This is a genomic window from Mesorhizobium sp. BR1-1-15, assembly GCF_020165475.1.
Lineage (GTDB): Bacteria > Pseudomonadota > Alphaproteobacteria > Rhizobiales > Rhizobiaceae > Mesorhizobium.
The window spans coordinates 57672-115342 of the sequence record NZ_JAIUIF010000004.1; the positions used below are offsets into that span (position 1 = coordinate 57672).

A 57671-nucleotide genomic window follows, 5' to 3' on the forward strand; every position below is an offset into this window, starting at 1 on the left:
CGAGTCGCTGGAACAGCGGGTGAAGACCCGCACCATCGAACTGACCAGGGTCAACGAGGAGTTGACCCGGGTCAACGAGGAACTGGCGCAGGCGCAGATGCTTGCCGAGGAGGCCAATCTGGGCAAGACGCGCTTCCTCGCCGCGGCCGGCCACGACATCCTTCAACCGCTCAACGCCGCCAGGCTCTACTGCTCGTCGTTGATCGAAAAGGCCGGCAAGGGCCCGGCCGGCAAGGCCGCGGTCAACATCGACTCCTCGCTGGAATCGGTCGAGACCATTCTGGGCGCCGTGCTCGACATTTCCCGCCTCGATGCCGGTGCCATGAAACCGGACGACACGGCCTTCAACCTAGACGCATTGCTGCGCCAGATCGGCAACGATTTCCGGCCGCTTGCCGCGGAAAAGCAACTCAAGCTGACGATCATGCCCTCGTCGCTGACAGTGATGACGGATCGCAACCTGTTGCGCCGCCTGATCCAGAACCTCGTTTCCAATGCCATCAAATACACACGTCACGGCCGCATCCTGGTTGGCGTGCGGCGGCGCGGCGAACTGGCGGAAATCCAGGTGATCGACACTGGCATCGGCATTGCCGGCGACAAGCTGAACACGGTGTTTCGCGAATTCACCCGGCTGGACGAAGGCGCGCGCGAGGCCGAAGGCCTCGGCCTCGGCCTTTCGATCGTCGATCGCATCGCGCGGGTGCTGAGGCTTGAGATCCGTATTTTCTCCAATCCGGGCAAGGGCACGCGCTTTTCCGTCATCCTGCCGGTGGCGGCCGTGCAGGAACCGAAACGCGAGGTTGAAACCAGGGCGCCGGCCCGCGCGGCGGCTTCGCTGTCCGGACTGAGCGTGCTGTGTATCGACAACGACGCCCGCATCCTCGAAGGCATGCGGCTGCTGCTCGAAGGCTGGGGCTGCGCCGTCGAGACCGTGTCCGGCACAACGAACCTGGATATCGCGATCCGCCACCCGGACATTGTCCTTGCCGACTATCATCTCGATGGCGAAACCGGCCTCGACGCCATTGTCAGGCTGCGAGCGATCCACGGCGACGACCTGCCCGCCGTGCTGGTCACCGCCGACCGTTCCAACGAGGTACGCACGGCGGCGGCCGGGCTCGACGTCCCGGTGATCAACAAGCCGCTCAAACCGGCCGTGCTGCGCTCTATGATGGCCAGGGTCAGGCCGCTGGTGCCGGCGGCGGAGTAACTGTCAGGTTTGCTTCATTTCGGCCCCGCCGACAGCGCCCAGGCTTCGAGATAGGCGCAGAACATGTCGGCCGTCGCGTCGGCATGGCTTGTATCTCTGCTGACGGGCGAGGCGTTTCCGAGAAACTGCTCGCCGATCCGATATCCACATAACCATCCGCCAGGTTCGGGCGCTCAGCTCACCGGCTGCAGCGGATCGCTGCCGATCTTGGACAGCAGGATCACCGCCTGGGTGCGGCTGTCGACGCCGAGCTTCTGCAATATCGCCGAGACATGCGCCTTGATCGTCGCCTCGGAGACGCCGAGCTCATAGGCGATCTGCTTGTTGAGAAGGCCTTCCGCCAACATGCCGAGCACGCGGGTTTGCTGCGGCGTGAGCGCCTGCAGGCGCTTGATCAGGTCCGATATTTCGGGGTCGCGCTCGACACCGAGATCGATGCCGGCCGGTGCCGCGATATCGCCCGCAAGGACCGATCGCACGGCGTCGCGGATTTCCTCCATGCTGGCCGATTTGGAGATGAAACCGGACGCGCCGAGGTCGAGCGCGCGCCGGATGGTCGCCGGGTCGTCATGGGCGGAGACCACCACCAGCGGCGCCGCCGGATGGATGCCGCGCAACGAGATCAGGCCGGAAAGGCCGCTCGCGCCCGGCATCGACAGGTCGAGCAGCACCAGATCGACCTCCTCGTTGGCCACGACCAGCGCCTTGGCGCTTTCGAAATCGCCGGCTTCGTGAATAGCGGTGACATTGCCGATGCCGGCAAGCGCTTCGCGCAACGCACCGCGAAACAGCGGGTGATCGTCGGCGATGACGAAAGAATAGCCTGATGGCAAATATCCCTCCCCGGATCCCTTGATGGTCTTCTGTTTTCTCGGGACCTGATGCAACGATTATGAGGCGCTTCGCGCTGTTTTCAAGCAGCAAAGCCGGCGCACCGGATTTCCCCAGACGGCCTGTCTTCAGGTCTTCTGCGAGTTGGGCTTGGCGCCGTCGCCGCTGTCCTTGTCCATATCCTTGACGATGCCCATGAAGCCCTTCAGGAAACGCTCCATGTAGCTCATCGTCTTGTTGAAATCCTCCTCGCTCGGCAATGTCGATTCGAGGCGGGCCGAGAGCGAATTCTCGAGCCTGGTGACGCGCTCGTCCATGGCTTTCATCGAAGTTTGCAGGCGATCGACCTCGTCCTGGAAGGCAGCGCGTTCATCGGCCGCCATCTTGCAGACGAGTTGGCCGGAACGCTCCTCGCAGATCGACATCGCGCCCGTCTGCGTGTCCATGCGGACATAGCCGTTGGCGGATTTCTCCAGACGATAGCGGTCGGTCTCCTCGGAAAAGGCGGACGCCGCGACCAGCGAAACGAGCGCGGCGGGGATCAAGATGTGCTGCAGACGCATGTTGTCCTCCATGGCCAAAGCCTGAGATATCGCATGTTTGCGCCGGAAATGGGGAAGACGCTTGGCACGGCCTTCCCCGCACGGCTGGTTCGGACTATAGCGCAACCATGTCTCAGATTATCTACAAGATAACCCCGGAAGGGCCCTGGCGCGAGGCCGAAGCGAACGGCCGCTTCACCGGTGCGCCGATCGATGTCGCCGACGGCTTCATCCATTTCTCCACGGCGGCACAGGTCAAAGAGACGGCGGCGAAGCATTTTGCCGGCCAGGCGGGGCTTCTGCTGGTCGCCATCGACGGGACCAGCCTGGGCGATGCGCTAAAATACGAAGCCTCGCGCGGCGGCGCGCTGTTTCCGCACCTCTACGGCGTGCTCGACCTGAAAGCCGTGCTGTGGGTCCGGCCGCTGCCGCTCGGCGCCGACGGCACCCACCAGTTCCCGGCGCTGGAGGCCGAATGAGCGTGCTCGACCGGATTGGCCAGAAGCTGCTCTTCACGTTCGACCCGGAAACCGCGCATGGCCTGTCGATCGCGGCGCTGCGCTGTGGCCTGCCGGTCGGCGCACGGACGGCGCGAGATGCGCGGCTGAAGGTCAGCCTCTGCGGCCTCGATTTCCCCAATCCGCTCGGCATGGCTGCCGGTTACGACAAGAATGCCGAGGTGCCCGATGCGCTTCTCGGCCTCGGCTTCGGCTTTGCCGAGGTCGGCACGGTGACGCCGCTGCCGCAGCCTGGCAATCCGAAGCCGCGCATCTTCCGGTTGCCGGCGGATGAAGCGGTGATCAACCGGCTCGGCTTCAACAATGAAGGCCATGCGGCCGCCGAGAAACGCCTGGTCGGCCGCAAAGGGCGCCCCGGCATCGTCGGCGTCAACATCGGCGCCAATAAGGACAGCGCCGACCGCGTCGGTGACTATGAGCGCGGCGTCATCCGCTTCGCGCCCTACGCCAGCTATCTCACCGTCAATATTTCCTCGCCCAATACGCCCGGCCTGCGCACCATGCAGGCGCGCGAACAGCTTGGCGAGCTCCTGTCGCGCGTCATGGCCGCGCGCGCGGCGGCGGCAAGGCAGCCGCCGGTGTTTCTCAAGATTGCGCCGGACCTGGTCGAAGCCGAGCTGGAAGACATCGCCGCCGAGGTCACCCAGAAGGCCATAGACGGCATCATCGTCTCCAACACCACCATTTCTCGCCCGGCGCTACGCTCCAGCGGCGCGGCAAGCGAGACCGGCGGGCTTTCCGGCCGGCCATTATTCGAGCGCTCGACCATCGTGCTGGCCCGTATGCGCAGGCTGCTGGGGCCGGACGTGGCCATCATCGGCGTGGGTGGGGTCAACTCCGCCGAAACGGCGCTGGAGAAGATCCGCGCCGGCGCCGATCTCGTCCAGCTTTACACCGGCATGATCTATGCCGGGCCGGCGCTGCCGGGACGCATCGCCGCCGGCATGGCGCGTTTCGCCGACACGGAACGGCTCAACTCCATCAGCGATTTGCGCGACCGCCATCTCGACCAATGGGCTTCAAGGCCGCTCAACTGAATGCCGTCCGCAGCCGCAACCGCAGGATAGCCAGCAGGCTGAGGCCACGCACCAGCAGGAAGACATGCAATGCCGCCCACAGGCCATGATTGCCGAAAGCGGGCGCCAGCGTAATCAGCGCGGCGGCGAAGGCCAGGAAAGACAAAAGCATCATGTTGCGCATGTCGCGCGACCAGGTCGCGCCGATGAAGACGCCGTCCATCTGGAAAGCCAGCACGCCGCTCAGTGCGGTGAAGGCCGCCCAGGGCAGGTAGGTGTCGGCCACCGAGCGGACTTCCTGCGACGTTGTAACGACGGCAACCAGATTGGCACCGGCCAGCAGCAGCACCAGGGTTGCGGCGCCCGCCAATCCGAAACCCCAGAACAGGGTCAACCGCACCGCGCGCCGGAACGGGTGCTCAGCCCGCGCACCGACGGCGCGGCCGGCGAGCTGTTCCGCCGCGGTGGCGAAACCGTCGAGGAAATAGCCTGCGACGAGGAAAAAATTCATCAGCACGGCGTTGGCGGCCAGCGTGACCGTGCCGAATTGCGCACCCTGGCGGGTGAACAGCGCAAAGGCGGCAAGCAGCGAGAACGAGCGGATCATGATATCGCGGTTGAGCGACAGCATGCGCAGGAACGCGCTAATATCGAGCAGGCGTTGGCGTGGCACGGGCGGGCTTGCCCTGAACCGCCTGATGACGATGGCGAGGCCGAGCAACATGGCCAGGAATTCGCCGGTGACGGTTGCCCAGGCAACGCCGGCGACGCCCCAGCCAAGCTCCAGGCCAAGCAGGATGCAGAGCGCGATGTTGATGCCGTTCAGCACCAGCTGCAGAACCAACCCGAGACCGCCCTCGCCTCGGCCGAGGACATAGCCTAGAATGGCGTAGTTGATCAGCGAGAATGGTGCCGCGAGCAATCTGATGCCGATATAGACGCCCATCGCCTCGCTGACGCGCGGCCCGGCATCCATGAACCACCGCCCGCCGGCCGCGATCAGCGGCGAAAGCGCAGCCAGCACGACGCCGGCGACAACAGCGATCAGCACGGCGCGCCAGAACACCGCCTGTTCCTCCAGCGCGTCGTTGCGCCCGAAAGCCTGGGCGACCAGACCGGTGGTGCCGGAGCGCAGGAAATTGAAGGTGGTGAAGACGACGTCGAAGACCAGCGCGCCTGCCGCCAGGCCGCCAAGCAAGGCGGCGTCGCCGAGCTGTCCGACAACAGCCGTATCGACCATGCCGAGCAGCGGCGTCGTCAGGTAGGCGAGCGTCATCGGCACGGCGATGACGAGCACCGTGCGGTTGGTGACGACAAAGGATCCGGGAACGATTGGGGATCCGGCGTCGGCTGGGATTGCACCCTTCTCCAAAGAATTGCTGCCTTGCTGATTGCGGCTTGATCGAACAGCCGGTGTGCCCCATTTTCCGGCCACCGCGCAATCCATCCTTGCCATGGCGGCCAACCGAAATTCCGGTCTGGCGCGAGCCGCCGGATCCGGTCCATGTCCCTCCAGATCGTCCATCATCCCGACTACGACGCCGGCTTCGCCGTCAACCATCGCTTTCCGATGAGCAAATATCCGCTGCTGATGGAAGCCTTGCGCGCACGCGGACTGGCCGTGCAGGGGGCGCTCAGCATGCCGGAAGCGGCACCCGCACCATGGCTGAAGCGTGCCCATGCGGCTGATTATGTCGACCAGGTCATCAGCTGTTCGGTGCCGGAAAAGATCGAACGCGAGATCGGCTTTCCGGTCGGCCCGCGCGTCTCGCTGCGCGCCCAACTCGCCACCGGCGGCACAGTACTGGCGGCCCGGCTGGCCTTGCGCCACGGCATTGCCTGCAACACCGCCGGCGGCAGCCATCATGCGCGCCGCGCGCAGGGCGCGGGCTTCTGCACCTTCAACGACGTCGCCGTCGCTTCGCTGGTGCTGCTTGCCGAAGGCGCGGCGCGGAACATACTCGTGGTCGATCTGGATGTGCATCAGGGCGACGGCACGGCGGATATCCTGGCTGGCGATCAGCGCGTGTTCACCTTCTCCATGCATGGCGAGCGCAACTACCCCGCGCGCAAGATCGCCTCCGACCTCGATGTCGCACTGCCCGACGGCACGGGCGATGCCGCCTATCTCGAAAGGCTGGCCGCCATCTTGCCGGAACTGTCCGCCCATGCGCGCTGGGACATCGTTTTCTACAATGCCGGCGTCGACGTCCATGCCGAGGACCGGCTCGGCAGGCTGGCGCTTTCAAACGACGGGCTTCGCGCCCGCGACGCCATGGTGATCGGTCACTTCCGCTCGCGCGGCATCGCGCTATGCGGCGTCATCGGCGGCGGCTATTCGACCGACGTGGCCGCGCTCGCGGCGCGCCATGCCATTCTGTTCGAGGCGGCGGCGGACTACGCCTGACCGCTATTTCCTGTAGTTGGCGATTCTGAGCAGGATGAACGCCGGAACCACGATCGCCGCACCCAGCAGAATATAACCCAGGAAGCGGTCGATGGCATGGAAGCCCAGATTCCAGAGATCCAGGAAGAATTTGCGGATGCCATAGAGCACGTCCATCGGCGACCAGCCGAAGGCGGTCATGACGAGGCCGACGAGGAACGACACCACCAGCAACTTCAGGAGTACCCTGAGCGGGGTGTCGCCGAGAAAGCGCGTCAATGCGGACAAGACCTGTCTCCGGCTCTGATCGCCCGATTCGGCGACAGGATCAGAAATACGCACTTGGCCGCCCCGCTTCAAGCCGGGCGGGCCAAGGCTCTGAACCTGGCTGACAAAGCCTATGACGGCCGGTCCGGCGGTGCCGCCGGCTTTTCATGATAGGAATTTTTTCCTTGACGGGGTGAGGGCAACTATGGTAGATATTTGGCTATGGTGCTGAGTTGCGCCAGGGACCCGCCGCACAGGCGGGTTTATCCGTTCAAGGCTCCGTCAACAGCGCGCAGTCGAAGGCTCCGAAGGAACTCGTTAACGCGGATCGTGCCCTGGTACCAAGCCGGCGACCATAGGCGCATGGCAGGCGAGCAGCCGGTGGCGGCTGATCGCGGCCGGCTTATCTGTTTTCTAACCAATTGCCGCTATTGCCATTCCTGGAGCGGGAGCCAGGCTTTGATGGAAGCGGAAAAAATCGGCGCGCGCCGCGCGGTCATGCTTTCGGTTGTCGTGCCGTGCTATAACGAGCGGGACGGCGTGGCTGAGCTTCACCGACGCGTCACCGCCGCTTGCCTGGCGCAAAACCCTTCCTACGAGATCGTGCTCGTCATCGACGGGGCGACCGACGGCACCCGCGAGGCCGTTTTCGAACTGGCGCAAAAGGACGACCATGTCGTCGCCATCGACCTTGCCCGCAACTATGGCCACCAGATCGCGCTGAGCGCGGGGCTGGAGTTCTGCCGGGGCCAGCGCATCCTCATTCTCGATGCCGATCTCCAGGATCCGCCTGAACTGCTCGGCGCGATGATGGCCAAGATGGATGAAGGCTTCGATGTCGTTTACGGTCAAAGGGCCAAGCGTGATGGCGAAGGCTGGTTCAAGCTGGCTTCCGCGTCGATGTTCTACCGGCTGCTGCGCCGGATGGTCGACGTCGAGATCGCGCCGGACACCGGTGATTTCAGGCTGATGAGCCGCCGCGCCCTCGACCATCTGAACGCCATGCCGGAGCGCTACAGGTTCATTCGCGGCATGGTGAGCTGGATTGGGCTGAGACAGGCCGCCTTCTCCTATGAGCGGCAACGGCGTTTCGCCGGCGCCACCCACTATCCGCTCAAGAAGATGGTCCTCCTGGCTGTCGATGCGATGACCAGCTTTTCCATCGCGCCGTTGCGGTTTGCCTCGCTTCTGGGAATGCTTTCCGGCGTGCTGGGGATGGTCGTGCTCGGTTATACGCTGCTCGAATGGTCGCTGGGAAACGTCCTGCCGGGCTGGACCAGCCTTGCCGCGATCATGCTGATCCTGGGCAGTGTTCAGCTTCTGGTGCTCGGCATATTCGGCGAATATCTCGGCCGGATGTACATGGAGACGAAGCGGCGGCCGCTCTATTTCGTCAACGAGATCGTTTCGCGAAGCGATGTGGCCGTCGAAAACCAGGACCTGCCTGTCCACCGCCTCCAGGAAATGGTGAAGAGAGCCGCGCGTGGCTAAGGCGACGATCGACCGGCCGCAACGGGACCTCTCGACCGGAACGAACGCGAAATGGCCGGGAGCCGCGACATGAACCAAGCCACGGCAATCGCGATGGCTACGCCGTCGCTCGAGGATGCACAGCGCAGCAGGCTGTTGTTCTGTCTTTTCTGCGCCTGCACCGTTGCCTACGTGCTGATGAGGCATGCCAACTCCCTCCTTCTGGATCCTGACAGCTGGTGGCAGGTGAAGGTCGGGCTGGATTTCCTGGCGAACCGGACATTTCCGACCGTCGACCCCTATTCCTATACCTTCGCCGGCCAGCCCTGGATCGCCAAGGAATGGCTGGGGCAGGTGCTTCTGGCGCTCGCCTATGGCGCCGGTGGCTGGAATGGCGTCGTCACGCTGATCATCGCCACGATCGGCCTGACAGTCTTCCTGATGGGATGGTTCCTCAGCGCATGGCTGAAGCCGGTGTTAGCGGTGGTGCTGGCTTTCGTCGCGGCTTTCCTTGTCGCCCCGATCTATACGGCGCGCCCCCACGTTTTCACGTTGCCGATCATCGTCATTTGGACGGCAATGCTGTTTCGCGCGGCGCAGGAGGAAAGAGCGCCATCCCCGTGGCTGCTCGCGCTCGTCGTGTTGTGGGCGAACCTGCATGCCACATTCACCTTGAGCTTCGTCATCGCCGGCTTTGCCGGTCTGTATCTCCTGTCGCGCATAGGCCTGTCGAAACCGGTTCTCCTGGCGAAATGGGTCGCGTTCGGCCTGCTCTGCCCAGTGGTCAGCCTGGTCCATCCCTATGGCGTCAAGGCCATCCTGGCGACGCTTACCGTCGCCTATGGCAACGAGGCGGTGCCGCTAATCCTGGAATGGCGGCCCTTCAACGCCCAGGAAGAGCTCATCAAGGAAGCCGTGATGCTGCTGGCGCTTTTCGGGCTGTTGGTGTCACGGCTGCGGATCGGCTGGGCCAAGGCGCTGTTCATCCTCTTCACCTTGCATGCCTATCTCAGTCACCAGCGGTTCATGTACCTGTTCTTCCTGCTGGTTCCGCTGGTGATCATGGTTGAGGTCGCACAGCAATATCCCGCACTTTCAGCCGCGACCTGGCTGGCGCAAAAGCGCGACGGATTGGAAAAAGTCCTCGCCAGGCATTACTACGCCATCTCAGGCGCGGTGGCCGTCCTGCTGATCGGCGCGGTCTCGGTCCTCGGCAGCGTCCAACAGATCGCGCCGAGCCCGAAGACGTCCGCCAGCGGAGCACTCGCCTTCGCAAGGGATCAGCAGCTGTCCGGCAACGTGCTGAATTCCTACAATTTCGGCGGCACGCTGATCTTCCACGGGATCAAGACCTACATCGACGGCAGGACGGACCAGCTGTTCCTGGACGGGTTCACGAAAACCGACGACGCGACCGGACACAGTGACGGCAAACCACTGCTCGAGGCCCGGCTGAAGAAATACGCCATAGGCTGGGCGCTGCTCGCGGCCGGCGACACCCGCATTCCCTTCTTCGAGGAATTGGGCTGGAAGCGGACCTACGCGGACGAATACGCCGTGATCTACCTGCCCGGCGCCTGATCCGCGACGCCAGCCCAAACCGGCTTCGGCCCTCCAGCATTCGCCTTGACACCGATGTTGCGGTGCAGCAAATTGCACCGGAGAGGACGAACAAAGTGGGATCGAGAATCAAGGCTTTCTCGCATCGCGGCAATGCCGCCGCATGGGCCGGTGAACCGGGTGCGCCACGACTGCCGCCGGCCACGGCGCGCGAACCGGCCGCATGAACTACAGACGCGACATCGACGGCCTGCGGGCCATAGCGGTGCTGCCTGTCGTCCTCTTTCATTTCGGCTTGTCCGCCATCCCAGGCGGCTTCACCGGCGTCGACATCTTCTTCGTCATATCGGGCTATCTGATCAGCGGCAGCCTGCTCGACGATCTCGAACGCGGCCAGTTTTCGATCGGCCGCTTCTATTGGCGCCGCGCGCGGCGCATCCTGCCGGCGCTGACCTTCGTCATCGTGCTCGCAGGCACTGCCGCCTGGTTCATCCTTTTGCCATCGGACCTGCACGAATTCAGCCTCAGCGTCATCGCGGCCTCGACCTTCTGGTCGAACATCTATTTCTGGAAGACGACGAACTATTTCTCGATCGACGCCGAGCTGCGGCCGCTGCTGCACACATGGTCGCTCTCGGTCGAAGAGCAATATTACATCTTCGCGCCGATACTGGTGTACCTGATCTATCGCTATGCCTCGAAACGCTGGCTGACGATATTGCTGCCGATCGCGATCGGCAGTTTCGCCTTGGCGGTCATGGCGACCTCGATGGCGCCCACGGCGGGTTTCTACCTGTTGCCGACGCGCATCTGGGAACTGGCGCTGGGGGCCATGCTGATGCTGAGAAAGCCGCCGGCACTTGCCAGCCGGCCGGCAATGGAACTGATCGGCCTCGCCGGCTTTGCCATGGTCGCCTTCGGCTTCGTCACGATTTCGGAGAGCGACCCCTTTCCGGGCTACAATGCCTTGTTCCCCTGCATCGGCACCGCCCTGCTCATCTATGCCGGCCACGAAAGGGCGGGCGAACAGGGGCCGGCAACCATCGCCACGCGGGTGTTGCAGTTTCCTCCGCTGGTCTGGATCGGCCTCATTTCCTATTCGCTCTACCTCGTTCATTGGCCGATCAATTCCTTCGTCCATTACGTTTCGCTGAAAGCCATCGGCGTGCCGACGATCATCGCCATGACCGTGGCAAGCTTCGCCCTGGCGGCGTTCTCGTGGACATATGTCGAGCAGCCGTTTCGGCGGAAACGGGCCTACACCGCACCGCTGCCTATCTTCGCCTTTTCCGCGACGGCAATCGTCCTGCTCTGCGTCGGCGGCGTGGCCGGGGCGCTCGGCAACGGTTTTCCGCAACGCTTCCCGGACTTTTCAACGGAACGGATCCAGGTTGGCGACTGGCGCAACGGCATCTGCTTCAACGAAGGCTCGAACCGGATCGAGGACTGGAACCTTGCCGCCTGCACCCGAACGAGCGGCTTTGCCACCAATGTGCTGTTATGGGGCGATTCCTTCGCCGCCCACTATGTCTCGGGACTTGAAGCCAACGCCCAGAAAATCCAGGCTAACGTCATCCAATACACCTATGCCGGCTGCCCCCCGGACCTGACCTATTTTTCCTATGCCCGACCTGCCTGTACCAGCTTCAACGAGCGGGCCCTGTCGATCATCCGCGAAGCCAACATTCAGGCCGTGATCCTGAGTGGCCGATGGACCGACTACGAGGTCAGGGGCTTCGGCGGTCTCCAGAAGACGATCGACCGGCTTCGCCAGATGGGCGTCAAGGTCTACGTCATCGGCCAGTCTCCCGAATTCATCGCCGACGTCCAGAAAATCGCCTTCTTCGCAAGACGAGGAGATACCGCGAACATGTCCTGGCCGATGGCCATGGATCCGGACATCAACAAGCGGGTTCTGCCCTTCGTCAAAGGCGCTGACTTCATAGACCCGCTGACCTATCTGTGCGACGCCGCAGGCTGCTCGTATGCCGATGCCGGCAACAAGCAATTTCTCTATTTCGACTATGGTCACTTCTCTTCCGCGGGCGCCGCACTCGCCATCTCGAGATACTGGCCGAGCTTTGCAGCCGGCACCGAGATCGCGAAAGTGAAATAGCAGGCGGAACCGGCATGCGGCGCGCCGGTCGCTGGGACGGTACCGTGTGGAAAGTGAGCCGCTTTGCGATTGCCCGATGGCCAGCCCTCATGGTAACGAGGCTGCTGCGCGGGTATGATGTAATGGTAGCCTGTCAGCTTCCCAAGCTGAACGCGCGGGTTCGATTCCCGCTACCCGCTCCAGCTTGCAGCGCAAGGTTTTGGGCCTGGAGCCGCCCGTGATCGAGGTAGGCGGTTTTACAGGTAGTTTTACAGCCTATGTTCTCGATTTGGCCTCGTTGAGCCTGCGAATCTTCTCCTTGATCGCGGCACCGCGGCCAACGTAGCGGCGAATGATCCGCTCAACGGTGTTCTCCTCCCAAGCCATGATCTCGGCGATCTCGCGCGCGGTGAGACCGGCAAGGTAGAACTTTGTCGCGGCAGTGCCGCGCAAATCGTGGAAGTGCAGATTGTCGCCTTTCGGCCAGGCCTCTTCCTTGGCCGTGTCGAACGCTTTGGTGAGACTACCCGGCGCCCAGGGTCCTTTCTTGCTGTGCGTCAGGATGACAGGAGAGCGCTTCGGTATGCGCGCGAGGACGTCGCGCAATTCCTGGTAAAGCGGGATGATCGCCTCACGGCGGCGGCCGCTCTTGCCGGTGGGGATAACGATCGCATCCTCGCCGACGTGGGACCAGGACAGTCGCAGGAGATCTCCGGCGCGCAGGCCAGTATGGGCAGCCAGGTCGACGGCGTGCGCAATCTCGACCGAGCAGGTCTTCTTCAGATGCGCAATATCGCCATCCGTCCAGATGATCTCGGAGCGATCATTGTCCGAATGGTTGTAGATCTGCTTGATCCCCTCGCATGGGTTAGAAGCGATCTTGCCCAGCGGATCGACAGCGTAGGAGAGCACGCGGGACAATACCTGCATGCCATAGTCTGCCGTCCGGGGCTTCTCGGCATATTTGGCTCGCCATTGCCGGATGATCGGCCTGATCCTCTCAGGCCGATCGAACTGTGCGATCCGCAACTCGCCGAAATGATCGCCGATGCGGTCAAGCCAGGGTCCCCAGTTGCGCCGCGTCGAGTGGGCAAGCTTCTGATAGTCAGGGCTCGCCTTGTAGAGTGCCACCAGGGTTCGCTGGCAAGGTGCCGATGCGGGCGATGAGGTCCTTTGCTGTATTGTGGCTCCAGTGCCCGCCCCGAGCAGAACGTATCCCCGCCGCGTTCAGTGCCGCTGCCAAGACCGACGGCGACAATTCCCCGCCTGGCGGCAGCCTCGCCATCTCTTCCAGGACAAAATGCCGGAGCCGGCGAGCGCGCCGATCGGCTGCAAGGCGATTGGCGCTATTGCCGTGCTTGTAGTTGGCGGTCGGAGGCGGCGCCTTCTCCGTTGGGGCCAGCCGAAGTCCGACCTTCACCGCTTCAGACCGCGACTTGTTCGTCTGCACGGCGTTTATGACGAGAGAGCGCCGCTCGTCCTCCGTCATCGATTGCTAGGTGCGACGCAATGATGCATCCCAGACTTCGACATCGAGAGCATCCAATGTATCCGCGCACTCGCTGATCCGGTTACGTGCCGTGCGTGCCAACAGTTCCCGGATGTCGGCCAAGAGAAGGCCAGCACCGGAACTGCGCGCTACTTCGAGCGCGTGCCGGAACTTCTCCCTCGATGTGAACGACGCGCGATAGGTGCTCCAGTCGGCAATCGTCTGCAGGATCCGCCCTCCACTGACTTTCTCGAAGATTAGCTGCGCTGCACGCTGACGCCTGAGCGCGCCGTTGGCATTGAGCTCGTCCAACGAGTGAAATTGCCGCCTTACATACGCGAAACTGAAGGCGACGAACGGACGAGCTTCATTCATTGACTTTTCTAAACCTTGTCGAGTGTTCTCAATGCAGATGAAGGACGGAATGCATTCTCGCGAGGGCGCGTCACCGGCTGGTTCCGTATGCTCGATGCGTCATTGCTGCATCGACAGCATCGGCGCCAGCCCTGGAGCGCCCCTGTGACAAAGGCGAGCATCTGAAACGAACAGTAGCGTCGCTGTCGCACTGCACGATCATCAGCCAGGTGATTTGCGTCCTGGATCTCTTCGCCGGGCGCGTTCTCGTGGCTCCATTCGGCAATGGCCGCGGCGCGATGCGGATGTCCTCGGCCGACGCGATCGAAACTGATCGCCGCATTGAACGCATTTCAGCTTTTCTCCACGGAAATGCGCGTCTGCCGGTTGTTGTGTGAAGCGCTGAACTGCTTGAGGGCGTTGATACCGGCGTCATGGCGCACATTTCGGCTCTAATAACTTGCTTCACTGCATGCATGCATCCTCTTCTTTACCGCTACACGCATCGAAAGACAGAGAAGACCATCAAGTCCTCAAGAATCGCTGGCGCCCGAGCTCGGGGATGGATCTTTCAGCCGCATCCGGTCATCGATGTGACGGAGGGCCTGTATCACCCGTCTTGTGAGATCATTGTAATCCGTCAGCGAGCTGGAGCTTCCGGCCGTGATAGACGTCAGCGCCAAAGGTAGGTCGCCCTTGAGGGTCTTCTTCCGGGTCTGCTTCTTCTTCCTTCGCCAGGCCTCGTCCCAGGCTTCCAGTCCGATGACACCCGCGTTCAGAAACCGTCGCAGCCGCGTCTCCCGTAGCTGTTCCAAGAGCAGTCCCCTTTTCTCTTCCGGCTTGTAGGCAAGATCCGGGAAGGTCGGCAGAACGAACTTGAAGTATCGGCCCTGGAAGCGCTGGAACTTGAAGTCTGCAAGATCCTCGATCGTCCGGATACCCATCTCGTCGAGTTCGCCCTTGTCGACCGTGACCTCGATCCGCGCTCTCTTCTTCTTTTCCGGCAGGACATCCCTGGTGCCGGTGGCGATATTCTGTTTGTCGAGCAGTTTGACCATTGTTCGCCATGAGCATCGTGATCTTTTGGCGCCGGCGTAGTAGGTGGAGTCGATTGTCGCCGGTTTATCCTTCGTTGGGTCGAGCAGGAAAGCGTCGCTGCGGTCGGGATGCCTCGGATCATAGCCGAGCACGTAGCTGGTGGCGCCGTCACCTTTGTCCCAGGCGAACCTCGGGCGGTCGGCCGGCTCGTCAATGACATCCCGGCTGGGCAGATGGCTGCGCACCAGCACGCCGAACATCAACGCCCGCGCTTCCTCCGACGGTTCGCGCGGCTTGAAATCGACGCTGACTTCGAGGCCGACGATCTCGGCCGGCCCTACCAGATCCCATTTCGCCCTGACGGCCTCTTCGGCGAGCAGCAGATCCTTGGTGACCGGCTCCTGGATGCGCACCCGGAATTCCCGGTATTTGCCGTCGTCGTCGAGCTTCTGTTTCTCCACAAAGACCTTCTCCCCAATGGCTCGGTCCACGTAGTGTTTGACCCATCGCCACTGGGTGTGTTCCACCGTCCGGAACCGGATATCGGCCCAGTCGACGACCGCTCGGCATGTGTAGGCCTTCAGGTCGATCTGCGGCTCGAGGCAAACCCGGTTCTGAAAGCGCTTCTGCTTTTTTGCAACCGGCTGCTCTACGTAGTGCAGATCGTAGGTCGTGGGGAACTTGATAGCGGTCAGGGTGACGGAGTGTGTGAGCATGCAGGTAGCGGAATCAAAGCAACCGAGGAGACGAGCCCGCGCCCATAGCCGCAATCGGCACGGGTTCATAGAGCTCACTTCTTCTTTGAGATCATGACACGGTCAGCACATCGCCACCGGAGGTGCCGGACGATACGGCCTCCAACAAGTCTCTGAGGTTGACGTCGTTCGACAAAGCGCTTCATCATGGCCTGGGGGGGGATTCCTTTTGACTGAAAAACCGACATTCCGGCCTGGCGATTTCGTTCGCGCACGATCGACGACATGGATCGTAGAGGATCTGGTTACCGACGGGCCAGTGCCGACGCTTGATCTGGTGTCGGTGGAAGACGACTCGCAAGGCGACGGGCTGCGCGTCGCGGTGAAGGCCGAGCTCGATCTGGAGCGGGTCGACACGTCGGATTGGTCGAACCTGCTGAAGAACACCTTCGAGAGCCCGCGACGGCTCGGCGCCCATCTGCTCACCACGGAGTGGCGCACCGCGACATCCGCCGACCGCAGGCTGTTTCAGGCCCCGTTCCGCTCCGGCATCAGGCTCGAGCAATACCAGCTCCTGCCACTAGCGAAGGCCCTTGAGCTCCCGCGCGTCAACCTGTTGATCGCCGACGACGTCGGTCTCGGCAAAACGATCGAGGCAGGCCTGATCGTTCGTGAGCTGCTGCTGCGCCGGCGGCTGAGCTTCGTCGTGGTGGCCGCTCCGGCATCAATGCAGTCGCAATGGCAGGATGAACTGTCGCAGAAGTTCGGTCTCGACTTCACCATCGTCGACCGCGACTATCTGCTCGAGACCCGCCGTCGCCGCGGCTTTTCGGCCAACCCGTGGAGCATCGGATCGCGCTTCATCGTCTCGCACAGCGTGCTTGCGGACGAAACCTACATGAGCGGACTGCGCGACATGCTCGGCTCCTATCGCGCTCGCTCGATGTTCATCCTGGACGAGGCCCATCATGCCGCTCCGGCCGGAGGGCTCGCCTGGGCGACCGAGTCGCAGTTGACCCGCGCCGTGCGGGAAATCGCGCAACCGTTCGAGCATCGGCTGTTCCTGTCGGCGACGCCTCACAACGGTCACGCCAATTCCTTCTCCACGCTGCTGGATATCCTGGATCCTCAGCGCTTCACACGCGGCATCGAGGTAAACGCCAAGGATCTTGAGCCCGTCATGGTCCGCCGACTAAAGGAGGATCTGCGCCAGCTGGGTCACAAATTTCCCGAGCGCCTGGTCGACCCGATCGTCATCGACGGTCTGCCGCCCGACGCACCGGAACTTCAACTGGCCGAAATGCTCGACGCCTACCGCTCAGGCAACATGGGCGGCAGCCGGGCGCGGTTTCTGTTCGCCAACTTGCAGCAGCGCCTGTTCTCCTCGATCACGGCTTTCGATCGCACGCTGCGAACGCACCTGCGGGCGCTTCAGCGACGACATGAGAGGTTGGCGAGCGCCGATGACACGGCCGAGGACGTCATCGAGAGCGACGACCTCATCGAGGTGGTCACGCATGACGCCCGCGGTGAGCTTGGCGATATCAATGCCGCGATCGCCCATGTCGAGGCGATGCTGAAGATCTCCGAGGCGCATCGCCATGCCCCCGACCAGCGGATCGAAAGGCTCCTCGACTGGATCGAGGCGGAAATGCTCGACGAGAAGCACGCGTGGAGGGACCGCAGGCTGATCCTGTTCACGGAATGGGACGACACCCGCCGCTGGGTCGTCGAGCGTCTTGAGGAAGGCCTGAGCGAGCGCAGCCGTGGCAGGATCGACCTGAACGGCCGCATCGTCAGCTTCACGGGCCGGACCAGCCTCGATGAACGCGATGTCATCAAGGAGCGCTTCAACGCCCCATTCGACAAGGCGCCGATCCGCATCCTGGTCTGCACCGATGCGGCGCGCGAGGGCCTCAACCTGCAAACACGCTGCCACGACCTCATCCACATCGACCTGCCCTGGAACCCGTCGCGCCTGGAACAGCGCAACGGCCGCATCGATCGCAAGCTGCAGCCATCGCGCACGGTTAGCTGTCGCTACTTCCTCTACAGGCAGCGCGTCGAGGATCGTGTGCTCGACACGCTGATCCGCAAGACCGAGATCATCCGTAAGCAGCTGGGCACCGCCGGCGAGGTGCTACGGCGTAAAATCGAGACGAGGCTCACGGAAAGCGGCATTTCGCGCCGCGACGCCGAGAGCATCGCGAATGAGATCGAGAACGTCGCCGACGATGGTGTCGGCGTGGCCAAGCGCGACCTCGACGATGAGGCGGACCGGCGGATCCGGCGCTTGAAGGAAGAGCAGGACTGGCTGCAGCGCCGCCTCGAAGATGCGCGCCTACGCGTCGGCGTGGCTGGTTCCGACGTCAAGCGGATTGTCGAAATCGCACTGGCCGATGATGGCGCCAGGCTTGAGGCCGGCCACTTCGCTGCTCCCGAAGCAGTTACGATCGACCCGAATTCTCCCGGTTTCGAGAAGGACCCCACGTGGGCCGTGCTGTTCGATGAGCTGCGCGCGGGACGCCCGCCGCGGCAACGCGATCGTGCCCGGTGGCGGCGCGAGACGCCAGTGCGCGGGTTAGTGTTCGAACCGCCGGTGCTCGCCGACGGCGAACCCGAACCCCAGGATATCGTTCAGCTTCACCTGGAACACCGACTGGTGAAGCGGCTGATTTCGCGTTTCGCGTCCCAGGGTTTCCGCAGCTCGATCGGCCGCGTGACGGCGATCGTGGGCGCGGGCGCTCAGCCACGCGTCGCGCTGATCGGTCGATTGTCGCTGTTCGGGCCGGATGCGCGGCGGCTGCACGAGGAAGTCATCACGGTGACCGCCGCATGGCGTGATGTGCGCAGGGAGATCCCGCTCGAGCCCTTCGGCGACACGGGCGAGGCGACGACCATCGCTCAACTCGAAGAGGCCCTGCGCACCGGGCGGCCGCCTGCCGACAGCATAATAGAGCGTCTCAGGCAGTCCGTAGATGCTGACATCTCCGATCTTAGGCCGCATCTCGAACGCCGAGCCGGGGCAGCCGAAATAGCGGCGATCAAGGATCTGGCCGACAATGGCGAGCGGGAAGCCAGCGGGCTGCGAGAATTGCTCGAACGGCAGATCAAGCGTGTGCGGGAAAGCATGCGTGACGCCGAGCCGCCGGCGCAACTGTCGCTCGATCTCTATCAGAGCGACGAGCAGAAGCAGCAGGCCGAGCGCGAGCTTCGTCAGTTCGAGGCGGATCGCCGCTCGTGGGATGGCAAGCTGGTCCGGCTGCAGCAGGACCTCGAGACCGAGCCGCAAAAAGTGCGCGACAACTACGCCGTGGCCGCGCGCCAGATCGAACCGATCGGGCTCGTATATCTCTGGCCGACGACCAGCTGAGGCATCAAGTGGCACTAGGCGACATAGACGAAACCAGCCAGTGGCTGAATTACCTGCAACCCGAGGGCCTGGTCCTTGGCACCAATGTGCTGCGCAGCAGCGGCCTCACCCCGCTGCGCCAGACACCGCTCGATACCGAAGAAGCGGCCGACGCGCTGGGCCTGCCCACTGATACCGACGTCGAGGACGACAAGGCCTTTATCCTCCGCGACCCATGGCGCTTCCTTAGTGCCTTGCTGAACTGGCCAGCGAGGCTCGTCGCCGGTGCGCTGGATGGGCCACCGGTGCCGCCGGAGCTTTCGCGAGCTCTGCCCGAGCACGGCACGCTGCTTGAGCCGCACATGGCCGTGCTGTGGCGGGACGGCGAGGGCGAGGAGAACATTCCGGCCCAGGCGCTCGTGCTGCTCCATCCTTCTCGACCCCGACGATCGAGGCCAGTTCGGCGCCGATGAGTGGGAGGCCAGCCCACACCAACGGCTTGAACGGCTATTACGAGAGACCGGTGTGGGCACGGGAATTCTGATCGCCCGCAATACGCTGCGGCTGATCCAGGCGCCACGTGGCGAGACCGCCGGTTGGATCACCTGGCCGTTGGCGGCGCTCGGTCGGGTGGAAGGCAGGCCGATGCTCGCGGGCCTGAAGCTCTGCCTTGGCCGCAATGCTTTCTGGACTGGCGCGCCGGAGACCCGGCTGCGTCATCTGCTCAAGCTCTCGCGCGAAGCTCAGAGCGAGGTTTCCGAGAAGCTGTCGAGCCAGGTGCTGGAGGCGCTCTATGAGCTGCTGCGCGGCATCCACCGCGCCGATCCTGTCCGGATCGAAGCGCTGGCCTCTGACGATCCGCACCATCTCTATGAGGGACTGCTGACCTGCCTGATGCGGCTGGTGTTCCTGCTCTACGCCGAGGATCGCGACCTCCTTCCGTCTGCCAGCGAGCCGGACCTGAAGGCCCTTTGGGAACAGGGCTACTCGATCAAGACGCTCTACGCGCGCCTACTCGACGACGAGGCGCTGAACCCCGACACCATGGATGAGCGGCGCGGCGCCTGGGGGCAACTGCTAGCCGTTTTCCGCATCATTCACGAGGGCTACCCCAACTGGGTGGCGCGGCGCGGCGGCAAGCTGTTCGATCTCCACGCTTTTACGTTCCTCGAAGGACGCCACAAGGGCTCCGCGAAGGAGGCGGCTGAGGTGCTTCCGCTTTCCGACGGAACGATCCTGCGCATCCTGCACGGGTTGATGACCGTGGAAGGGAAAAGCCTTGACGGCCAGAAGGTGCGTGAGCGGCTCTCCTATCGCTCGCTCGATGTCGAAAGCATCGGATCGGTCTACGAGACGGTCATGGGCTTCACCGCCAAGTGCGCAAGCGAGCGCATGATCGCGCTCAAGGACGAAAAGAAACTGCCCAACTTCATCGGCCTCGAGACGCTGCTGGCGCAGAAACCTGCCGAGCGGCAGAAATGGCTCAAGGACCTCTCAATCAAGCTCTCGACGAAGCAGGCCGCTGCGGTGAAGGCTGCGGACGATGTCGATGGACTGATCGAAGCGCTTGGCAGCGCGGTTGACGAACGCGCCTCGCCCAGATCCACGCCGATCGGCGTGGGCGTGCCCTATCTGCAGCCTACCGATGAGCGCCGTCGCTCCGGCTCGCACTATACGCCCCGCTCTCTCACGGAACCGATCGTGCGCCACGCGCTGGAGCCAGCCTTCGAGCGCATCGGCGCGAACGCCTCGCCGGAGGCAGTGCTGTCGCTGAAAGTGTTGGATCTCGCCTGCGGATCCGGCGCTTTCCTCGTCGAGGCCTGCCGTCAGCTCGGCACGCGGCTCGAGCTGGCCTGGGACATGCACAAGGCGGAAAAGCCGACCATCCCACCGGACGAGGACGAAGTGATCCATGCGCGCCGTCTGGTGGCGCAGCGCTGCCTCTACGGCGTCGATCGCAACCCCATGGCCGTCGATCTGGCGCGGCTGTCGCTCTGGCTCGCCACGCTCGCGCGCGAGCACGAATTCTCGTTCCTCGATCACGCGATCAAGGCGGGTGACAGTCTGGTCGGGCTGACGCAGAAGGAGATCGAAGCGGCGAACTGGGACGATAGCAAGCCAGGCCTGCCGCTCTACCGGCAGCTGATCCGTGACGAGGTTCGCAAGGCCCTTGAAGGTCGCGAGGCCATCCGCACGGCACCCGATGATGTGACGCGAGCCATTCAGGAGTCGCGACATCGCCGTGTCGAGGAAGAGATCGAGCGGGCCAGGCAGGTGGGCGATGCGGTAATCGCTGCGTTCTTTTCGGCGGACAAGGCGAAAGCGAAAGAGCAGGCGCGGACCGAAGTCGAGAGTTGGATCACCGCCAATTTCAGACCGTCATGGGACAGGATCGAATCCGCGGCGAGGCGCTTCCGCACCGACCAGGGCTGGGGGCCGTTCCACTGGCAGATCGAATTTCCGGAGGTGTTCTCGCGCGATAACCCGGGGTTCGATGCGATCGTCGGCAATCCTCCGTTTCTCGGGGGGACCCGAATATCCACGGAGCTTTCGAAAAGATACCTTCAATATCTGATGACTTTATACGAGGGCGGCGGAAATCGCGCAGATCTGATCGTTTATTTCATGCGGCGCGCATTTGAGCTGGTGGCAAACCATGGCGCGGTTGGGCTGGTAGCGACGAATACAGTCGCCCAAGGGGATACGCGATTAGCGGGCTTGCGTTATCTCCTGAGTCAAGGGGCGCACATTCACCACGCTACTCGAAACTTTATGTGGCCAGGAGAGGCCGCAGTTCGTGTTTCTATTGTTCACTATGGGCGGCAGCCATTACCGTCTCCGACACTGAACGGCGCTTCAGTCTCCAACATTACAGCCTTCCTATTCGCAGGTGATCGGGATTCCGAGCCTTCCCGACTGCACGGCAATGGAGGAGTTTGCTTTGAAGGCCTTGTTCCTTATGCCGCTGGCTTTCTGGTCTGTGACGAAACGCCGGGCGCTCACTCGTCCGCGTCTGTTGAACAGCTCCTACGTGACGAGCCCTCTGCTGAGGATGTCATCCTTCCCTTTATTGGGGGCGAGGAGATAAACGAGGATCCACGACAGTCACCAAAACGAAAGGCGTTCTATTTCGCTGACCGTTCGTTAGCAGACGTGCTGAGCTTGTGGCCGCTGTCGACAAAATTGATTGAGCTGAGCGTGAAGCCTGAGCGGGAAGCCAAAGGCCCACCAATCAGCACTGCGCCCTGGTGGCAGTTTTGGCGAGCTCGCATCAAACTGCGTGGTCTTCTCGCTCAGGTGCCGCGATATCTCGTTCTATCTAAAGTCTCGAAGCATCATGCGCTCGCGTTCGTCCCCTCTAATGTGCTTCCAAGCAATCGCCTTGCGGTTTTCGTTATTCAAGAGATGAACCAGTTTTCGGTCCTACAGTCTCGAGTCCACGAGTGCTGGGCCAAGTTCTTTGGCTCTACATTGGAGGACAGGCCGGTCTACACCGGAACGGACTGCTTTGAGACCTTTCCGCGCCCGCTCTTGCTTGACTCTTCAATCAAGGTTTCTGCTCAAATTTATTATGATTACCGCGCTAAGTTGATGGTCAATTTGAACGAAGGCATGACCAAGACCTACAACCGCTTCCACAAGGACAGCGAGATCGGCCCGGCCATCCAGCGCCTGCGCGAGTTGCACGATGAGATGGATCGCGCCGTGCTCCGCGCCTATGGCTGGGATGATCTCGCCGAAACGGTCAAGCCCGAGTTCCTTACCGAAGACCGCGAGGACGATCACACCTACCAGGGCCGCTATTTCTGGCCCGCAGCCCAGCGCGATCTCGTCCTTTCCCGCCTCCTCGCCCTCAACGCCGAGCGCTACGCGGAAGAAGTCCGCCAAGGGCTGCACGAGAAGGGCCGCAAGCGCGTGCGAAGCGAGGACGATGAGTTGGAAGTCGACAAGGAAAACGACTGAACGACGAGGGCAGGATGAAGCAATCCGATATCGACGAAGCCTTGGTCACGCTCTATCTGAGATTGAACGGCTATTTCACCTCCGGCCTCATCGTCCACTCCCCAATTCACGGACAGGCGACAACGGAAGTGGATTGTCTGGCAATTCGCCTATCTCACCACGCGCAGCCTGAGCGCATGATCGACGACGACCCGTTTCTGGACACGGCCTCCGGGATAACGGACGTTTTGATCTGTGAGGTAAAGAGTGACCCAAACAAGCTGACCTTCAACAAGCCGATGAAATTGGACGCCGGCGCGCTGGCAGGCATTCTCAATTGGACGGGAGCATTCGAGGCCGACAAGGTAGCCGAAGTGGCTGGCAGGGTGAGAGGTCTCTTTGATGAAGAGCTTGCTATCGAACAGGCACGGAAGGGGCTGGTCGAAGGCGACGTCCGTGTCCGAGCGCTTCTCTGTTGTCCGCCCATGTCGGAGTCCCCAGAAGACAGGTGGCGTCTGACGGCTCCCGTTATCCTAAACTATGCCGAGGCCTGTTTCAGGCCGGATGAGGCAAGGCCAACCTGTTCCGTCAGATACAATTTCCAGCAATGGGGTTATCCCATGAAGAGGATCGTTACCTGGCTGAAGGACACCAATCGAGCCGGACCAGCTAGGCTCAACGAACTGTATGCGCACCTTGACAAGAATGATTAGTGGATTTGCAAGAAAATCTTGCAAGCCTGATTTTGCAAGGTTATATAACGCGCCGGAGGTTCTTGATGACCACGACAATCGGCACCCGTATCAAGACGCTGCGCGAGGAGCGAAAACTATCCCAGGACGACCTGTCGCGCGCGTTCGGCTTCAAGGATCGGCAGACGCTCTCGGCCATCGAGACCGGAGAGCGCCGGGTGGCGGCCGATGAGCTGCTGCGCGCTGTCCAGATCTTCGGCGTCCCGCTCGACTATTTCACCGACCCGTTCATGCTCGCTGGCGAAGGACGCTTCTCCTGGCGTCAGACTGGCGTCGATGGCGACAAGTTGCGCAGCTATGAAGAGGCTGCGGGTCGGTTAATCGCGGCGTTCCGCACGCTTGGGCGCCAGGTGGGGCACAAGCCACCGCTGCTCAGGCCTGCACTCAGCTTGAGCAAGCAATCGACCTATGAAGAAGCGATCGCGGACGGCGAGCGCTTTGCCGCTGAATTCGAGCTCGGCGAAGTGCCGGCGGTTCGCCTCGCCGAAGTCATGGAAACCAAGCTCGACATGCTGGTCCTGATGGTCGATCCGATCGAAGGTGTTTCTGGCGCCGCTTGTCAATTGCCCGAACTCGACGTTGTGCTCATCAACCGCAACGAAGTGCCGGGACGTCGGCACTTCGATCTCGCGCATGAGCTTTTCCACATCCTGACCTGGGAGAAGATGCCGCCAGAGCATATCGAGGAGGCCATGCCGATCAAAAGGAGCCGCATCGAGCAACTGGCCGATAATTTCGCTTCGGCGCTGCTGATGCCGTCACCCGTGCTTGATCGGTTCGGCGATTGGGCGCAGCTAATCGACGAGGCTCTTGTTGACCGGCTCAACGGGGTGGCTGACGAGCTATTGGTTACGTCACAGGCCTTGCGCTGGAGGCTTGTTGGCATGGGCCGCATAAGCCGAGCACAAAACCAGACCATTTCGGATGATAGCCTTCGAAACAACGGCCGGAACAAGCCGGCGAAACAGGCGCCGCCGGCGCTCTTCTCGAAGCCGTTCGTCCAGATCGTTGCGACTGCACTAGACGAAGGCAAGACATCGATGCGGCGGATGGCCTCGATCCTTGGAGTAGCGATCGACGATTTCGCGGAACTGTTCGCTCAGCACGGCGTCGACGCGCCATACGAGTTGTGATGTCGGCATGGCGCGCCACAGAGGCCCAGTCCTGGTCGACACCAACGTCATCATCCAATGCTGGCGTGTCGGAGCTTGGAAGGCGCTGACCGGAGGCTATGGAGTGGAGACCGTTGCGGCCTGCTTTGTCGAGACGCAGACCGGTGCCCAAAATCGTCGTCCGGAGCAGCAGATCGACCATGATGAGCTGGCAAGGACGCTCAGGAAGGTGCATCCAGTCGAGGATATCGATCTCGCGGTCGCGCTGACGCGCGACCCGCAGATTGGCTTTCTCGATCCCGGAGAACAGTCTCTATGGGCGCATGCGCTTAGCCGGACTGATGCCTGGGTTTTGTGCGGCCCTGACAAGGGCAGCCTTCGCATCGGCATTCGACTGGGAATGCGGGATCGTCTTGTGTCGCTGGAGCGCTTGTTGGCCGATGCCGGATTTCGACCGAAGGTCGAGACGGCTTACACCCAGCAGTGGCTGGAAAAGGCGCTGATACAGTTAGCGCAATTGGAGAGGAAGTGACGTGACGGAGATACTAGCGTCGGGCGGCGCTCCTGCAGCGGCACAAGATCGGCTAAGCACACTTCCAAAGCCGGGGACGCCTGCCGAGGTGCGCGAGCGACTGGTCGACATATTGCGGCGCGATCTCGTCGGCCCGCATCCGGACCTCGATCCGGATCTCGCGCGCGAAGTGCTGGAAGGCACGAGCCCCTCGACCTGGTATCTTACCGGCTTCCTTGCTCCCTACCGCCAGACGGGGGCGGAAAAGCGCGCCGAACTCGCTGACGAGCAGCAAGCGGAGCTCGCGCTTGAGACCCAGCGGGAGACGGAAGGTCTTGAGCAGGGAGCGCCGCGGCCAGGAGCCGGCGAGGATGCCGGCCCGGCAGAGCCACCGCCGCGCCGCTCGTTCGAGCCATCCTCGATTGGCCTGACGGTGCTTTTGTCGCGTGAGACCACATCGATCGAGGCCCGCGTCACCTGGGGCGATTATGTCACCGAGCCGCCTCTAGCCTCGGTTCTGGTCAATCCGGAGGAGCGCGTAGTCGCGGCCAAGGAGAAGCGCAGGCTAGACGAACCTCCCCGCAGCAGCCTGCAGTGGCGTCGCCTGCCACAGGAGCGGCGGATTTCGATCCCCATCAAGCATGGGCTAAATAATTATCTGGTTCCTCAGAGTGCAGCGCCCGCCTATCCCGGAGGCGGACTTGAGCTTGCCGTATCGGTGCGCCCGACGCAGACCGCCGGCATCGACGGCCGGCAACGCAATCTGCTCGCTGTTTCGGTGTTTCTGGTCAACAGGCGGTCCGAAGCCCTTCGCCGTTACGGAGACCTTGCCTTCTGCTTCCAGGCCCGTCTGGAACTGACGTCGTCGCTAGGCTTCGAGCCGAACGATGACCGCGCTTCTTATGACTCCGATGGATTCGACGAGCGTCTGTCCGACCTCCACTACTGTGATGTGGTTTCCTACGCGATCGGTCACAACAGCTCGGGTGACTGGTCGGCGCAGGGCGATCACCGTGTTACCAATGTCTTTACCAATCCCATTCCTAGCCAGGATGTCGAGAAGCTCGGCGCGGACATCGATCTTCCCGGGGTCACCCGTGGCATGGAGGCGCTTGGCAAGGCCGCCGAAGATGTGGAAGGCCTGCGGACTGCTCTCGAGCAGGTGCCGGCCGCTTACGCCGCATGGGCCGTGGAGCAGGCTGCGGCGGTCGGGAACATAGACGGTCAAAAGCGACAGGACGTCGCGCACCAGTTGCTCCGGGACATTGAGATCGCCAGGGGCCGCATCGCGAGCGGGATTGGCCGCCTGGTTGGCGATCCGGTCAGCCGCGAAGCCTTCGCGATCATGAACCGGACCATGGCGCGCGCAAACCGGCAGCGTGGCTCAACCATCAACGGAAAGGCGCCGGACCAGCAGACCGCGCCGACGTGGCGCTTGTTCCAGCTCGCCTTCATCCTTCTCAACCTCGACGGCCTTGTGGATCCGATCCATCAGGATCGCGCAACCGTCGACCTGCTATTCTTCCCGACCGGCGGCGGTAAGACCGAAGCCTATCTTGGCCTCGCAGCCTTTGCGATTGCACGTCGTCGACTGAACAATCCAGGCATGAGCGGCGCGGGACTGTCGGTTGTGATGCGTTATACGCTGCGGCTTCTGACGCTCGATCAATTACAGCGCGCCGCGGGCCTGATCTGCGCGCTCGAACTCGAACGGCGGGATCACGGCCGCCTCGGTCAATGGCCGATCGAGATCGGGCTGTGGGTCGGCGGCGGTGCGACCCCGAACAGCTTCGGCAATTCCAGGAGCCCGGCACCGGGGTCCGCTATTCAGTGGGTGCGAAGCTATCGCAGCGGTCATGGTCCGGCACCGGCACCGCTCAAGAATTGTCCGTGGTGCGGCGGCGAACTCAAGCCGGATGCGTTCCACCTCCACCCCAACCAGCAGGATCCGAAGCGTCTCGACATTCGTTGCGAGAATATCGATTGCGACTTCTCTAGCGTCGAGAGACTGCCGATCGTCGTTGTCGACGATGAGATTTATCGGCGGTTGCCCGCATTCATGATCGCAACCATCGACAAGTTCGCCAACGTTCCCTGGGTGGGAGGCGCCGGCGCCTTTTTCGGCAATGTGACCCGTCACGACGGCTCGGGCTTCTATGGCGCCGCCGAGCCGAATGCCGGCACGCGCCTTCCCGCACCGCTACCGCCGATTGATCTCATCATCCAAGACGAACTGCATTTGATCTCCGGACCTTTGGGAACCATCGCTGGGTTGTATGAGACCGCCTTCGACCTGTTAGCCTCTCGCCAGGTCAATGGCCTGCCACGCGGCCCGAAGATCGTGGCGTCCACGGCGACGGTGCGACGAGCCAGCGCGCAGATCAAGAACCTCTTCGGGCGCACGAGGACGGCGATATTCCCCCCGCCGGGAATTAGCCGCAACGACTCCTTCTTCGCCAAGGCGGACACATCGTCGCCGTCTCGGCTCTATGTCGGCGTCGCCTCTCCAGGAAGAGGGCCGAAGCTCGTCTTCCTCAGGACATTGCAAACGCTCCTGGCTGGAGCGGAGGCGCTGGCAAGCGGCGGCGCGAACGACCCGGCAGATCCTTATCTGACCGCGCTGTGCTACTTCAATGCCCTACGCGAGCTGGGCGGCGCACGGCGCATCGTCGATGACGAGGTTAGGGCGCACTTGGCCAGTTATGGGTCGAACCGTGTGCGGCTGCAGCCTACCGGACAAGTTTTCGCTAATCGCCAGCTGCGCGAGATCCAGGAACTGACCTCGCGATACAGCACCGACAAGGTCTCAGAGGCCCGCACGCGGCTGGGGCGCCCGGCAGGCGAAAAGACCGCGGTCGATGTTGCCCTCGCCACGAACATGATCTCGGTAGGTCTCGACATCGGCCGCCTAGGCCTCATGGTCGTCCAGGGGCAGCCCAAGACTGCCGCCGAGTATATTCAGGCGACCTCGCGAGTCGGTCGCGAGACAAACAAGCCGGGCCTGGTGGTTACGCTGCTTAACGTGCATAAGCCGCGCGACCGAATGCACTACGAACAGTTCCGTTCGTTCCACAAGAGCTTCTACCGGGCGGTGGAAGCGACTAGCGTGACGCCGTTCTCGACGCGCGCTCTCGACCGGGCTCTCGCCGCCACCATGGTCGCCGCAGTTCGTCATTTTGAACCGGCACTCACACCGAACGAAGCAGCCAGCAGATTCTCGCAATACGAGCCGGCCTTTGTCGCGATCGCCGCGACCGTGCGCGATAAGATGATCGCAGGCGGTGCCACGCAGGCTGAAATCGATCGCTGCCTGGGTCGCCTCGACGATCTAAAGGGCGCGTGGATCCGCATTGCGGATCAGCAGACAAGCGGTGGTGATCCGTTTAAATATGCGAACGAGCAGCCCGTCAGGCGTCTGCTTCAGGATCCGCAGAGCCAGCAAGTCAACATGGCCCCGGAGCGTCGGCTGTTCATCGCGGGCCGCTCGATGCGCGATACCGAACCTGTGGCGTTGCTTCGCCTCAAGACACCGACCGGACAATCCTTTTAGCAGCGAGCCACGATGCCCGACACCACACAGAGCTTCTCGCAACTGTTGCTGACTTACGGTCCCGGCGCGATGCTGGACTTGCCTGATCACGCCGTGGTCGTGGCGGGACTACAGGGGTGGAATCACAGCGGTCAGTGGCTGCCGATAGAGGAGCAGCGGCTAGTTCCCCTGTTGCGTCAGCAACTCGGACTTGGGCCGGAATTCGAGGGGCTGCGACCGCCACCCGAACAAGACGAGGACCGTCATGATGATCGAAGGCCTGGCGTGGATGTCATGGTTTTTCCCACGTGGTTCACCGTCGAGGAACCGCAGCAACCAGCAGCACAGACCCCGGCTACATCAGAGACGCGGCGGCGCATGGTCGAGTTCGAACACCTGCAGGTTCGCGGCGAAAAGCTCAGCTATGTGGATACCGTCAGCGGGAAGCGGCTTGGCGTGAACCCCATCCGCTTCGTGGGCGCCTGTGCGAAGGGACATCTTGAGGATGTCGACTGGCGGGGATTGGTCCATCGTGGCGCCGACCGGAATTGTCGGAAGCCGATGTTCTGGGTCGAGCGCGGGGTCAGCTCGGATCCGTCGGACATTTCCGTCCAATGCACTTGTGGCGCCCACGTGACGATGGCCGACCTATACAAGCCCAAGTTCCTCGGCACATGCTCCGCATTCAGCCCCTGGTTAATGCCGAGGTATATCTCGGGCGAGAGCTGCGATGAGGACCTTCGGCTGCTGCCCCGCTCGGCGACCAACACCTATTTCGCGCAGACGGTGACGGTGATCTCGCTGACCCGCACCGATGATCGTGTGAGGCAGACGATCGATGAGCATCGGCAAACGGTTGAGTCGCTCAGAAGCCTGCCGAACTTTATCCAGGTGCTGAGATCTCTCCCGCAGACCAAGGAGCCGTTTGCTCCGTTCTCGGACGAGGAGATCATCAACGCCTTGGCGACCATGGCCGACGCCGCCGACGGCCCATCAACCAATCCCCGCGTCGCGGAATTCGACGCGTTGTCATCGGGTGCGCCGGTCATCGGGCATGACGACGCCGGCGCATTCCTGTTCGCAGAGACACTTGACCGGTCGGCCTTGGGCTTGTCGCCACCTTGGGACCGGTTCCTAGCTGGGGTCGTGAAGGTGAGTCGCCTGCGCGAAGTCACGTGCCTCTACGGCTTCACGCGCTTGGAACCGCCTCCTACACCGGCCGAGAGCGAACTGGACGAAATTCAGCTCAAGGTCGATGGAGCACCACTTAATCGGGAGATAAAATGGCTGCCGGCCATTGAGCAGTTTGGTGAAGGCATATTCCTTCACGTGGACCCTGGCTACATCCGGGTATGGCGCGACCGAGCTGAAGTTGTTATCCGCGCGCAAGAATTGCATCGTGGCGAGGCGCATGAGGCCGCGCGCTTCAATCGGCCTGCCAAGCACCTCGGCGTTACCTATTGGGCTCTGCAGTCGCTTTCGCACGCGCTGATGGCCGAGCTGGCGCTGGAGTGCGGATATCCCATTTCCTCGCTCAAGGAGCGTATCTATGCCAGTGGGGCCGGCCAGGCCGATCGCTTCGGGATCCTGATCTACACCTCGACAGCGGGCGCCCAGGGCACGCTCGGCGGTCTGAGCGGCATGGCCGAGCGGATACCAGAAATGCTGGCAAAGGCCGTGCATGGTCTGGAGCTGTGCTCGAACGACCCGATATGCGCAGATCACCACGCGGGAACGGATCTCGATGAGCGGCCGCTTCACGGTGCTGCGTGCCACGCATGCATTCTCGTGCCCGAGACATCATGCGAAGCTCGAAACACCAGGCTGGATAGGGGACTTCTGGTTTCCACTTTGGTGGGCAGCAAGTCAGCGATGTTCTCGTAGGGGCACCTGAGACCAAAGCGATCGGCCCGCGCCTCTGGGACTCGCACGTGTCTCGAGCCGGCAACAAAGCTAAGGATAATCGTGGACGCCCAAAAGCTTACCACCTACTCGCTCGAACAGCTCGAGAATCTGATCGCCAACTACCGCCGACAGGGGAGAGAACGGGATCCGATCTTCCCAGCAATTCTGGCCGCGAGAGAACGGCTGAAGAGCCCAATCCTTGATTTCCAGACGACACTCACGGTCATTCGCCGTGCAGCCGCGGAGGGGCGATTTCTTACCTACAAGCAGGTTGCGGATGAAAGTGGCGCCGACTGGGCGAAGGTCCATTGGCAGATGGGAGATCATCTGACGAGGCTGTGCGAATACGCTCATCGAAAAGGCTGGCCCCTTCTGTCGGCTATCGTCGTCAACGGAGAAAATGTTGAGACGGGAACGCTGAAGCCGGAGAGCCTAGCCGGCTTCACTTCAATGGCGAGAGATTTTGGAATCCCCGTCCTTGATCCCGTCGAATTTCTCAGGCGAGAGCAACAGAGAGTATTCCAGTGGGCGAACTCTGTTGCTACTGATGAGGCGGGCATCAACTAGACCTGCGTAATCGGGAACAAGAATCCGGGGGGATTTGGAATGCAACCAGCCTATCATCCACTTGCCAATATTTTTGGAACGCAGACACGGCACCTGGTGCCGTTGTTCCAGCGCCCATATGTTTGGAGCCGAGAAGAGCAATGGGAGCCCCTCTGGGACGACCTCGCTCATCTGGCGGATCGCCTTCTCACGGCAAACGGCAAGAAGGTAGCTGGCCATTTCCTCGGCACCGTAGTTCTCGAGCAAGCTGACACCCCCAGTGGCCGCGTGACGAGGCGCGAAGTCATCGACGGCCAGCAGCGCCTAACGACGCTCCAGATCGTGCTCCAGGCGGCAAAGCATGCCTTCGGCGAGATCATCGGCTCGGGCAACGAACCTGCCGAGAAGGCGGCGGGCATCGAGGTTTCTCGGCTCGAGGCGCTGACGCTGAACCCACCAGGGTATGAGGAAGAAGAGAAATACAAGGTCTGGCCGACTAACGAGGACCGGGCCGCGTTTCGACAGGTCATGGATGCACCTGGCCCGCAAGATCTGGTGGGCGTAAGGACGCGGATGGCGGAAGCCTACGCGTTCTTTGTCGAGTCGATGCGGAACTGGTTGGACAAAGGGCCTGCTGAGCAACGCGTGCCGGCGCTTTCGTCCGCGCTCAAAGACCACCTTCGTCTCATCGTTCTCGACCTCGACAGCTCCGACGAGCCGCAGGCGATCTTCGAAACGCTCAACGCCCACGGCACGCCTTTGCTGCCGGCCGACTTGATCAAGAATTGGCTTCTTTGGCAATTCGCGCGAAGAAACGACGATGCGGCCGCGCCCTATGATAAATACTGGAGCAGTTTCGATCGCGATCCAGGCTATTGGCGACAGAAGATTGGCACCGGGCACGCCGCCAGGGCACGCGTAGACACCTTTCTCCAAAATTGGCTCATTTGCCGTGTCCGTCATCCGATCTCGGCAAGCCACCTATATGATCAATTCCTGAAATACGCGCAGTCGCGCGTCTCCCCTGGAGACATGCAGTCCGTTCATGATTTCATGAACGACATCCAGATCCACGGCAGCCTCTTCCGACAGATCGACCAGCCGGTCGGACACTCTCGTTTCGCAACCTTCTGCATGCGCCTAAAGCCACTGGATATGTCAGTGTTCCAACCTGTGCTGATGGCAGTTATGCGCCGTGAGGGATCGACCGACGACGACCAGGATTCGGTCGCCGCGGCCCTCGAGAGCTATCTTGTCAGGCGGATGATTTGCGGTGGCCAAACCAGGGGCTACGGCAATCTGGCTATCGATCTTATCGGGATAATCCACTCGGTCAATTCAGCCGAGCCGGTTGGCGCGGCGATATCGAACTATCTCGGCGCTCTCGAGGGCGCGCTGTGGTGGCCTGACGATGAGCGCTTCAGATTAGATTGGTGCAGTCGGGTCTTCTACAGCAATCTCCGTCGTGCACGTGTTCTTATGATCCTGCAGGCCCTGGAGGAACACTACCAGACGCCCGGAGCTTTGGGCGAGCCGGTGGTAGGCTTCGATTTCGCCAAGCTCACCATTGAGCACATTATGCCGCAGAAATGGCGGGACCATTGGCCCTTCGACGGCGATGAGAGCGGGCGGGTCAATAGGGATCGTGCACTCCATGGCATCGGCAATCTCACGCTGGTCAGCAACGCGCTAAACCCGTCGCTATCAAACTCGGCCTGGACGATGCCGCCTCGCGCTGACGGCAAGCCGAACGGCAAGTCCGTTGCCCTCAAAGCTCATTCGAAACTGCAGTTGAACGCCAAGCTGCTTGATAGGTGGCCGGATGTTTGGAGCGAGGCGCAGATCATCGAACGGGCAAATGCGCTTTTCGAAACTGCGCTTCTGATATGGCCTCGGCCATCGGCCGGTGAAGCCACCCAAAGTGTCAGTAGCGGACCGGTGGCGGCTAGCGCGACAGAAGCGCACGACGTAGCGGCCAACGTCGCGCTGTGAGCGTGACGGGAGGGAACGATGTCGAACAAGCATGACGGGCCTTTGTTCTTTTGCCAGGTCACGCCAACGCTAGAGTGGTCGATCGAGATGCGGGCTACGGATGCTACTGGCCAGCGGAAGCTTGGATACCGAGCGTCGGGCATTGTGGACCAGCGGAAAGTGCCAAATGGATATGGCATCCAAGTGCATGACGCGGACAGAGCCGTCTGGACGACCATGCCTCTGAATGATCGCAAGGATATCAGGCAGCAGTTTGACGCATTGCTCACGCAGGCTATGCGAGCGCTGGCGAGTCATGGACATTTGGAGGGGTTAACGGCGAAATAGTAACCAACTTCACGAAGGCATCAAGATATACCGGGTGCCTGTTCCAGAACCGGCTTGGGACTCCTGCGGTTGCAATTAACCACACGGTCAGGGCGGCTTCCCGCCCATTGGGCGGCCCAATCACGGCTCCTTCGACACCAGACGCCGAACATCTCCTAGCGAACAAGACAAACCGAATCGTCCATCACGATAAGTAAATGTTGCAATAGTTAGTTGTCCTGCGACTCTACTGTCTTCGGCTCCTGATTCGACTTCCGCTGTTCGTTTACCCACTTGGATTTCCCCATTGACTGCCTATTCGCCCATTCAAGGTCACTACCACAGTCATCGCATTACCCTGGAGGGTTTAGACCAGGATGCCTTTACGAGATCGCTCACCTCCGCGCGTGTGGAAATGAATCCGCATCAGGTCGAGGCCTCGCTGTTCGCGCTTCGGTCGCCACTCTCGAAGGGCGTTTTGCTCGCCGACGAAGTGGGCCTCGGCAAGACGATCGAGGCCGGTCTGGTCATGGCGCAGAAATGGGCGGAGCAGAAGCGGCGGATCCTGCTGATTGTGCCGGCCTCCCTTCGCAAGCAGTGGGAACAAGAGCTTCGCGAGAAATTCTCACTACCCGCGACGATCCTCGAGGCAGCGACATACAAGGAACTGCGAAAACAAGGTCAGGCGAAGCCCTTTCGGGACGCGCACGGGATCGTCATCTGCAGCTACGAGTTCGCCGCCCGGTGCGCCGATGAACTCGCAACGATAAAATGGGACCTGGTCGTGTTCGACGAGGCGCACCGCCTGCGCAACGTCTACAAGCAGGGTGGTTCGAAGCGAGCCAAGGAGCTCAAGGAGGCCCTGAAGGAACCGTTCAAGGTGCTGTTGACGGCGACGCCTCTGCAGAACTCGCTAATGGAGCTGTTCGGCATCGTCTCGATCATCGATGACAACCACTTCGGTGGCGAAGATGCCTTCAAGACTCTCTATACCGGCGCAGGCGTGACCACGGCATCCCTCGACATGCTGCGACAGCGACTCGCGACGATCTGCTGCCGCACGCTGCGCCGACAGGTTCAGGAGGCCGGCCACATCAACTTCACGCGACGCAATCCCGTGATTTTCGATTTCGAGCCACCCAGTCGTGAGGTCGAGCTCTACGAGAAGGTGTCCGAGTTCCTGCAACGGAAGGACACGATCTCCTACGGTGACCGAGCCAACCAGCTCGTTATCCTGCAAGTCCGCAAGATCCTTGGCTCTTCAACCTTCGCCGTGGCGGGCTACCTCCGCTCCCTGATAGAGCGCTTGGAGCGCCACGGCGTTGTCGACGAGACGGTCAGCGAAGACATCGACACAATCGATGAGATCGGCGAGGAACTCGACGAGGACGGGACGGAACCGGAACCTGTCGACCCCGAAAGACTGGCGGCCGAGCTGCTCGAACTCCGGTCGTTTCTCGACCTGGCGATCTCGATCGGGCAGAATGCCAAGGGCGAAAAGCTGATCTCGCAGCTTCCGCACGTCTTGGACGCCATTGTCCAGAAAGGCGGGCGCCGCAAGGCAGTCATCTTCACGGAAAGCGTGCGCACGCAGAACTATCTGAGCGAGCTCCTGTCCACCAACGGCTACGACCGCCAGATCGCTCTGCTCAACGGTTCGAACAGCGATCCCGTCAGCAAAGCGCTCTACCAGAGCTGGCAAGACCGGCACGCAGGCACGGACAAAGTGTCGGGTTCGCGCACGGCCGACATGAAGGCAGCGGTGGTCGACGCGTTCAAGGGCGACGACAAGACGATCCTGATCGCGACGGAGAGCGGCGCCGAGGGAATCAATCTCCAGTTCTGCTCATTGGTCATCAATTTCGACCTACCCTGGAATCCGCAGCGTGTTGAACAGCGCATTGGCCGCTGCCATCGCTATGGCCAGAAGATCGACGTCACTGTCGTCAACATGTTGAACCGCAAGAACCAGGCGGAGCAGCGCATCTACGAACTGCTCGACCAGAAGTTCAAGTTGTTCAGCGGCGTTTTCGGATCAAGCGACGAAGTGCTCGGCACCATCGAGCGCGGCGTCGACTTTGAGCAGCGCGTGCTAGGCATCGTGCAGTCTTGTCGCACCGAGGAAGAGGTGGCGCGCGAATTCGATGCTCTTACCGCCTCACTTCAAGACCGGATCGATGCCGATATGCAATCGGCCCGCGCCAAGGTGCTTGAGCACCTCGACCAAGACGTCGTTGCGCGCCTCAAGGGGCGCAAAGGAGAACTCGATAACGCTGTTGACGACTTCACGCGCCGCCTCGCCGTGATTGCACGTGCCGAACTCCCGGCGGCTCATTTTTATAGCGAGACACTCACCCGTTTCGACTATCGAGGGCAGACTTTCACGACAAGGTGGCCGGAGGCGGACGACCATGACTGGCAATTCTTCAGGCTGTCGGAGGGCAACCTCGCAAGCGAGTTGGTCGAAAAGGCAAAGGCCCGCGATCATGGCGTGACCGTCTCGTCTTTGCGCTTTCTCCCAGCTGCCTATGCCTTTCCGGGTCAACTCGCCGACGTGAAGAACCTGACCGGGCAGTCAGGCTGGCTGCGGGTATCTAAAGCCCAAATCAAGGCTCGCGGGACCGTGCGCGAGGAACTGATGATCTCGTGCCTAACCGACGGCGGCGTGGAAGTCAGCCCCGAAACCGCCGACCGCATGTTCATGGTCCCGGCCAGGAGCGACGGAGTGGCAGCGGCGGCAACCCCGCGTGAAATCGACCGGCTGGAGTTGGAGCACTTCGGCGCTTTCTCCGAGCGGATGAAGAGGCAGAACTTCCGTTGGCTGGAGGAGGAGGAGGCGCGCCTCGACAACTACGCAAAGGACATCGAGATCGAGCTCGACGCCCGCATCAAAGAGCTAGACAGCGAGATCAAGGCGCTGCGAAAGGAGCGCCGCTCACCGGATCTGTCTATGGACGACAAGCTTTCGCTTTCACGCACAGTGAAGAAGCTCGAAGGCGAGATGGACGACCTGAAGCTCTCCAAGCACGAGAGGCGGCGGGATGTGCGAAAGCAGGTTGAGGACATGCTGGACGACGTGGCGGAAAGTCTGAGTCGCCAGCCAGTCATCCAGCCATTGTTCATGGTAAGGTGGTCAATCGAGTAATATGCCATTGGGGGGCAGGTTTGAGGATTTTGGGTGCACGCCTGTTGCGCTCGACTTTTCGCTGGACTCGTATCCAGGTCCAACATGGGAAGTCGGCTCGCTGCGTCATAGGTCGGGTTGGCTGATGATGTCGCGTGCCACAATGCAGACGCCATTCAGCGCCTGGTCGGCGCGGCTTGTCGCCTGCGTGGACGATGACGGCGAGCCCGTTTCGGCTTGGCTCGCCTCCAAGCTCCTCGAGATGCGCTGCTCGTTGCCGCGCGAGGCCGAGGACATTCCCCCGGCCGATCTGGAAGACCTCACCGAGGCGCTCTACTGGGATTTCTTAGGCACCTGCGATTTGAAGCACCTTGCGATGCTTGAGGAGCGAGAGGAAGACGCCGAAAGGCGCATCCATACGCTAGAAGCACGAGGCCGGGCTGCAGCGTCTGAGGTCGACACGCATATCGCCAACTTACGACGTAGCATGCGGCGCGGCGAAATCACCTCGGAGAACATCAAGACAACCTACTATCATATTGCACTGGTGGAGCAGAAGCTGATCGCTGCGGAAAGTTGGCTCCGCAACCGAATCGCTAGCATACGGGCGGAGGTAAGTGACTTTCAGGAGGATGTCTTCGATTCGCTACAGGGTTATGGCGAGGTCGAGCACCTCTATTCCGTTCACTGGACGACGAACAGCATTCGAAGAAGGGCCATCGCGTCCAATAGGCTCGAACTCCAAACGGGCGGTTCCGAGATCGCGATCTCTCGGAAACGTAAGCTGTCAGACTATTTGAGAGATGAGGAGCATACGGCGCCTTCCAATCGAGCAATACCGCAAGCCCATATCAAAGAGGCCATACGGATCGCTGTGGAACGCGAACGGGAAGAAGCTGAGCTTCTAAAGCAACGATACGCGGCGAAGCAAACTGCTGAAAAAGCCGCGAAGGAGATCAAATCAAACGAACGGGAAGTTGAGCGTAAGCGAAAAGTTACGATCGAGAAGCGCGAGAGACAGTATCTCGCTCAGCGTGAAAAATACCTCGCCAAGAAAGCAAAGAAGTCATCGACTGCCGAAGAGGGGACCAAAGCACTCCGGCAGGAGATGGACCGCAAGCGGAAAGCTGCGGTCGAGAAGCGCCAAAGAAAATATCTCGCCGAGAGGGCAAAAAATGGAAGCGGCAGGCGGCGCTAGGCGAACCTGCTAGCCCGTCTCCTGGAATCTTTCAAAAAAGGGAGAAGTCGCATATCGCAAACACTGTCATCTCTACTACATGGGCCGCGCCGCTATTCACGACTACACTGACCTGGGAAGCCCTTAAGGCTTTCAATTGACTTACAAAACTCGGTCCAGCTATACCTTTCCATCTTAGGTCTGTCGGCCCAGAAAGCTATGTGTCTGCTTTGGGCGGTGCCAAGCGAAGTTTCACCCTTGGCTTCCGCCAAGCCCGAAGAATCTCCTCGACATGCGGCGCGATGAAAGCCCGCGCTTCGTCGCGTGTCATCATTTTGGATCGGAGCAGTTCGTCGTAGTCAGTCAAAGAATGGCGAATATGTTTCTGCAATTCGATACCGACCGCTGCGCCCAGTTTTAGGCCTTTCCAATCCTTGGCGCTCACCCGAGCGGCTATCGTGAGACAGGTCTTCTTCGGACAACCTGGGTGATGGATGCGCATGTGCCGCATCACATCGTCGAAGGAAAAAGTGTGGGAGGAATTCTGTTTCGGGTGTTTGTCAGCTGACATTATCAATGAACCATAAATTCGTTGCCCAGATCAGCGGAAGCACCGGCGGCACGCTGATCGGAGAAAGCCACGTTTACGGGTGGAGATTTGAGCTAGGTCTGGAATATCTGCCTTAGCTTCTGCACCTTTTCGAGCGTAGGCACCGGATCCGCATCCCAGGAAGCGAGCCTGATCACCTCGAGCCAGAAACGCTCGTTGGGCGTGATCTCGCGGTCACGACCGCGGGCCGCCTGGCGCCAGCCTTCGACAGAGAAGTCCTGCTGGCCGCTCATTTGCCGAAGATCCCACGAATGGTTGATCGCGCCTTCGAGGTGAGGCTCGGATTGGATTGATCCGATGCCCGGCGGATTTCTTCGAGCCAGGCGACCTCGTTCTCGCTGACCAGCGTCCCGAAGATCTGCCTGACGGCAAGATCAGTGGTGTCGCCACCGAGCTGTTCGATCGCCAGCATAAAGAGCATCACTGGATCGCACTCGAGGGCCTTCGCCAGAGCGGCGACCCTGTCGAGCGGCAGCTTCGCCGTTCCGGATTTGATCATCGCGAGCATGTTCGCATTGACGAACCCTGCCTCGCCGGCGATCGCGATCTGAGTCTTCTTGGGCCTAAGCTCCAGGATGCGCTTCTCGAGATATTTCACGAGCCTAGTGCCCGCGTAGGGCTTCCCCGGACGGTTGTTCATCGTCGTCTTCCTCTGAAATCACAGCTTTGATGTGCTGCTATTTTCTTTATAGCGACGGCCTGTTGGGGACTTCGTGGGATCAGCGCAGGGGATTTTGGCACAATCCGGGCGATACAAAACGTTAGATATATCCTTGACATATACAACGTTTTGTATCAATTAATGTGCATGTCGGCAGGCGACCAGACACATCAGGAACGCGCAATCTCTCTCCTTCGCGAGCGGGGTATCGCACGTCTATCCGAATTCATCGCGGCAGGGATCACCTCCGCCACGATAGCCCGGATGGAGAAGCGAGGTGAACTCCTTCAGCTCGGCCGCGGCCTCTATCAACTTCCCGATGCCGAGCTCGATGCCAATCACTCGCTGGCGGAAGCGGCCAAGCGCATCCCTCGGGGCATCATTTGCCTGGTGTCCGCCCTTGCCTTCCACGAACTGACCGACACCATCCCATCACGTATCTGGATGGCGATCGGATCGACGGACCGACGTCCGAAGATCGAGAGCCCGCCAATCCAGTTCGTCCGCTTCGGAGCCAAGACACTGGATGCTGGAATCGAGGAGCATGCCATAGAGGGCGTCACGGTTCGCATCTACAGCCCCGCCAAAACGGTTGTCGATCTCTTCCGCTACCGCCGATCTGAAGGAAGACGCTTCCAGCAAAGCACCGGCCTCAATCTTGCGATTGAAGGCCTGCGAGAGGCGCTACGCGGCGGCAAGGCGCGTCCTTCGGAGATCGCCTCCTACGCCGAGGACGCCGGCGTCTGGAAAGTCGTGCAACCCTATCTCGAAGCCCTTACGGCCAATGGCTAAGACCATCGTCAACATGGGCGCCTCCGTGCGCGCCAGGCTTCTTGTCATCGCCAAGGGGCGTGGACAGACATTCGATCTCATTCTGACGCGCTATGCGATCGAGCGCCTTCTCTACCGTCTCGGAACCAGCCGCTTTCGCGACCGCTTCGTCCTGAAGGGTGCGATGCTGATGACGACCTGGTTCGACGTGCCGTTTCGGCCCACGCGTGACCTGGATCTGCTGGGATATGGAGATCCCGAGGCCGAAGGCATGGTCGAGATCTTTGCCGAGCTCTGTGCGATCGACGCCAACGATGGCGTCGTGTTCGACGGCAAGGGCCTGATCGTCGACCGCATACGCGAGGAACTGGAGTATGGAGGCCTGCGCCTGCGCACCAATGCCGTCATTGGTGGTGCGACCGTGCGTGTGTCGATCGATATCGGATTTGGCGATGCAACTGAACCCGGCCTCGAGGAACTCGACTATCCCGTTCTGCTCGACAACCCGGCTCCACATCTTCGCGCCTATTCGCGCGAGACGGTGATAGCGGAGAAATTCCAGGCCATGGTGCTGCTGGGGCGGGCCAACAGCCGCATGAAGGATTTCTACGACATATGGCTGCTGGCGAAGACACATCGCTTTGAAGATGACCGCCTGGCCCGAGCGATTGCAGCTACATTCGAACGGCGCAGGACGACAATCCCGGTCGATATTCCAGATGCTCTCACCGAGAGCTTCGCATCGGATCCAGCCAAGCAGCAGCAATGGTCAGCCTTTGCCCGAAGCCTGGAGGAGGAAGTGCCACCGCTTGCACGGATAATCGCCGAGGCTGCCGAATTCCTGATGCCTCATGCGGCGAGGGCACGGCTATCGGGTTAAAGCGACCTGACAGCGAACCTGTCGGCTGCAACTTGGCGATGTCGGCGAGCGCAAGGACGGCCCTCAACCGTTTTACAGCGCCATTGATTTCATTAGATAATTTCTGGTCGAAAATCGACCTGTTTTACAGCTAAGCCACTGGAATATAAGCATCACACCCAGCTTCCCAAGCTGAACGCGCGGGTTCGATTCCCGCTACCCGCTCCAGTCTGCGCAGCAAGGGTTTGAGCCCTTACCAAGCCGCTCCAACTACCGGTTTCTCGCGCAATTCCGGGAAAACCGCTCCAGCCGTTTTCCCGGTATCGTTTTAGAGCCAAACACTAACCCAGACGCGCCTGCGCCAGCAGCGGACATGGCGGCGGCCGCGGCGCCAATAGCTGCGGCAGACCCTGCGCCAGGCGCGGCGGCGCCCATGACGACGGTGCCGGCGATGCCACCGGCGATGCGAGATCTGCTCCACCTCGGCTTGATCGTCTCCTTCGAAGACGGCCGCATCAGCCCTGTCGAGGTCGTCCTTGTCGAGCTCGTCAAGGATTCCGTTGCCGTTCGGGACCCCGGCAACTGCTGTGCCGGGCCTGGCCAGGCCTGCAAAAGCAACGGCCCCCGCGACGCCAAGCATTCCAGTAAGAAACAACCGACGTTCCATCAAAATCTCCCGAGTTGTTTATCATCGGCGCATCGTTCCCCGGCTCAAAACGAGCTCCGGCGCGAACGCCGATTGGCCTTTGAACGCACTTACCTGGTTTTTGTTCCGGTCATCCCACTTCGCGCAGGATGAAGTCATGCAGCATCTTTGCCGCCGGCGACAGGGCGCGGTTCTTCACTGTGATCAGGCTGTAGGGCCGGACCTCGATGTCGAATTCGGTCTGGACGACATCGATGGCGCCGGCCAGCCCTTCGGGATTCTGGATGAATTTCGCCACCTGGATCGAGACCGGCGCGATGGCGTCGGAGTGCGCGACCATGACCAGGGTCAGGAGCAGCGAACTGGTGTTGAGGATGCGGTCCGGCAGCGCGATGTTGCGGTTCAGGAAATTGCTCTCCATGGCCTGGCGCAGCGGCGAGCCGCCGGACTGGAAAACCCAGTCATAGGCCGCGGTCTCCTCCAACCGCACCGCCTTGCCCTCGGTCAGCGGATGGCCCCGGCGCACGATCAGGCAGGCTTTCTCGACGCCGATCACACGGGACTCGAACAGCCGCGGGTTGAGATCGTCGGGGATGCGCGCGATGATGAAGTCATGGCGCGACGCGATCAACTCGCGCGCCAGCACGTTGGAGGTCTCGACCTGCATGGTGATCTCGATGCGCGGGTAGATGCGGCGGATTTCGCGGATCGCCGGCACCGCGAGCTCGATCGCGGGCGCCGTCACCGCACCAAGGAACACCGAGCCGCCCTTGCCCGCCTTGAGTTCGGAGATCTCGCGATCGACCTCGCGCATCTCCAAGAGGATGGAGCGCGCGCGCCTGGCGAGCGCCTTGCCATAGGGCGTCAAGGTGACGCCGCGCGGCAGCCTTTCGCAGAGCGTGACGTCCAGCACGGCTTCCATCTCGGCGATCATGCGCGAGGCCGCCGGCTGTGAGATATTCATGACCTGGGCGGCGGAACTGACCCGGCCGTGATCGTCCAGTGCAACGATCATGCGCATATGGCGCAGGCTGAGGCCGCTGCGCAGCAGGGTCTCGCCGTCACCGGGGAGCACCTCGTAACCTTCTGAAATCCCGCCAGGATTGCGCAACGTTGCCATTGATTTCCCTTCGCTCCCAATGCCCTTGAGTTTAGCGTCAACGTATACCAGTTTCGGTATAGCAATCATCAAAGATCGCATTTGACAGTTATGGCAAAGGGACACACCCTTCGCGCGTCCTGGGGCGTGCCAGTCGATGACGAGGAAATCGTGTCGATTGAAATCAGTCCCAGGGCCGATTGGGAGGATACCGGAGATCGATAGACGACAGCGGCGCTTGCGCTCCTGCTCGCCTGCGCGGCCCGCGAAGCCCCGAGGTGTCGCGTCCATCAACCAGGGAGAGTAATTGTGAAGATCATCAAGACGCTGGCCGCCGTCGCGGCCCTTGGCATCGCTGCCATGACCTATTCGGCGCACGCCGCCGACAAGGGTCTCGTCGGCGTGCTGATGCCCACCAAGACCTCGCAGCGCTGGATCAACGACGGCGATGCCGTCAAGTCCCAGCTCGAGGCTTTGGGCTATACGGTCGACCTGCAATATGCGCAGGACGACATCCCCAACCAGCTCAGCCAGCTGGAAAACGAAATCACCAAGGGTCCGAAGGCGCTGATCATCGCCTCGATCGACGGCACCACCCTGTCGGATGCGCTGCAGAAGGCCGCTGATGCCGGCGTCGTCGTCGTCGCCTATGACCGCCTGATCAAGAAGACGCCCAATGTCGACTACTACACCACGTTCGACAATTTCGGCGTCGGCGTGATCCAGGCGAATTCGCTGGTCAAGGGCCTCAAGGAGCGCTTCCCGAATACCAAGCCGTGGAACGTCGAACTGTTCGGCGGCTCACCCGACGACAACAACGCCTTCTTCTTCTACAACGGCGCGATTTCCGTCCTGCAGCCGCTGATCGATGACGGTTCGATCAAGATCAAGTCCGGCCAGACCGGCATGGATAAGGTCGGCACGCTGCGCTGGCTCGCCGCCACCGCCCAGGCGCGCATGGACAATCTGCTGTCAGCCAACTATTCGGACGGCAGCCGCGTCGATGGCGTTCTGTCGCCCTATGATGGCCTGTCGCGCGGCATCACCGCCTCGCTGCGCGCTGTCGGTTACGGCACGGAGGCCCAGCCGTGGCCGATCGTGACCGGCCAGGACGCCGAGACCGCCTCGGTCAAGCTGATCATCTCGGGCGAGCAGTACTCGACCGTGTTCAAGGACACCCGCGAACTGGCCAAGGCCACCGTCGAGCTCGTCGACAAGGTGCTCTCGGGCGGCAAGCCGGAAGGCCTCGACACCAAGACCTACAACAACGACGTCAAGGTCGTTCCCTCGATCCTGCTGACGCCGCATGAGGTCGACAAGTCGAACTACCAGGCCCTGGTCGTCGACTCCGGCTACATCAAGGCCGACGAACTGAAGTAAATTCGGTTGTATAGCCAGGGGTCCTGCGCAACGCAGGGCCCCTTTTCGTTCACCAGCGACCCCGGTATTGTTGCGGGTCTCGCAGGAGCACTTTACCCATGGCCTCGACGATTTTGGAGATGCAGGACATCACCAAGACGTTTCCCGGCGTCAAGGCGCTGTCGAACGTCAACCTTCGGGTCGAGGAAGGCGAGATCCACGCCGTGGTCGGCGAGAACGGCGCCGGCAAATCGACGCTCATGAAGGTGCTGTCGGGCGTCTATCCCTCCGGCACCTATGACGGCCAGATCATCTTTCAGGGCCAGGAATGCCAGTTCAAAGGCATTCATGACAGCGAACGCAAGGGCATCGTCATCATCCACCAGGAGCTTGCGCTGGTGCCGATGCTGTCGATCGCCGAAAACATCTTCCTCGGCAACGAACACGCCCGATACGGCGTCATCGACTGGAATGCCAACGAGGCGCGCACCAGCGCCCTGCTGAAGAAGGTGGGCCTCAAGGAGGACCCCAAGACGCTGATCACCAATATCGGTGTCGGCAAGCAGCAGCTGGTCGAAATCGCCAAGGCGCTGAGCAAGGAGGTCAAGCTCCTGATCCTCGACGAGCCGACGGCGTCGCTCAGCGAAAAGGACAGCCAGGCGCTGCTCGACCTTCTGCTCGAATTCAAGCGACAAGGCATGACCTCGATCCTGATCTCGCACAAGCTCAACGAGGTGAACCGGGTCGCCGACAAGGTGACCGTCATCCGCGACGGACGAACCATCGAGACGCTGTCCAGGAAGGACATCTCGGAAGACCGCATCATCACCTCGATGGTCGGCCGTTCGCTCGACGACCGCTATCCGCCGCGCGAGCCCGATATCGGCGAGGTCGTGTTCGAGGTGAAGAACTGGTCGGTCTATCACCCGCTCCATGCCGAGCGGCAGGTGATCAAGGGCATCGACATCAATGTGCGCAAGGGCGAGGTGGTCGGCATTGCCGGGCTGATGGGCGCCGGGCGAACCGAATTCGCCATGAGCCTGTTCGGCCGCTCCTATGGGCGCCGCATCACCGGCGAGGTGCTGCTCAAGGGCAAGCCGATCGACGTCTCCTCTGTGAGCAGGGCGGTCGAACACGGCATTGCCTATGTGACCGAGGATCGCAAGACCTACGGCCTCAATCTCATCGACCATATCAAGCACAACATTACGCTGGCCAATCTCGGCGGCGTGTCGCGCCACAGCGTGATCGACGATTTGCGCGAGCTTGCCGTCGCCAACGACTATCGCAAGCAGACCAACATCCGCGCCTCCAGCGTCTATCAGATGACCGGCAATCTTTCCGGCGGTAACCAGCAGAAGGTGGTGCTGTCGAAATGGCTGTTCGCCGACCCGGAAGTGCTGATCCTGGACGAGCCGACGCGCGGCATCGATGTCGGCGCCAAATATGAAATCTATACGATCATCGCGCGCCTTGCGGCCGAAGGTAAGGCGATCGTGGTCATCTCGTCGGAAATGCCAGAACTGCTCGGCATCACCGACCGCATCTATGTCATGAACGAAGGCCGCATCGTCGGCGAAATGCCCGCGGCGGACGCAAGCCAAGAAAGAATAATGCGCGCCATCGTTCGGGGAGAAGGAAAAGCAGCATGAGCACGGAAAGCGCCCCCGCCCCGCAAAGCAACGTCGCCGAAGATGTAGGGCAGCGTCCACGCATCGCCGTATCGGCGCTGGCGACGAACCTGCGCGAATACGGCCTGATCCTGGCGCTGATCGCCATCATGGTGTTCTTCCAGTTCACCACCTCGGGAACGCTGTTCAAGCCGGTGAACCTGAGCAATCTGGTGCAGCAGAACTCCTTCATCATCGTGATGGCGCTCGGCATGCTGCTGGTCATCGTATCGGGTCATATCGACCTCAGCGTGGGGTCCGTGGCCGGCTTCATCGGCGCGCTGGCGGCGATGATGATGGTGATCTGGCCTCTCGGCATATTCAGCAACCCGCTGGTGGTCTCCATCGTCTGCCTGATCGTGGGCGGCCTCATCGGCGCGGCGCAAGGCTACTGGATCGCCTATCACCGAATACCGAGCTTCATCGTGACGCTGGCCGGCATGCTGATCTTCCGCGGCATCTGCCAGGCGCTGCTCGGCGGCGGATCTTCGGTCGGGCCGCTGCCGCCCGAGTTCAAGGCACTCAGCTCCGGCTTCATTCCAGATGTCATCGGACCGCTGACGCTGATCCCGCCAACGGTGAATGCAGCCGGCAAGACGATTATGGGCAGCGGCCTGACGCTGCACATGACGACGATCGTGCTGGGCCTGATCGCCGTGCTGGCCTATGCCTATTTCGGGCTGCGGACGCGACGCAAACGCGAACGCCACGGCTATGAGGCCGAGCCGTTTACCCTGTTCGTCATCAAGACGCTGGTCGGCAGCGCGCTGGCGCTGTTCCTGGTCTACCAGTTCGCCAGCTATCGGGGCCTGCCGGTGGTGCTGCTCGTCATGGGCTTGCTGATCTCACTGTTCGTCTTCGTCACCAAGCGCATGACGATCGGCCGCCGCATCTATGCGATGGGCGGCAATGCCAAGGCCGCGCAGCTGTCGGGCATCAAGACCGAGCGGCTGACGCTTTACGTGTTCGTCAATATGGGCGTGCTGTCGGCGCTTGGCGGCCTGATCATCGCGGCGCGTCTCGGCCAGGCCGTGCCGGCGGCAGGCCTCGGCAGCGAGCTCGACGTCATCGCCGCGGTGTTCATCGGCGGCGCCTCGGCGATGGGCGGCGTCGGTCAGGTCATCGGCGCGGTGGTCGGCGGCTTTATCATGGGCGTGATGAACAACGGCATGTCGATCATGGGCGTCAATGTCGACTGGCAGCAAGTGGTCAAGGGCCTGGTGCTGCTCGGCGCCGTGATCTTCGACGTCTACAACAAGAACAAGGCCTGAACAGGTTTCAGGCGAGGCAAGCAGGAGGCATACGGTCGCGGCGCTGCCGGCAATTCGCCGGCTTGAAGAAGTCCTTCAGGGACCGGGCTCGCGAGCGCAATCCGGACGAAGAGTTCAACCCGTGGCACGGCCAGTCCGAGCCGCGCAGGTCAGGGTTTGCCAGAAGGCAGCCATGCCAAGACATATGAGAGAGGACTGATCATGCTGATCTCGCAGATTCTCGACGACGCCGAGACCATCCGTGTCGTTGCCCGCACAGGCGGCAAGACCCGGATCATCAACGGCGCACGCAGCGTCTATTCGCTGGCGATGGAAGCCGCTCGTACCGGCGTCGGCCTTGCCGCGTTGATCGAACGCAAGGGGCTCGGCGAGACCGTCGATCTCGACGCCGCCTACAAGAAGGGGCGGCTGCTGTCGCCGATCAATCATCCCGATCCGGCGCATCTGCATCTGACCGGCACGGGGCTAACGCATCTCGGCTCGGCGGCGACGCGCGATTCCATGCACAAGAAGCTCAGCACCGACGGCGAGGAGCAGCTCACCGATTCCATGAAGATGTTCCGCATGGGGCTGGAAGGCGGCAAACCCGCGAAAGGCCAGATCGGGGTGCAGCCGGAATGGTTCTACAAGGGCAATGGCACGATGGCCGTGGCGCCGGGTGCCGCGCTCCTGTCGCCGGCCTTCGCCAAGGATGCCGGCGAGGAGCCCGAGGTTGCCGGCATCTATGTCATCGGCGACGACGGCGCGCCGTTCCGGGTCGGCTTCACGCTGTCCAACGAATTTTCCGATCATGTGACCGAACGCGTGAACTACCTCTTTCTCGCCCATTCCAAGCTGCGCAACGCTTCCTTCGGACCGGAGATCCTGGTCGGCGACCTGCCCGCCGACATCAGGGGCTCCTCACGCATCTGGCGCGACAGCAAGTTGATGTGGGAAAAGCCGTTCCTGTCGGGCGAAGCGAACATGTCGCACACCATCGCCAATCTCGAACACCACCATTTCAAATATTCGGCTTTCCGCCAGCCGGGCGACGTGCATGTGCACATGTTCGGCACCGCGACCCTGTCCTTCGCCGACGGCATCAAGACCGAGGCCGGCGACGTGTTCGAGATCGAGGCCGGCGATTTCGGCCTGCCGCTGCGCAATCCGCTCGAAATCGAACAGCCGGTGAAGGTGGCGGTGAAGGCGCTGTGAGATGAGCGTGATCTCCTCCCTGGTGGGAGGAGATCGGCAGCTTCCATCTCAATAAATATCGAAGTCGAAATACTTGTCCTGGATCTTCTTGTAGGTGCCGTCGGCGACGATGGCGTCAATGGCTGCGTTGAGCTTGTCGCGCAGCGCCGTATCCTCGAGACGCACGGCAATGCCGGCTTCGGTCTCGGTGCCCTTGACGTCACCGACCATCTTGCAGCAACCGTCGCTCGCCTTCTTCATCCAGTCCATCAGCACGAACTTGTCGGAAAGGACGGCGTCGAGGCGGCCGTTCTGGAGATCGGTGATTGCCTCTTCCTGGGTCGGATAGAGCTTCGCTTCGGCGCCGGCCTTGCCATAGACGTCCTGGGCGTAATTGGCCTGCGTGGTCGCCGCCTGGGCGCCGACCGTCTTGCCGGTGAGTGCCGCCGGTTCGGTCGAGGCGATGTCGCTGTCCTTCAGGGCGACGAGCGACAGCGGCGTCGTATAATATTTGTGGGTGAACGCGACCTGCTTCTTGCGCTCCTCGGTGATGCTCATCGAAGCGATGATGGCGTCGAACTTCTTGGCCTGCAGCGCCGGGATAATGCCGTCCCAGTCCTGGGTGACGACCTCGCATTCGACCTTCATCTGCGCGCACAAGGCGTTGGCGATGTCGATGTCGAAGCCCTCGACCTTGCCGTCGGGCGTGATGGTGTTGAACGGCGGATAGGCTCCCTCGGTGCCGATCTTGATTTTCTCCGCCGCATGCGCCGACAGGGCGCCGGCACCAAGCGTCAGCATGGCGGCGGCCGCCGCCGATATTATCCATTTCGAAATCTGCATTTTCATTCCCCTTGAGCGCCGCCACGTCGGCGGCCGGCGAGGCAGCCAAGCATGGCGAGCCGGCGCAGGCAAGTATCTTGCCTGACGGTGATGAGCGTTCAGGGCGCGGCGCGAAAGTGCTTGGACAGCTTCAGGCCCTGCGCCTGGTAGTTCGAGCCGAGCTCGGTGCCGTAAAGCGCCTGCGGCCGCTTCAGCATATGCTCGTAGACCAGCCGGCCGACGATCTGGCCATGATCGAGGATGAACGGCACCTCATGGCTGCGCACTTCGAGCACGGCGCGGCTGCCGGTGCCGCCGGCCGCCGAATGGCCGAAACCCGGATCGAAGAAGCCGGCATAGTGGACACGGAACTCGCCCACCAGCGGATCGAAGGGCGTCATTTCGGCCGCGTAGAGCGGCGGCACATGCACCGCTTCCTGGCTGACGAGGATGTAGAACTCGTCCGGATCGAGCACCAGCTCGCCGGCGCCGCTCTTGTGGATCGGCTCCCAGAAGTCGACGATCTCCTGCGCCGCGCGTTTGTCGACATCGACGAGGCCGGTATGGTGTTTGCCGCGATAGCCGACCAGCCCGTCACTGTCGCCGTTGAGATCGATCGACAATGCGATGCCGCCGCCGGAGATGTTCGGCGGTTCGGTGGCGACCAGCATTTCGGCCCGGTGCAATTGATGCAACTCTGCTTCCGAGAGCAGCGCATTGCCGGTGCGGAAGCGTATCTGCGAAAGGCGCGAGCCGGCGCGCACGACGATCGGGAAGGTGCGTGGGCTGACTTCGAGATAGAGCGGACCATGATAGCCGGCGGCGATCTTGTCGAACTCGTGGCCGCGATCGGTCATCACGCGGGTGAAGATATCGAGCCGCCCGGTCGAGCTCTTGGGATTGGCGGACGCCGAAATTTCCGCCGGCAGCGCCAGGCTTTCGAGCAGGGGCACGATGTAGACGCAGCCGGTTTCCAGAACGGCGCCGTCGGCCAGGCTGATCTCGTGCAGCTTCAGCCGGTCGAGTTTTTCACTGACCTTGTGGTTGGGACCCGGCAGGAAGGACGCGCGCACCCGCCACGCCTTGTCGCCGAGCCTCAGATCAAGGCTGGCCGGCTGGATCTGGTCGGCGTCGAGCGCACGCGACGACTTCAGCGCGCCGGACTGGAACAGCGCCGCAATGTCCTGATCGGGAAGAATTCCTGTCTGCCGCAAAGTCTGGCTCCGCTCTGCTGGTACAAATCTCTTAATGAAGCCGGCAATTGACGCAAGCGTGGCGCGGGTCTAAAGGGTCGTTATCCCGTGGTGATTTGGCCGGTCGGCTTGCAGCCACGTTAAACAAGTCGCTAAAGGACCGTCGGGCCGCAAGGCCGCATGGACCGGTTGCGACTTTTTCGCGGCCGGTTTTTTTGTGTTTGGATAGGACGATGACGAGCAAGACGCGCAACTGGAAGCCTCAGACCGCACTCGTGCATGGCGGAACCCTGCGTTCCGGCTTCGGCGAGACTTCCGAGGCGATATACCTGACCCAAGGCTATGTCTATGAGACGGCCCAAGCCGCCGAAGCCCGCTTCAAGGGCGAGGAACCGGGCTTCATCTATTCGCGCTACGCCAATCCGACCGTCGACATGTTCGAGAAGCGCATGTGCGCGCTCGAAGGCGCCGAGGACGCGCGCGCCACCGCGTCCGGCATGGCGGCGGTGACGGCAGCCCTCCTGTGCAGCGTCAAGGCCGGCGATCATATCGTTGCGGCGCGCGCCCTGTTCGGCTCCTGCCGCTGGGTGGTCGAGACGCTGGCGCCGCGCTACGGCATCGAGGCGACGCTGGTCGACGGCACCGACATCGCCAATTGGGAAAAGGCGGTTCGGCCCAACACCAAGCTGTTTTTCCTGGAAAGCCCGACCAACCCGACGCTTGAGGTGGTGGACATCGCCGCCGTCGCTTCGCTTGCCAATTCGATCGGCGCGCGGCTGGTCGTGGACAATGTCTTCGCCACGCCGCTGCAGCAGAAGCCGTTGCAGCTCGGCGCGCATATCGTGGTCTATTCGGCGACCAAGCACATCGATGGCCAGGGCCGATGTCTCGGCGGCGTCATTCTGTCGGACAAGAAGTGGATCGACGAGAACCTGCACGATTATTTCCGCCATACCGGCCCCAGCCTGTCACCGTTCAATGCCTGGACGCTGCTGAAGGGCCTGGAAACGCTGCCGCTGCGCGTGCGCCAGCAGACGGAGAGCGCCGGCAAGATCGCCGATTTCCTGGCCGAGCAGCCGGAGATCGCCCGCGTGATCTATCCCGGGCGCGCCGACCATCCGCAGGCTGACGTCGTGAAGAAGCAGATGTCGGGCGGTTCCACCCTGATCTGCTTTGACGTCAAGGGCGGCAAGCAGGGTGCCTTCGCCTTGCAGAACGCGCTCGACATCGTCCTGATCTCGAACAATCTCGGTGACGCCAAAAGCCTGATCACCCATCCGGCGACGACGACGCACAAGAACCTCAGCGACGAAGCGCGCGCCGAGCTCGGCATCGGACCCGGCACGCTCAGGCTGTCGGTCGGGTTGGAAGATACCGACGATTTGCTGGACGACATCGCGCAGGCGTTGAAGGCCCGATGAGGACTGGTGGCAGACCGAGGATTACAGGCCTGCCGCTTTGCGCAACGCTTCGTTCATGCGCGTCTGCCAGCCATCACCACCGGCCCTGAAACGGTCGACAACATCGGCGTCGAGGCGCAACTGTACCGCACGTTTGGGTCGCGCAAGCGGCGGTCGGCCAACTTTGCGGCGCGAAGCGGCATCGGTCGGCTGCGCATCCGGATCGGCCTCGGCGGCGGCAGTGATCGCAGCATCTTCCTCGTCGGTCCTCGCGCCAAGCGCCTTTCTGGCGAGCCCCAAAGCATCAGCGCGCGACTGCTTTGGGGGAGTAGCCTCGCGGCGCACGATCGTCTTAGAGGTTTTCGACATAGTCCGTAATCTCCTGTCTCGTTGCCTTGCGTAGCGAAATTACGCGGATCGCATGGCTTCGCTCGACATAGACCATCACATAAACGCCAGCCTCGATCAGACCGATGGCAACAAGACGATCCTCGCCAAAATCCTCGCTGTCATCGAGCCGGATAACGGCATTGGCGAAATCGAAGGACGGAGCGATCGCGAAATCCACGCCATGCTTGGCCCTGTTTGTCTTTGCCTTGTTTCATCCCACTCGAACAGCATCGCCGTCGGGGCGCTCCATAGGTTATTGTATACACAAAAATAGAGCCAAGTTCAACAATTTTTGTATATACGATAACCTTCCTCGACATCAAGCTGAACCGCCGACATCAAGCGCGGGAGGGCGTCTCTTCGAGCTCGGCCGCCTTGGTGCCGATGGTCATGGCGTTGCCGCGCCAGTCGACGGCCCCGCCCAGCCAACCGCGCATCCAGATCGCCGGCAACATCAGGTCGCGTGCGATCATCGCGGTGACGATGCGCGGCGACAGATACCAGCCCTTTGCCGAGGCGAGCATGCATTCCGGCAGGTAGGCGAGCGCCAGCACGCAAAGCGCTGTCATGGGCAGGCTGACGCCGGCGCTGGCCGCGGCGATCAGCGCCAGCACGAGCGGAGCCGCCACGCCGGTCAGGATCTCGGGCGCGAAGAAGAGCGGAAAGGTGACGCGGCGCAGGCGCGCCCAGCGGGCCTGGCGCGACCAGATCTCGCCCGGCATGCGCTGCCCGAGCGGCTGCTCGAAGGGCGAAGCGACGAGATTGACGCGCAGGCCGAGCCTGTTGACCAGTTTGGTCGACGCGGCATCCTCCGCGATCTCGGCGGCGAGCGCACGGATGCCACCATTGGCGTCGAGCATCTGCTTGTTCCACAACATGCTCTTGCCCTGGGCAAAGCCGAGGCCAAGCGCCTCGCCGGCATATTGCCAGCGCGCCTGCAGCGTGTTGAGGAAAGCGCATTCGACTTCTGCCCAGAAGCCGTCGGGCCGCGAACCGATCGGCGTCGAGCAAACCAGGCCGGTGTCCCGCCGCCATGCCGCCATCAGGTGCTGGACGTAGTCTTTCGGCATCAGCACGTTGGAATCGGCGAGAATGACCCAGTCGTGGCGCGCTGCCTCCCAGCCCTTGACGCAGTTGTTCAGTTTCGGGTTGGCGCTGACGCGGTCGTCGCCGGTGAGCAGGCGGGCCGGCACGGCTGGAAAGCGGGCGATCGCGGCGCGGATCGGCTTGACCGCGGGGTCGTCGGCATGGGCGACACAAAAGATCAGTTCGTAGCGCGGCCAGTCGAGCGAGAAAGCGCGCTCAAGCGTCTCATGGGTAAACGGCTCGACGCCGCGCGCCGGGATGACGATCGACACAGGCAGCGGCTTGCCGGCCGGCGGCGCGATGGCGGCGCGCCGTTTCAGGCGCGAGCAGGCGAGCAGGATGCTGGCGAGATTTGAGGCGATGAGAGCGATCGAAAGCGAGCCGGTTATGAGAGCGAGTTCCATCGATATCCGGTCACTCCAGAAAAACCGGCCCGCTTGGCGGCCGTTTTCGACAGTTCGACAGAGCGCCCGAGTCGCCCGGCATTGCTGGTGCACACCATCACTGTCATGTGTCACTCAAATGACATTGTTTGTCGGCACCTGCCCTTCAGGGACAGCAACTCGGACGCGCACGGTTGATCGAACCGCAAAGAGCGCCGAATGTTCCACACCGGATTTGTTTTGGAGCCGCTCATGTACCGCGCCGTCACGCGCAACATCGAAGTGCAGGTCAGGCCGTTCTATCTCGAGGACCGCTCGGATCCTTCGGAAAACCGCTATGTCTGGGGCTACCAGATAACGATCGACAACCAGTCCGACGAATTCGTGCAGCTGTTGTCGCGCTATTGGCACATAACCGACGGCGCCGGCCGGGTCGAGGAAGTGCGAGGCGCCGGCGTGGTCGGCGATCAGCCCGAACTCAATCCCGGCGACAGCTATCAATACACGTCGGGCTGTCCGCTCTCGACCCCGTCGGGGATCATGGTCGGCCACTACACCATGCGCAACGAGCGGGGCGAGACATTCGACATCGCCATCCCCGCCTTCTCACTCGACCTGCCGGGGACAAGGCGGACGGTGAATTAGACCAGGCGAAATCGGCGACAGCGTCGCCCCGTCCTATACGGCGAGAAATGTCCGGCAGGACAATGAGGGGCAGCGCCGCCCCTCGTCCGCCCTTCGGGCACCTTCTCCCCGTAGAACGGAGAGAAGGTGGAACCCTACTGGGTCGTAAATTCCGCCGGGTCGAAGTCATATTGCGTCGAGCAGAACTCGCAGGCGACGTGGATCCCACCGTCCTCGGTGCTGTCCTTGATCTCCTGCGCGGAGAAGCCCTCGAGGATGCCGCGGATCTTGTCGCGGGAGCATGAGCACTGATCGGCGACGGGAACGCCGCCGAAGACGCGCACGCCATGCTCGTGGAACAGACGATAGAGCAGCCGCTCTGCGCCGATGGTCGGATCGATCAGTTCGGTCGGCTCGATGGTGCCGAGCAGCGCCAGCAATTCCTGCCAGGAATTGTCTGTGGGATCGTGGATCTCCTCGCGCGGATCGCCATCCCCGCCGGGCAGGTCAGGAACGCGCATGCGCTCGGAGGCCTGCGGCAGGAACTGCGCCAGGATGCCGCCTGCCCGCCACTGCTCGCGCGCGCCGCCGGGGCCGGGCGTCAAAAGCTTGGCGACGGAAAGCCGGAGATCGGTCGGGATCTGCTCCGACTGGCGGAAATAGGTGCGCGCGGCCTCTTCCAGGGTCTCGCCGTCGAGCTGGACGATGCCTTGGTAGCGCTGCGTGTGAGCACCTTGGTCGATGGTCAGCGCCAGCACACCATTGCCGAGCAGCGTTTGCTGCGAGGTCTCGCCGGCCGCAATCAGCGCCTCCAGCCGGTCGGCATCGAAGCGCGCATAGGCGCGCAGCGCCGAGGGCGTGGAAAAATCCGCGACCAGCATGTCGACAGGGCCGTCGGTGCGGGTCTGCAGGATGAACTTGCCCTCGAACTTGAGCGAGGTGCCTAGCAGCACCGTCAGCACACAGGCTTCCGCCAGCAACCGGGCGACCGGCTCGGGATAATCATGGCGGCCAAGGATCGCGTCGAGCATCGGTCCAAGCTGCACGGTGCGGCCGCGCACATCGAGCGGGCCGACCTCGAAGGGCACGACGTGATCATCGCCGGCGTAACCGAATTCGCCGAGTTTGGGGTGATGTTCAGCCACTTGATGGGTTTCCAGCATGACAAAGCTCCAGGGCGCGGCCATGCCGCCCTTTGGGGAGCATGCGTCTAAACGCGCTTGATTTGCGTGATGCCGCGCAGATAGGCATCGCGCCTCCGGAGATCAAGTTCCCCGGCACGTCAAGCGCCAAGACACTTCAAGTCCACTTCAGGCCCCAAGACACCAGGCAAGCACGGCCTTCTGGGCGTGGAGCCGGTTCTCGGCCTCGTCGAAGACCACCGAATGTGGACCGTCGATGACCTCGTCGGTCACTTCCTCGCCGCGATGCGCCGGTAGGCAGTGCATGAACAGCGCGTCGGGCTTTGCCTTGGCCATCAGCTTGGCGTTGACCTGGTAGGGCGAAAACACATTGTGGCCGCGGGCACGGTGCTCCTGGCCCATCGACACCCAGCAGTCGGTGACGACGCAGTCGGCCTGGTCGACGGCTTCCTCTGGCGAGCGGGTAAAGGAGAGCTTGCCGCCATGCGCCTTTGACCAGTCGACATGCTTCTGCGCCGGCTCGCTGCCTTCGGGCACCGCGACGTTGAGGTTGAAGCGGAACCGCGCCGAGGCTTCCAGCAGCGAATGCAGCACGTTGTTGCCGTCGCCGGTCCAGGCGATGGTCTTGCCGGCGACCGGACCGCGATGCTCCTCGAAGGTCATGATGTCGGCCATCAGCTGGCAAGGATGGGTATCGTCGGTGAGCCCGTTGATCACCGGGATGGTCGCATTCTCGGTCAGTTCCAGCAGCCGCTCATGCGAGGTGGTGCGGATCATGATGGCGTCGACATAGCGCGACAGAACCTTGGCGGTGTCGGCGATGGTCTCGGAGCGGCCGAGCTGCATCTCGGTGCCGGTCAGCATGATGGTCTCGCCGCCAAGCTGACGCATGCCGACATCGAAGGAGACGCGCGTGCGCGTCGACGGCTTGTCGAAGATCATCGCCAGCACCTTGCCTTCGAGCGGTTTCGAGCGCTCGCCCGCCTTGAGGCGCGCCTTGCGCTCCACTGCGTCGGTCAGCATGGAGCGCAGGTCGCCTTCGGAAACGGCGGAGAGGTCGGTGAAATGACGAAGTGACATCAGGAGCTTTCGAATTTACTTCGCGGCTTCAGCGGCGATGGCCTCGGACAGGGCCTTGGCGCCGGCGCGAATGCGCTCCAGCGCTTCATGGATCTCGCTGTCCGTGACGGTGAGCGGCGGCAGCAGGCGAATGACGTTGTCGCCGGCCGGAACCGCGAGCAGATGCTGGTCGCGCAGCGCCATGTTCACCTTGCCGTTGGGCATGGCGCATTTGAGGCCCAGCATCAGCCCCGTGCCCCTGATGTCCTCGATGACCTCGGGGAATTCGTCGGCCACCCCTGCCAGCCCTTGCTTCAACAACAGCGCCTTGCGCTGCACATCCGCCAGGAAGCCCTCCTCCAGCACCACGTCGAGCACGGCATTGCCGACCGCCATGGCCAGCGGGTTGCCGCCGAACGTAGTGCCGTGGACGCCCGCGGTCATGCCGACAGCCGCCTCGTCGGTGGCAAGGCAGGCGCCCATCGGGAAGCCACCGCCAATGCCTTTGGCGATGGCCATGATGTCTGGAGCGACCCCCGACCATTCATGCGCGAACAGCTTGCCGGTGCGGCCGATGCCGCACTGGACCTCATCGTAGATCAACAGCAGGCCGTGCTGGTCGCAGAGCTGCCGCAGCCGCTTCAGCGATTGTGTCGGCACCGGGCGGATACCGCCCTCGCCCTGCACCGGTTCGATCAGGATCGCCGCGGTCTCCGGCGTGATCGCCTTTTCGGCGGCGTCGATATCGTCGAAGCCGACCTGGTCGAAACCCTCGACCTTCGGGCCGAAACCTTCGAGATATTTGTACTGGCCGCCGGCCGCGATGGTCGCCAGCGTGCGGCCATGGAAGGCGCCTTCGAAAGTGATGACGCGGAAGCGCTCGGGATGCCCCTTGACGAAATGGTAGCGCCGCGCCGTCTTTATCGCGCATTCCAGCGCCTCGGCGCCAGAATTGGTGAAGAACACCTTGTCTGCGAAGGTGGCGTCGGCCAGCCGCTCGCCGAGCCGGCTCTGCCCCGGGATCTCGTAGAGATTGGAGACGTGCCAGAGTTTGGCAGCCTGCTCGGTGAGCGCCGCGACCAGATGCGGATGGCCGTGGCCCAGCGAATTGACGGCTATGCCGCCGGCAAAGTCGAGATATCGCTCGCCCTTGTCGGTAACCAGCCAAGTGCCTTCCCCGTGATCGAAGGCCAGGGGTGCGCGAGCAAAGGTCTCGAAAAGCGCCGAACCGCTCATTATATGCGTCTCCGGAACCGGAAAATCAAAAAAGCCGCCAAAGCGGCGGCCTTTGCGGCTTATCGGGTTTTTCAGCCATGAAGTCAACGAAAACGTCGCGTAGTGGCGCGCGGCAAGCCTCCCGACGGGACGCCGGCTCATAAGTGAGCTGGCAAGTTGGGGAAAACCGAAAAAACCGATTCGTGTTGCACTTCGGACTCTTGTCACCGAGTCAGCGCATAAGGTAGTTGTAGTCGGGAAATAACTAGATTTCGTGCGGCGGACCTAATCACCAGATATATGTGGTGTCTGCCCCAGCAGTGGTGCTGGGCCGGGAATGGATTCCGATTGCCGTACGCTTAGCAGGAGCGCGGTCATGAATTGGACTGACGAGCGGGTCGAACTCTTGAGAAAACTGTGGTCGGAGGGTCTGAGCGCAAGCCAGATTGCTGCCCAGCTTGGAGGGGTCAGCCGCAATGCCGTCATCGGCAAGGTGCACCGGCTGAAATTGTCGGG

48 protein-coding genes, 1 tRNA gene and 1 riboswitch (2 of these 50 cut by a window edge) are annotated in these 57671 nt (G+C 62.0%); of the genes, 30 read left to right on the top strand and 19 right to left on the bottom strand.

The annotated features are described in order from the left end of the window. Positions 1–1213: the final stretch of a NahK/ErcS family hybrid sensor histidine kinase/response regulator gene (locus LB541_RS08880; protein WP_224618190.1), read on the top strand. The gene continues 2294 nt to the left of window position 1, outside the view; the window shows 1213 of its 3507 coding nt (coding positions 2295–3507); its start codon lies off the left edge, out of view; its stop codon occupies positions 1211–1213. A gap of 173 nt (positions 1214–1386) precedes the next feature. Here LB541_RS08880 and LB541_RS08885 read toward each other — a convergent pair whose 3' ends face one another. Together LB541_RS08885 and LB541_RS08890 are read right to left on the bottom strand one after the other, a co-directional pair. Next, the gene (locus tag LB541_RS08885) at positions 1387–2046 is read right to left on the bottom strand and encodes a response regulator transcription factor (protein WP_140513279.1); all 660 of its coding nucleotides are present in this window, start codon (positions 2044–2046) and stop codon (positions 1387–1389) included. Positions 2047–2172: 126 nt separating this feature from the next. Next, a complete protein-coding gene (locus LB541_RS08890) occupies positions 2173–2607 on the bottom strand; it encodes a hypothetical protein (protein ID WP_140496589.1) in 435 nt (144 codons plus the stop codon). 107 nt (positions 2608–2714) lie between these two features. On the opposite strand from LB541_RS08890, the gene LB541_RS08895 reads away from it, so the two are divergent. Both LB541_RS08895 and LB541_RS08900 read left to right on the top strand, forming a co-directional pair. Then, complete coding sequence (locus LB541_RS08895) at positions 2715–3065, top strand: DUF952 domain-containing protein (RefSeq protein ID WP_140496591.1); 351 nt, start codon at positions 2715–2717, stop codon at positions 3063–3065. After that, on the top strand, positions 3062–4141 hold the full coding sequence (locus tag LB541_RS08900; protein ID WP_140580377.1) for a quinone-dependent dihydroorotate dehydrogenase: 1080 nt from the start codon (positions 3062–3064) through the stop codon (positions 4139–4141). Before LB541_RS08895 ends, LB541_RS08900 begins: the two co-directional genes overlap by 4 nt. Here LB541_RS08900 and LB541_RS08905 read toward each other — a convergent pair. After that, a complete protein-coding gene (locus LB541_RS08905) occupies positions 4134–5492 on the bottom strand; it encodes an MATE family efflux transporter (protein WP_411969769.1) in 1359 nt (452 codons plus the stop codon). The two genes, LB541_RS08900 and LB541_RS08905, sit on opposite strands and share 8 nt — an antisense overlap. Positions 5493–5624: 132 nt before the next feature. Here LB541_RS08905 and LB541_RS08910 point away from each other — a divergent pair, with 132 nt between their 5' ends. Continuing rightward, positions 5625–6527: a histone deacetylase gene (locus LB541_RS08910; protein ID WP_140523989.1), complete on the top strand. Its 903-nt coding sequence runs from the start codon at positions 5625–5627 to the stop codon at positions 6525–6527. A gap of 3 nt (positions 6528–6530) precedes the next feature. Here the strand turns inward: LB541_RS08910 and LB541_RS08915 are convergent, their stop codons facing one another. Then, positions 6531–6794: a DUF6460 domain-containing protein gene (locus tag LB541_RS08915; protein WP_140496599.1), complete on the bottom strand. Its 264-nt coding sequence runs from the start codon at positions 6792–6794 to the stop codon at positions 6531–6533. Between the two features lie 441 nt (positions 6795–7235). Between LB541_RS08915 and LB541_RS08920 the strand changes: the two genes are divergently transcribed. From LB541_RS08920 to LB541_RS08935, 4 genes are all read left to right on the top strand, one after another. Next, positions 7236–8264, top strand: a complete 1029-nt coding sequence (locus tag LB541_RS08920) for a glycosyltransferase family 2 protein (RefSeq protein ID WP_140513269.1) — start codon at positions 7236–7238, stop codon at positions 8262–8264. A 69-nt stretch (positions 8265–8333) separates the two neighbouring features. Continuing rightward, positions 8334–9824, top strand: coding sequence for a hypothetical protein (locus LB541_RS08925; protein WP_224618191.1), 1491 nt, complete (start codon positions 8334–8336; stop codon positions 9822–9824). A gap of 202 nt (positions 9825–10026) precedes the next feature. Beyond that, a complete protein-coding gene (locus tag LB541_RS08930; RefSeq protein WP_140523985.1) occupies positions 10027–11919 on the top strand; it encodes an acyltransferase family protein in 1893 nt (630 codons plus the stop codon). Between the two features lie 108 nt (positions 11920–12027). Next, a tRNA-Gly gene (locus tag LB541_RS08935) sits at positions 12028–12101 on the top strand. Between the two features lie 73 nt (positions 12102–12174). Here the strand turns inward: LB541_RS08935 and LB541_RS08940 are convergent. The 3 genes from LB541_RS08940 to LB541_RS08950 form a co-directional block, all read right to left on the bottom strand. Continuing rightward, positions 12175–13080, bottom strand: a complete 906-nt coding sequence (locus LB541_RS08940; protein ID WP_224618349.1) for a tyrosine-type recombinase/integrase — start codon at positions 13078–13080, stop codon at positions 12175–12177. Positions 13081–13393: 313 nt separating this feature from the next. After that, the gene (locus LB541_RS08945; RefSeq protein ID WP_224618192.1) at positions 13394–13762 is read right to left on the bottom strand and encodes a hypothetical protein; all 369 of its coding nucleotides are present in this window, start codon (positions 13760–13762) and stop codon (positions 13394–13396) included. A gap of 512 nt (positions 13763–14274) precedes the next feature. Next, complete coding sequence (locus LB541_RS08950) at positions 14275–15495, bottom strand: hypothetical protein (protein WP_224618193.1); 1221 nt, start codon at positions 15493–15495, stop codon at positions 14275–14277. Between the two features lie 208 nt (positions 15496–15703). On the opposite strand from LB541_RS08950, the gene drmD reads away from it, so the two are divergent. From drmD to LB541_RS09010, 12 genes are all read left to right on the top strand, one after another. Beyond that, positions 15704–18847, top strand: a complete 3144-nt coding sequence (drmD, locus tag LB541_RS08955; RefSeq protein WP_224618194.1) for a DISARM system SNF2-like helicase DrmD — start codon at positions 15704–15706, stop codon at positions 18845–18847. Between the two features lie 8 nt (positions 18848–18855). Continuing rightward, positions 18856–19299, top strand: coding sequence for a hypothetical protein (locus LB541_RS08960; protein ID WP_224618195.1), 444 nt, complete (start codon positions 18856–18858; stop codon positions 19297–19299). A 52-nt stretch (positions 19300–19351) separates the two neighbouring features. Beyond that, positions 19352–22789, top strand: a complete 3438-nt coding sequence (locus LB541_RS08965) for an Eco57I restriction-modification methylase domain-containing protein (protein ID WP_224618196.1) — start codon at positions 19352–19354, stop codon at positions 22787–22789. Positions 22790–22803: 14 nt separating this feature from the next. Further along, on the top strand, positions 22804–23481 hold the full coding sequence (locus LB541_RS08970; RefSeq protein ID WP_224618197.1) for a hypothetical protein: 678 nt from the start codon (positions 22804–22806) through the stop codon (positions 23479–23481). A gap of 65 nt (positions 23482–23546) precedes the next feature. Then, positions 23547–24653: an XRE family transcriptional regulator gene (locus tag LB541_RS08975; protein WP_224618198.1), complete on the top strand. Its 1107-nt coding sequence runs from the start codon at positions 23547–23549 to the stop codon at positions 24651–24653. 103 nt (positions 24654–24756) lie between these two features. Next, positions 24757–25164 carry a hypothetical protein gene (locus LB541_RS08980; RefSeq protein ID WP_224618199.1) on the top strand — a complete coding sequence of 136 codons (408 nt, stop codon included), beginning with the start codon at positions 24757–24759 and terminating at the stop codon, positions 25162–25164. Between the two features lies 1 nt (position 25165). Then, complete coding sequence (gene drmA / locus LB541_RS08985) at positions 25166–28693, top strand: DISARM system helicase DrmA (RefSeq protein ID WP_224618200.1); 3528 nt, start codon at positions 25166–25168, stop codon at positions 28691–28693. A gap of 12 nt (positions 28694–28705) precedes the next feature. Further along, the gene (gene drmB, locus LB541_RS08990) at positions 28706–30556 is read left to right on the top strand and encodes a DUF1998 domain-containing protein (protein ID WP_224618201.1); all 1851 of its coding nucleotides are present in this window, start codon (positions 28706–28708) and stop codon (positions 30554–30556) included. An 81-nt stretch (positions 30557–30637) separates the two neighbouring features. Further along, entirely contained in the window at positions 30638–31144 is a 507-nt protein-coding gene (locus tag LB541_RS08995; protein ID WP_224618202.1) for a hypothetical protein, read from the top strand. A gap of 39 nt (positions 31145–31183) precedes the next feature. Further along, complete coding sequence (locus tag LB541_RS09000) at positions 31184–33115, top strand: DUF262 domain-containing protein (RefSeq protein WP_224618203.1); 1932 nt, start codon at positions 31184–31186, stop codon at positions 33113–33115. A gap of 613 nt (positions 33116–33728) precedes the next feature. Next, positions 33729–36566 (top strand): SNF2-related protein, encoded by a 2838-nt coding sequence (locus LB541_RS09005; protein WP_224618204.1) that lies wholly within the window; start codon positions 33729–33731, stop codon positions 36564–36566. A 124-nt stretch (positions 36567–36690) separates the two neighbouring features. Then, the gene (locus tag LB541_RS09010; RefSeq protein ID WP_224618205.1) at positions 36691–37743 is read left to right on the top strand and encodes a cell envelope integrity protein TolA; all 1053 of its coding nucleotides are present in this window, start codon (positions 36691–36693) and stop codon (positions 37741–37743) included. A gap of 196 nt (positions 37744–37939) precedes the next feature. Here LB541_RS09010 and LB541_RS09015 read toward each other — a convergent pair whose 3' ends face one another. From LB541_RS09015 to LB541_RS09025, 3 genes are all read right to left on the bottom strand, one after another. Next, positions 37940–38293 (bottom strand): DUF2293 domain-containing protein, encoded by a 354-nt coding sequence (locus LB541_RS09015; RefSeq protein WP_224618206.1) that lies wholly within the window; start codon positions 38291–38293, stop codon positions 37940–37942. Positions 38294–38385: 92 nt separating this feature from the next. After that, positions 38386–38565: a hypothetical protein gene (locus LB541_RS09020; RefSeq protein WP_224618207.1), complete on the bottom strand. Its 180-nt coding sequence runs from the start codon at positions 38563–38565 to the stop codon at positions 38386–38388. Then, positions 38562–38972 (bottom strand): helix-turn-helix domain-containing protein, encoded by a 411-nt coding sequence (locus tag LB541_RS09025; RefSeq protein ID WP_224618208.1) that lies wholly within the window; start codon positions 38970–38972, stop codon positions 38562–38564. Before LB541_RS09025 ends, LB541_RS09020 begins: the two co-directional genes overlap by 4 nt. A 168-nt stretch (positions 38973–39140) precedes the next feature. Between LB541_RS09025 and LB541_RS09030 the strand changes: the two genes are divergently transcribed. From LB541_RS09030 to LB541_RS09040, 3 genes are all read left to right on the top strand, one after another. Next, positions 39141–39785: a type IV toxin-antitoxin system AbiEi family antitoxin domain-containing protein gene (locus LB541_RS09030; RefSeq protein ID WP_224618209.1), complete on the top strand. Its 645-nt coding sequence runs from the start codon at positions 39141–39143 to the stop codon at positions 39783–39785. Beyond that, positions 39778–40644, top strand: a complete 867-nt coding sequence (locus LB541_RS09035) for a nucleotidyl transferase AbiEii/AbiGii toxin family protein (protein ID WP_224618210.1) — start codon at positions 39778–39780, stop codon at positions 40642–40644. The genes LB541_RS09030 and LB541_RS09035 overlap by 8 nt, the downstream gene beginning before the upstream one ends. A 412-nt stretch (positions 40645–41056) precedes the next feature. Then, on the top strand, positions 41057–41422 hold the full coding sequence (locus LB541_RS09040; RefSeq protein WP_140624801.1) for a hypothetical protein: 366 nt from the start codon (positions 41057–41059) through the stop codon (positions 41420–41422). On the opposite strand, the gene LB541_RS09045 is transcribed toward LB541_RS09040, so the two are convergent. Further along, entirely contained in the window at positions 41400–42389 is a 990-nt protein-coding gene (locus LB541_RS09045; protein WP_140496609.1) for a LysR family transcriptional regulator, read from the bottom strand. The two genes, LB541_RS09040 and LB541_RS09045, sit on opposite strands and share 23 nt — an antisense overlap. A gap of 288 nt (positions 42390–42677) precedes the next feature. Between LB541_RS09045 and chvE the strand changes: the two genes are divergently transcribed. From chvE to araD1, 4 genes are all read left to right on the top strand, one after another. Then, positions 42678–43748, top strand: a complete 1071-nt coding sequence (gene chvE / locus LB541_RS09050) for a multiple monosaccharide ABC transporter substrate-binding protein (RefSeq protein ID WP_140496611.1) — start codon at positions 42678–42680, stop codon at positions 43746–43748. A 98-nt stretch (positions 43749–43846) separates the two neighbouring features. After that, a complete protein-coding gene (mmsA, locus tag LB541_RS09055) occupies positions 43847–45379 on the top strand; it encodes a multiple monosaccharide ABC transporter ATP-binding protein (protein ID WP_140496613.1) in 1533 nt (510 codons plus the stop codon). Next, positions 45376–46668 carry a multiple monosaccharide ABC transporter permease gene (gene mmsB, locus LB541_RS09060; protein WP_140496616.1) on the top strand — a complete coding sequence of 431 codons (1293 nt, stop codon included), beginning with the start codon at positions 45376–45378 and terminating at the stop codon, positions 46666–46668. Before mmsA ends, mmsB begins: the two co-directional genes overlap by 4 nt. Positions 46669–46869: 201 nt before the next feature. Further along, entirely contained in the window at positions 46870–47862 is a 993-nt protein-coding gene (gene araD1, locus LB541_RS09065) for an AraD1 family protein (protein ID WP_140496620.1), read from the top strand. A 48-nt stretch (positions 47863–47910) separates the two neighbouring features. On the opposite strand, the gene LB541_RS09070 is transcribed toward araD1, so the two are convergent. Both LB541_RS09070 and LB541_RS09075 read right to left on the bottom strand, forming a co-directional pair. Next, positions 47911–48684, bottom strand: coding sequence for an ABC transporter substrate-binding protein (locus LB541_RS09070; protein WP_224618211.1), 774 nt, complete (start codon positions 48682–48684; stop codon positions 47911–47913). Between the two features lie 98 nt (positions 48685–48782). Continuing rightward, positions 48783–49877: a 2'-deoxycytidine 5'-triphosphate deaminase gene (locus tag LB541_RS09075; protein WP_140496624.1), complete on the bottom strand. Its 1095-nt coding sequence runs from the start codon at positions 49875–49877 to the stop codon at positions 48783–48785. Between the two features lie 77 nt (positions 49878–49954). Further along, a riboswitch (SAM riboswitch) is annotated at positions 49955–50032 on the top strand. A 57-nt stretch (positions 50033–50089) separates the two neighbouring features. On the opposite strand from LB541_RS09075, the gene LB541_RS09080 reads away from it, so the two are divergent. Next, entirely contained in the window at positions 50090–51277 is a 1188-nt protein-coding gene (locus LB541_RS09080) for an O-succinylhomoserine sulfhydrylase (protein WP_140513257.1), read from the top strand. A gap of 21 nt (positions 51278–51298) precedes the next feature. Here LB541_RS09080 and LB541_RS09085 read toward each other — a convergent pair whose 3' ends face one another. The 3 genes from LB541_RS09085 to LB541_RS09095 all read right to left on the bottom strand — a co-directional run bounded on the left by LB541_RS09085 (position 51299) and on the right by LB541_RS09095 (position 53136). After that, entirely contained in the window at positions 51299–51625 is a 327-nt protein-coding gene (locus tag LB541_RS09085; RefSeq protein WP_140496628.1) for a BrnA antitoxin family protein, read from the bottom strand. Then, positions 51609–51824: a BrnT family toxin gene (locus LB541_RS09090; protein WP_140496630.1), complete on the bottom strand. Its 216-nt coding sequence runs from the start codon at positions 51822–51824 to the stop codon at positions 51609–51611. Before LB541_RS09090 ends, LB541_RS09085 begins: the two co-directional genes overlap by 17 nt. 160 nt (positions 51825–51984) lie before the next feature. Then, positions 51985–53136, bottom strand: coding sequence for a ceramide glucosyltransferase (locus LB541_RS09095; RefSeq protein WP_140557635.1), 1152 nt, complete (start codon positions 53134–53136; stop codon positions 51985–51987). 231 nt (positions 53137–53367) lie between these two features. Here LB541_RS09095 and apaG point away from each other — a divergent pair, with 231 nt between their 5' ends. Next, positions 53368–53760 (top strand): Co2+/Mg2+ efflux protein ApaG, encoded by a 393-nt coding sequence (gene apaG, locus LB541_RS09100; protein ID WP_140496634.1) that lies wholly within the window; start codon positions 53368–53370, stop codon positions 53758–53760. 134 nt (positions 53761–53894) lie between these two features. Here apaG and LB541_RS09105 read toward each other — a convergent pair whose 3' ends face one another. The 3 genes from LB541_RS09105 to LB541_RS09115 form a co-directional block, all read right to left on the bottom strand. Further along, positions 53895–54926: an Hsp33 family molecular chaperone gene (locus LB541_RS09105; protein ID WP_140513251.1), complete on the bottom strand. Its 1032-nt coding sequence runs from the start codon at positions 54924–54926 to the stop codon at positions 53895–53897. A 123-nt stretch (positions 54927–55049) separates the two neighbouring features. Continuing rightward, positions 55050–55961, bottom strand: a complete 912-nt coding sequence (argF, locus tag LB541_RS09110) for an ornithine carbamoyltransferase (protein WP_140550033.1) — start codon at positions 55959–55961, stop codon at positions 55050–55052. A gap of 15 nt (positions 55962–55976) precedes the next feature. Continuing rightward, positions 55977–57176, bottom strand: a complete 1200-nt coding sequence (locus LB541_RS09115) for an aspartate aminotransferase family protein (protein ID WP_140523959.1) — start codon at positions 57174–57176, stop codon at positions 55977–55979. Between the two features lie 355 nt (positions 57177–57531). On the opposite strand from LB541_RS09115, the gene LB541_RS09120 reads away from it, so the two are divergent. Beyond that, positions 57532–57671, top strand: partial view of a GcrA family cell cycle regulator gene (locus LB541_RS09120; RefSeq protein ID WP_140496642.1) — the 5' end (the start) only. The gene runs 379 nt beyond the window's last position; only the first 140 of its 519 coding nucleotides appear in the window; the start codon lies at positions 57532–57534; its stop codon lies off the right edge, out of view.

Bases quoted from the DNA above. Each gene is read 5' to 3' on its own strand.
- argF (WP_140550033.1), bottom strand. From the start codon at position 55,961: ATGTCACTTCGTCATTTCACCGACCTCTCCGCCGTTTCCGAAGGCGAC.
- LB541_RS09040 (WP_140624801.1), top strand. From the start codon at position 41,057: ATGACGACGGTGCCGGCGATGCCACCGGCGATGCGAGATCTGCTCCAC.
- LB541_RS08925 (WP_224618191.1), top strand. From the start codon at position 8,334: ATGAACCAAGCCACGGCAATCGCGATGGCTACGCCGTCGCTCGAGGAT.
- LB541_RS09070 (WP_224618211.1), bottom strand. From the start codon at position 48,684: ATGCAGATTTCGAAATGGATAATATCGGCGGCGGCCGCCGCCATGCTG.
- LB541_RS08950 (WP_224618193.1), bottom strand. From the start codon at position 15,495: ATGCTCACACACTCCGTCACCCTGACCGCTATCAAGTTCCCCACGACC.
- LB541_RS09035 (WP_224618210.1), top strand. From the start codon at position 39,778: ATGGCTAAGACCATCGTCAACATGGGCGCCTCCGTGCGCGCCAGGCTT.
- mmsB (WP_140496616.1), top strand. From the start codon at position 45,376: ATGAGCACGGAAAGCGCCCCCGCCCCGCAAAGCAACGTCGCCGAAGAT.
- LB541_RS09095 (WP_140557635.1), bottom strand. From the start codon at position 53,136: ATGGAACTCGCTCTCATAACCGGCTCGCTTTCGATCGCTCTCATCGCC.
- LB541_RS08945 (WP_224618192.1), bottom strand. From the start codon at position 13,762: ATGAATGAAGCTCGTCCGTTCGTCGCCTTCAGTTTCGCGTATGTAAGG.
- LB541_RS09010 (WP_224618205.1), top strand. From the start codon at position 36,691: ATGATGTCGCGTGCCACAATGCAGACGCCATTCAGCGCCTGGTCGGCG.
- LB541_RS09030 (WP_224618209.1), top strand. From the start codon at position 39,141: ATGTCGGCAGGCGACCAGACACATCAGGAACGCGCAATCTCTCTCCTT.
- LB541_RS09115 (WP_140523959.1), bottom strand. From the start codon at position 57,176: ATGAGCGGTTCGGCGCTTTTCGAGACCTTTGCTCGCGCACCCCTGGCC.
- LB541_RS08930 (WP_140523985.1), top strand. From the start codon at position 10,027: ATGAACTACAGACGCGACATCGACGGCCTGCGGGCCATAGCGGTGCTG.
- apaG (WP_140496634.1), top strand. From the start codon at position 53,368: ATGTACCGCGCCGTCACGCGCAACATCGAAGTGCAGGTCAGGCCGTTC.
- LB541_RS08895 (WP_140496591.1), top strand. From the start codon at position 2,715: ATGTCTCAGATTATCTACAAGATAACCCCGGAAGGGCCCTGGCGCGAG.
- LB541_RS09085 (WP_140496628.1), bottom strand. From the start codon at position 51,625: ATGTCGAAAACCTCTAAGACGATCGTGCGCCGCGAGGCTACTCCCCCA.
- LB541_RS08975 (WP_224618198.1), top strand. From the start codon at position 23,547: ATGACCACGACAATCGGCACCCGTATCAAGACGCTGCGCGAGGAGCGA.
- LB541_RS08890 (WP_140496589.1), bottom strand. From the start codon at position 2,607: ATGCGTCTGCAGCACATCTTGATCCCCGCCGCGCTCGTTTCGCTGGTC.
- LB541_RS09025 (WP_224618208.1), bottom strand. From the start codon at position 38,972: ATGAACAACCGTCCGGGGAAGCCCTACGCGGGCACTAGGCTCGTGAAA.
- LB541_RS09015 (WP_224618206.1), bottom strand. From the start codon at position 38,293: ATGTCAGCTGACAAACACCCGAAACAGAATTCCTCCCACACTTTTTCC.
- LB541_RS08970 (WP_224618197.1), top strand. From the start codon at position 22,804: ATGAAGCAATCCGATATCGACGAAGCCTTGGTCACGCTCTATCTGAGA.
- LB541_RS09020 (WP_224618207.1), bottom strand. From the start codon at position 38,565: ATGAGCGGCCAGCAGGACTTCTCTGTCGAAGGCTGGCGCCAGGCGGCC.
- LB541_RS09105 (WP_140513251.1), bottom strand. From the start codon at position 54,926: ATGGCCGCGCCCTGGAGCTTTGTCATGCTGGAAACCCATCAAGTGGCT.
- LB541_RS08920 (WP_140513269.1), top strand. From the start codon at position 7,236: ATGGAAGCGGAAAAAATCGGCGCGCGCCGCGCGGTCATGCTTTCGGTT.
- LB541_RS09080 (WP_140513257.1), top strand. From the start codon at position 50,090: ATGACGAGCAAGACGCGCAACTGGAAGCCTCAGACCGCACTCGTGCAT.
- araD1 (WP_140496620.1), top strand. From the start codon at position 46,870: ATGCTGATCTCGCAGATTCTCGACGACGCCGAGACCATCCGTGTCGTT.
- LB541_RS09000 (WP_224618203.1), top strand. From the start codon at position 31,184: ATGCAACCAGCCTATCATCCACTTGCCAATATTTTTGGAACGCAGACA.
- LB541_RS09045 (WP_140496609.1), bottom strand. From the start codon at position 42,389: ATGGCAACGTTGCGCAATCCTGGCGGGATTTCAGAAGGTTACGAGGTG.
- LB541_RS08900 (WP_140580377.1), top strand. From the start codon at position 3,062: ATGAGCGTGCTCGACCGGATTGGCCAGAAGCTGCTCTTCACGTTCGAC.
- drmB (WP_224618201.1), top strand. From the start codon at position 28,706: ATGCCCGACACCACACAGAGCTTCTCGCAACTGTTGCTGACTTACGGT.
- LB541_RS08910 (WP_140523989.1), top strand. From the start codon at position 5,625: ATGTCCCTCCAGATCGTCCATCATCCCGACTACGACGCCGGCTTCGCC.
- mmsA (WP_140496613.1), top strand. From the start codon at position 43,847: ATGGCCTCGACGATTTTGGAGATGCAGGACATCACCAAGACGTTTCCC.